Annotated in this window: 55 protein-coding genes (1 of these 55 running past the window's edge); 27 read left to right on the top strand and 28 right to left on the bottom strand. The window is 71.0% G+C overall.

The window, feature by feature from the left end:
• Together FLX07_RS33190 and FLX07_RS33195 are read right to left on the bottom strand one after the other, a co-directional pair.
• Positions 1-166, bottom strand: a 166-nt coding sequence (locus tag FLX07_RS33190; RefSeq protein ID WP_142575647.1) for an ATP-binding cassette domain-containing protein, incomplete at its 3' end; no start/stop codon positions are given.
• Between the two features lie 19 nt (positions 167-185).
• Positions 186-1,373, bottom strand: a complete 1,188-nt coding sequence (locus FLX07_RS33195; RefSeq protein ID WP_142575648.1) for an ROK family protein — start codon at positions 1,371-1,373, stop codon at positions 186-188.
• Between the two features lie 156 nt (positions 1,374-1,529).
• On the opposite strand from FLX07_RS33195, the gene FLX07_RS33200 reads away from it, so the two are divergent.
• Entirely contained in the window at positions 1,530-2,273 is a 744-nt protein-coding gene (locus FLX07_RS33200) for a beta-phosphoglucomutase family hydrolase (protein WP_142575649.1), read from the top strand.
• On the top strand, positions 2,270-4,672 hold the full coding sequence (locus FLX07_RS33205) for a glycoside hydrolase family 65 protein (RefSeq protein WP_142575650.1): 2,403 nt from the start codon (positions 2,270-2,272) through the stop codon (positions 4,670-4,672). The genes FLX07_RS33200 and FLX07_RS33205 overlap by 4 nt, the downstream gene beginning before the upstream one ends.
• Positions 4,673-4,714: 42 nt before the next feature.
• On the opposite strand, the gene FLX07_RS33210 is transcribed toward FLX07_RS33205, so the two are convergent.
• The 5 genes from FLX07_RS33210 to FLX07_RS33225 all read right to left on the bottom strand — a co-directional run bounded on the left by FLX07_RS33210 (position 4,715) and on the right by FLX07_RS33225 (position 8,918).
• Positions 4,715-5,623, bottom strand: coding sequence for an SDR family oxidoreductase (locus FLX07_RS33210; protein ID WP_142575651.1), 909 nt, complete (start codon positions 5,621-5,623; stop codon positions 4,715-4,717).
• Between the two features lie 42 nt (positions 5,624-5,665).
• Positions 5,666-5,800 (bottom strand): hypothetical protein, encoded by a 135-nt coding sequence (locus FLX07_RS38605; protein WP_263407713.1) that lies wholly within the window; start codon positions 5,798-5,800, stop codon positions 5,666-5,668.
• Positions 5,801-5,829: 29 nt separating this feature from the next.
• On the bottom strand, positions 5,830-6,894 hold the full coding sequence (locus FLX07_RS33215; protein ID WP_142575652.1) for an MBL fold metallo-hydrolase: 1,065 nt from the start codon (positions 6,892-6,894) through the stop codon (positions 5,830-5,832).
• 61 nt (positions 6,895-6,955) lie between these two features.
• Entirely contained in the window at positions 6,956-8,344 is a 1,389-nt protein-coding gene (locus tag FLX07_RS33220) for an MFS transporter (RefSeq protein ID WP_142575653.1), read from the bottom strand.
• Positions 8,337-8,918, bottom strand: a complete 582-nt coding sequence (locus tag FLX07_RS33225; RefSeq protein ID WP_167748486.1) for a winged helix-turn-helix domain-containing protein — start codon at positions 8,916-8,918, stop codon at positions 8,337-8,339. The genes FLX07_RS33220 and FLX07_RS33225 overlap by 8 nt, the downstream gene beginning before the upstream one ends.
• Positions 8,919-9,111: 193 nt before the next feature.
• Here FLX07_RS33225 and FLX07_RS33230 point away from each other — a divergent pair, with 193 nt between their 5' ends.
• On the top strand, positions 9,112-11,652 hold the full coding sequence (locus tag FLX07_RS33230) for a glycoside hydrolase family 9 protein (protein ID WP_308424438.1): 2,541 nt from the start codon (positions 9,112-9,114) through the stop codon (positions 11,650-11,652).
• A gap of 66 nt (positions 11,653-11,718) precedes the next feature.
• Here FLX07_RS33230 and FLX07_RS33235 read toward each other — a convergent pair whose 3' ends face one another.
• Positions 11,719-12,453: a type 1 glutamine amidotransferase gene (locus FLX07_RS33235; protein WP_142575655.1), complete on the bottom strand. Its 735-nt coding sequence runs from the start codon at positions 12,451-12,453 to the stop codon at positions 11,719-11,721.
• 113 nt (positions 12,454-12,566) lie between these two features.
• Between FLX07_RS33235 and FLX07_RS33240 the strand changes: the two genes are divergently transcribed.
• The 5 genes from FLX07_RS33240 (at position 12,567) to FLX07_RS33255 (ending at position 19,112) form a co-directional block, all read left to right on the top strand.
• Positions 12,567-13,208, top strand: coding sequence for a B3/B4 domain-containing protein (locus FLX07_RS33240; protein ID WP_142575656.1), 642 nt, complete (start codon positions 12,567-12,569; stop codon positions 13,206-13,208).
• Positions 13,209-13,403: 195 nt separating this feature from the next.
• The gene (locus FLX07_RS33245) at positions 13,404-17,087 is read left to right on the top strand and encodes a multifunctional oxoglutarate decarboxylase/oxoglutarate dehydrogenase thiamine pyrophosphate-binding subunit/dihydrolipoyllysine-residue succinyltransferase subunit (RefSeq protein ID WP_142575709.1); all 3,684 of its coding nucleotides are present in this window, start codon (positions 13,404-13,406) and stop codon (positions 17,085-17,087) included.
• An 83-nt stretch (positions 17,088-17,170) separates the two neighbouring features.
• Positions 17,171-17,344 carry a DUF6104 family protein gene (locus FLX07_RS36760; protein ID WP_167748487.1) on the top strand — a complete coding sequence of 58 codons (174 nt, stop codon included), beginning with the start codon at positions 17,171-17,173 and terminating at the stop codon, positions 17,342-17,344.
• A gap of 159 nt (positions 17,345-17,503) precedes the next feature.
• Positions 17,504-18,328, top strand: a complete 825-nt coding sequence (locus FLX07_RS33250; protein ID WP_142575657.1) for a DUF4097 family beta strand repeat-containing protein — start codon at positions 17,504-17,506, stop codon at positions 18,326-18,328.
• A gap of 43 nt (positions 18,329-18,371) precedes the next feature.
• On the top strand, positions 18,372-19,112 hold the full coding sequence (locus tag FLX07_RS33255; protein WP_142575658.1) for a PadR family transcriptional regulator: 741 nt from the start codon (positions 18,372-18,374) through the stop codon (positions 19,110-19,112).
• A 42-nt stretch (positions 19,113-19,154) separates the two neighbouring features.
• On the opposite strand, the gene FLX07_RS33260 is transcribed toward FLX07_RS33255, so the two are convergent.
• Both FLX07_RS33260 and FLX07_RS33265 read right to left on the bottom strand, forming a co-directional pair.
• A complete protein-coding gene (locus FLX07_RS33260; protein WP_142575659.1) occupies positions 19,155-20,120 on the bottom strand; it encodes a zinc-binding dehydrogenase in 966 nt (321 codons plus the stop codon).
• 180 nt (positions 20,121-20,300) lie between these two features.
• A complete protein-coding gene (locus tag FLX07_RS33265; protein WP_142575660.1) occupies positions 20,301-20,792 on the bottom strand; it encodes an SSI family serine proteinase inhibitor in 492 nt (163 codons plus the stop codon).
• A gap of 211 nt (positions 20,793-21,003) precedes the next feature.
• Here FLX07_RS33265 and FLX07_RS33270 point away from each other — a divergent pair, with 211 nt between their 5' ends.
• From FLX07_RS33270 to FLX07_RS33285, 4 genes are all read left to right on the top strand, one after another.
• Positions 21,004-22,131, top strand: coding sequence for a trypsin-like serine peptidase (locus FLX07_RS33270; protein WP_142575661.1), 1,128 nt, complete (start codon positions 21,004-21,006; stop codon positions 22,129-22,131).
• Positions 22,132-22,419: 288 nt separating this feature from the next.
• Positions 22,420-23,601 (top strand): trypsin-like serine peptidase, encoded by a 1,182-nt coding sequence (locus FLX07_RS33275; RefSeq protein ID WP_142575662.1) that lies wholly within the window; start codon positions 22,420-22,422, stop codon positions 23,599-23,601.
• A gap of 69 nt (positions 23,602-23,670) precedes the next feature.
• Positions 23,671-23,955: a hypothetical protein gene (locus FLX07_RS33280; RefSeq protein WP_142575663.1), complete on the top strand. Its 285-nt coding sequence runs from the start codon at positions 23,671-23,673 to the stop codon at positions 23,953-23,955.
• A gap of 167 nt (positions 23,956-24,122) precedes the next feature.
• Positions 24,123-25,253 (top strand): trypsin-like serine peptidase, encoded by a 1,131-nt coding sequence (locus FLX07_RS33285; protein WP_223854297.1) that lies wholly within the window; start codon positions 24,123-24,125, stop codon positions 25,251-25,253.
• A gap of 16 nt (positions 25,254-25,269) precedes the next feature.
• Here FLX07_RS33285 and FLX07_RS33290 read toward each other — a convergent pair whose 3' ends face one another.
• A complete protein-coding gene (locus tag FLX07_RS33290; protein ID WP_223854298.1) occupies positions 25,270-26,682 on the bottom strand; it encodes an NsdA family TPR-like regulatory protein in 1,413 nt (470 codons plus the stop codon).
• Positions 26,683-26,986: 304 nt separating this feature from the next.
• Positions 26,987-28,150, bottom strand: a complete 1,164-nt coding sequence (locus FLX07_RS33295; RefSeq protein WP_223854299.1) for an NAD(P)-dependent malic enzyme — start codon at positions 28,148-28,150, stop codon at positions 26,987-26,989.
• A 294-nt stretch (positions 28,151-28,444) separates the two neighbouring features.
• On the opposite strand from FLX07_RS33295, the gene FLX07_RS33300 reads away from it, so the two are divergent.
• Positions 28,445-28,972, top strand: a complete 528-nt coding sequence (locus FLX07_RS33300; RefSeq protein ID WP_142575665.1) for a CGNR zinc finger domain-containing protein — start codon at positions 28,445-28,447, stop codon at positions 28,970-28,972.
• Between the two features lie 83 nt (positions 28,973-29,055).
• Here the strand turns inward: FLX07_RS33300 and FLX07_RS33305 are convergent, their stop codons facing one another.
• Positions 29,056-29,370, bottom strand: coding sequence for a S24 family peptidase (locus tag FLX07_RS33305; protein ID WP_229689972.1), 315 nt, complete (start codon positions 29,368-29,370; stop codon positions 29,056-29,058).
• A gap of 84 nt (positions 29,371-29,454) precedes the next feature.
• Between FLX07_RS33305 and sodN the strand changes: the two genes are divergently transcribed.
• From sodN to FLX07_RS33320, 3 genes are all read left to right on the top strand, one after another.
• Positions 29,455-29,856 (top strand): superoxide dismutase, Ni, encoded by a 402-nt coding sequence (gene sodN, locus FLX07_RS33310; protein ID WP_142575666.1) that lies wholly within the window; start codon positions 29,455-29,457, stop codon positions 29,854-29,856.
• A gap of 212 nt (positions 29,857-30,068) precedes the next feature.
• On the top strand, positions 30,069-30,494 hold the full coding sequence (locus FLX07_RS33315; RefSeq protein WP_142575667.1) for an ATP-binding protein: 426 nt from the start codon (positions 30,069-30,071) through the stop codon (positions 30,492-30,494).
• Positions 30,494-31,294 carry an RNA polymerase sigma factor SigF gene (locus tag FLX07_RS33320; RefSeq protein WP_142575668.1) on the top strand — a complete coding sequence of 267 codons (801 nt, stop codon included), beginning with the start codon at positions 30,494-30,496 and terminating at the stop codon, positions 31,292-31,294. Before FLX07_RS33315 ends, FLX07_RS33320 begins: the two co-directional genes overlap by 1 nt.
• 107 nt (positions 31,295-31,401) lie before the next feature.
• Here FLX07_RS33320 and FLX07_RS33325 read toward each other — a convergent pair whose 3' ends face one another.
• The gene (locus tag FLX07_RS33325) at positions 31,402-31,803 is read right to left on the bottom strand and encodes a hypothetical protein (RefSeq protein WP_229689973.1); all 402 of its coding nucleotides are present in this window, start codon (positions 31,801-31,803) and stop codon (positions 31,402-31,404) included.
• Positions 31,804-31,890: 87 nt separating this feature from the next.
• Between FLX07_RS33325 and FLX07_RS33330 the strand changes: the two genes are divergently transcribed.
• Both FLX07_RS33330 and FLX07_RS33335 read left to right on the top strand, forming a co-directional pair.
• On the top strand, positions 31,891-32,883 hold the full coding sequence (locus FLX07_RS33330) for a diacylglycerol/lipid kinase family protein (RefSeq protein ID WP_142575669.1): 993 nt from the start codon (positions 31,891-31,893) through the stop codon (positions 32,881-32,883).
• Positions 32,884-33,170: 287 nt separating this feature from the next.
• Positions 33,171-33,425, top strand: a complete 255-nt coding sequence (locus FLX07_RS33335) for a WhiB family transcriptional regulator (RefSeq protein ID WP_139580373.1) — start codon at positions 33,171-33,173, stop codon at positions 33,423-33,425.
• 245 nt (positions 33,426-33,670) lie between these two features.
• Here the strand turns inward: FLX07_RS33335 and FLX07_RS33340 are convergent, their stop codons facing one another.
• Complete coding sequence (locus FLX07_RS33340) at positions 33,671-35,134, bottom strand: PAS domain-containing sensor histidine kinase (RefSeq protein WP_142575670.1); 1,464 nt, start codon at positions 35,132-35,134, stop codon at positions 33,671-33,673.
• 68 nt (positions 35,135-35,202) lie between these two features.
• Here FLX07_RS33340 and FLX07_RS33345 point away from each other — a divergent pair, with 68 nt between their 5' ends.
• The gene (locus FLX07_RS33345) at positions 35,203-36,390 is read left to right on the top strand and encodes an 8-amino-7-oxononanoate synthase (RefSeq protein ID WP_142575671.1); all 1,188 of its coding nucleotides are present in this window, start codon (positions 35,203-35,205) and stop codon (positions 36,388-36,390) included.
• Entirely contained in the window at positions 36,387-37,115 is a 729-nt protein-coding gene (locus FLX07_RS33350; protein WP_142575672.1) for a GntR family transcriptional regulator, read from the top strand. Before FLX07_RS33345 ends, FLX07_RS33350 begins: the two co-directional genes overlap by 4 nt.
• 16 nt (positions 37,116-37,131) lie before the next feature.
• On the opposite strand, the gene FLX07_RS33355 is transcribed toward FLX07_RS33350, so the two are convergent.
• Entirely contained in the window at positions 37,132-37,341 is a 210-nt protein-coding gene (locus FLX07_RS33355; RefSeq protein WP_142575673.1) for a hypothetical protein, read from the bottom strand.
• Between the two features lie 72 nt (positions 37,342-37,413).
• Between FLX07_RS33355 and bioD the strand changes: the two genes are divergently transcribed.
• The 3 genes from bioD to FLX07_RS33370 all read left to right on the top strand — a co-directional run bounded on the left by bioD (position 37,414) and on the right by FLX07_RS33370 (position 41,028).
• The gene (gene bioD, locus FLX07_RS33360) at positions 37,414-38,136 is read left to right on the top strand and encodes a dethiobiotin synthase (protein WP_142575674.1); all 723 of its coding nucleotides are present in this window, start codon (positions 37,414-37,416) and stop codon (positions 38,134-38,136) included.
• A 34-nt stretch (positions 38,137-38,170) separates the two neighbouring features.
• The gene (gene bioB, locus FLX07_RS33365) at positions 38,171-39,169 is read left to right on the top strand and encodes a biotin synthase BioB (protein WP_142575675.1); all 999 of its coding nucleotides are present in this window, start codon (positions 38,171-38,173) and stop codon (positions 39,167-39,169) included.
• A 212-nt stretch (positions 39,170-39,381) separates the two neighbouring features.
• Entirely contained in the window at positions 39,382-41,028 is a 1,647-nt protein-coding gene (locus FLX07_RS33370) for an acetolactate synthase (protein WP_142575676.1), read from the top strand.
• A gap of 54 nt (positions 41,029-41,082) precedes the next feature.
• Here the strand turns inward: FLX07_RS33370 and FLX07_RS33375 are convergent, their stop codons facing one another.
• Together FLX07_RS33375 and bsaP are read right to left on the bottom strand one after the other, a co-directional pair.
• Positions 41,083-42,831, bottom strand: a complete 1,749-nt coding sequence (locus FLX07_RS33375) for a serine/threonine-protein kinase (protein ID WP_223854300.1) — start codon at positions 42,829-42,831, stop codon at positions 41,083-41,085.
• Between the two features lie 158 nt (positions 42,832-42,989).
• Complete coding sequence (gene bsaP, locus FLX07_RS39005) at positions 42,990-43,172, bottom strand: biotin synthase auxiliary protein BsaP (RefSeq protein WP_142575678.1); 183 nt, start codon at positions 43,170-43,172, stop codon at positions 42,990-42,992.
• 147 nt (positions 43,173-43,319) lie between these two features.
• Here bsaP and FLX07_RS33385 point away from each other — a divergent pair, with 147 nt between their 5' ends.
• Positions 43,320-43,697, top strand: coding sequence for a thioesterase family protein (locus FLX07_RS33385; RefSeq protein ID WP_142575679.1), 378 nt, complete (start codon positions 43,320-43,322; stop codon positions 43,695-43,697).
• A gap of 52 nt (positions 43,698-43,749) precedes the next feature.
• Here the strand turns inward: FLX07_RS33385 and FLX07_RS33390 are convergent, their stop codons facing one another.
• The 7 genes from FLX07_RS33390 to FLX07_RS33420 form a co-directional block, all read right to left on the bottom strand.
• Positions 43,750-43,962 (bottom strand): biotin/lipoyl-binding carrier protein, encoded by a 213-nt coding sequence (locus tag FLX07_RS33390; protein WP_142575680.1) that lies wholly within the window; start codon positions 43,960-43,962, stop codon positions 43,750-43,752.
• A gap of 30 nt (positions 43,963-43,992) precedes the next feature.
• A complete protein-coding gene (locus FLX07_RS33395; RefSeq protein WP_142575681.1) occupies positions 43,993-45,327 on the bottom strand; it encodes an acetyl-CoA carboxylase biotin carboxylase subunit in 1,335 nt (444 codons plus the stop codon).
• A 133-nt stretch (positions 45,328-45,460) separates the two neighbouring features.
• Entirely contained in the window at positions 45,461-46,750 is a 1,290-nt protein-coding gene (locus tag FLX07_RS33400; RefSeq protein ID WP_229689974.1) for an HD-GYP domain-containing protein, read from the bottom strand.
• Positions 46,747-48,102, bottom strand: a complete 1,356-nt coding sequence (locus FLX07_RS33405; protein WP_142575682.1) for an HD-GYP domain-containing protein — start codon at positions 48,100-48,102, stop codon at positions 46,747-46,749. The genes FLX07_RS33400 and FLX07_RS33405 overlap by 4 nt, the downstream gene beginning before the upstream one ends.
• A gap of 441 nt (positions 48,103-48,543) precedes the next feature.
• On the bottom strand, positions 48,544-49,461 hold the full coding sequence (locus FLX07_RS33410) for an NAD-dependent epimerase/dehydratase family protein (RefSeq protein WP_142575683.1): 918 nt from the start codon (positions 49,459-49,461) through the stop codon (positions 48,544-48,546).
• Between the two features lie 151 nt (positions 49,462-49,612).
• Positions 49,613-49,879, bottom strand: coding sequence for a mycothiol system anti-sigma-R factor (rsrA, locus tag FLX07_RS33415; RefSeq protein ID WP_142575684.1), 267 nt, complete (start codon positions 49,877-49,879; stop codon positions 49,613-49,615).
• A complete protein-coding gene (locus tag FLX07_RS33420) occupies positions 49,876-50,517 on the bottom strand; it encodes a sigma-70 family RNA polymerase sigma factor (RefSeq protein ID WP_142575685.1) in 642 nt (213 codons plus the stop codon). Before FLX07_RS33420 ends, rsrA begins: the two co-directional genes overlap by 4 nt.
• A gap of 249 nt (positions 50,518-50,766) precedes the next feature.
• Here FLX07_RS33420 and FLX07_RS33425 point away from each other — a divergent pair, with 249 nt between their 5' ends.
• Complete coding sequence (locus FLX07_RS33425; RefSeq protein WP_142575686.1) at positions 50,767-51,507, top strand: class I SAM-dependent methyltransferase; 741 nt, start codon at positions 50,767-50,769, stop codon at positions 51,505-51,507.
• A 93-nt stretch (positions 51,508-51,600) separates the two neighbouring features.
• Here the strand turns inward: FLX07_RS33425 and FLX07_RS33430 are convergent, their stop codons facing one another.
• The 3 genes from FLX07_RS33430 to FLX07_RS33440 form a co-directional block, all read right to left on the bottom strand.
• Positions 51,601-51,933 (bottom strand): TraR/DksA family transcriptional regulator, encoded by a 333-nt coding sequence (locus tag FLX07_RS33430; RefSeq protein ID WP_142575687.1) that lies wholly within the window; start codon positions 51,931-51,933, stop codon positions 51,601-51,603.
• A gap of 200 nt (positions 51,934-52,133) precedes the next feature.
• Positions 52,134-53,537 (bottom strand): hypothetical protein, encoded by a 1,404-nt coding sequence (locus tag FLX07_RS33435; RefSeq protein WP_142575688.1) that lies wholly within the window; start codon positions 53,535-53,537, stop codon positions 52,134-52,136.
• A 200-nt stretch (positions 53,538-53,737) separates the two neighbouring features.
• Entirely contained in the window at positions 53,738-54,499 is a 762-nt protein-coding gene (locus tag FLX07_RS33440) for an SOS response-associated peptidase (protein WP_142575689.1), read from the bottom strand.
• An 80-nt stretch (positions 54,500-54,579) separates the two neighbouring features.
• Here FLX07_RS33440 and aroA point away from each other — a divergent pair, with 80 nt between their 5' ends.
• The gene (gene aroA, locus FLX07_RS33445; protein ID WP_142575690.1) at positions 54,580-55,938 is read left to right on the top strand and encodes a 3-phosphoshikimate 1-carboxyvinyltransferase; all 1,359 of its coding nucleotides are present in this window, start codon (positions 54,580-54,582) and stop codon (positions 55,936-55,938) included.
• Between the two features lie 111 nt (positions 55,939-56,049).
• Positions 56,050-56,852 carry the 5' portion of a ribosome small subunit-dependent GTPase A gene (gene rsgA, locus FLX07_RS33450; protein WP_142575691.1) on the top strand. The gene runs 226 nt beyond the window's last position, so 803 of the gene's 1,029 nt are visible here — the first part of the coding sequence; it begins with the start codon at positions 56,050-56,052; the stop codon falls past the right edge of the window.

Genomic DNA, 56,852 nt, shown 5'->3' on the forward strand with positions numbered 1-56,852 from the left:
CACCAGACAAGATCTTGATGAGCGTGGACTTCCCGGCACCGTTCTGGCCCAGCAGACAGTGCACCTCGCCGGCCCTGACCTCAAGGTCCACGCCGTCCAGCGCACGCACGCCGGGAAACTGCTTGACGATGCCCCTCATCTGGAGCAGGGGGTGTTCGTCTCCCATGGAATCTCCCAACGGTGATTCAGTTGGCGGAGTAGACGTGATCGCTGACGAGGCGGGTGGCGCCGATGACACCCGCGGTGTCGCCGAGTTCGGACAGCACGATCGGGAGGTTTCCGGTGGCGAGCGGCAGCGACCTGCGGTAGACGACGCTTCTGATCTCCGCGAGCAGCACGTGGCCGAGCTTGGCCACGCCACCCGCGATGATCACGAGGCCGGGGTTGAAGAAGCTGACCAGGCTCGCCAGCACCTGGCCAACCCGGCGCCCGCCGTCGCGGATCAGCCCGATCGCGCCCGCTTCGCCCTGCGCCGCCGCGACGGCGACGTCCTCGGCGGTCAGCGTGCCCACCGCCGCGAGCCGTTCGGCCAGGTACGGCGAGCCGCCCGAGCGGGCCACCGCGACGGCCTCCCGCGCCAGCGCGGCGCCGCCGAAGTACGCCTCCAGACAGCCCGAGTTGCCGCAGGAGCAGACCGGCCCGAGGTCGTCCACCCGGATGTGGCCGATGTCGCCGGCGCTGCCGGACACCCCGCGGTAGATCTTGCCGTTCACCACGATGCCGCAGCCGATGCCGGTGCCGATCTTGACGAGCAGGAAGTCGTCGACGTGCCGCGCGAGACCGGCGTGCAGCTCCCCGAGGGCCATGATGTTGACGTCGTTGTCGACCACTGTGGGACAGCCCAGCGCCTGCCCGACCGTCTCCCTGACCGGGTAGCGGTCCCAGCCCGGCATGATCGGCGGCACCACGGGGACGCCTTCGGCGAAGCTCACCGGCCCGGGGACGCCGATGCCGGCGCCGCTGAGCTCGGTGAAGAGCCCCTCTCGGCTCAGTTTGCCGAGCAGTTCGACGGCCCGGTCGAGCACGACGGCGGGCCCTTGTCTGATGTCGCAGGGCTCGCTCAGGTGACCGAGGACGTGGAGCTCTCCGTCGGTGACCGCGACGTCGATCGAGGTGGCTCCGATGTCGATCCCGCCGAACCGGATGTGACTGGCCAGCCGTACGCGTCCCGAGCGCCGGCCGCCGCGTGAGGCCGCCAGTCCGTCGGGCTCGGCGAACCCCAGCTCGATCAGCCGGTCCAGCTCGACGTTGAGCTTCGACCGCGACAGGTCCACCACGTCGCCGAGTTCGGCACGGGAACGCCGGCCGTCTCTCAGCAACCGCAGGAGTGCGGCCTGGTGGGCGCTCTCCGGCCTGCTGGTGGTCCTCTTCACGTACGCCTCCGCGTCCCGGTAATTGGCTGGAAACGTACCCCTTTTCCGCTAACGGGGGAAGGCCTTTTATCGAAGTGATGCAATCTTTCGCTGGAATCAACAAAAGTCAGGTTTCGTGTGCGGGGTAGGAGAGGATGGAAAACGGTAGGAGGGCACATGCTTGGGTTGCCTGACGAGGTGCGCGGCTGCCTGTTCGACATGGACGGGGTGCTCACGCGCACGGCCCGGATCCACGCCGCGGCGTGGAAGGAGATGTTCGACGAGTACCTGCGCGCGCGGGCGGTCGCCACCGGCACGCCGTACGTGCCCTTCGACGAGACCGGCGACTACGAGCGGTACGTCGACGGCAAGAAGCGCCTGGACGGCACGCGGGGATTCCTGGAGGCCAGGGGCATCGTCCTGCCCGAGGGCGAGCCCGACGACCCGCCGGGCACGCCCACCGTCAACGGCCTGAGCAACCGCAAGAACGAGCTGGTCCAGGCGATTCTCGACCGGCAGGGCGTGGAGGTCTTCGAGGGCTCGGCCCGCTACCTGCGCGCCGTCCGCGACGCCGGGCTGCGCCGCGCGGTCGTCTCCAGCAGCGCCAACACCGCGCGCGTGCTCGCCGCGGCCGGTCTTGAGGACATGTTCGACGCGCGGATCGACGGCGAGGTGGCCAGGGAGCGCGGCCTGGCCGGCAAGCCCGCCCCCGACATGTTCCTCGCCGCCGCCGAGACGCTCGGGCTCGCACCGGCCGAGGCCGCGGTGTTCGAGGACGCGCTGGCCGGGGTCGCCGCCGGGCGCGCGGGCGGCTTCGCCCTCGTGGTGGGCGTGGACCGCGGGCATCAGGCCGAAGCCCTGCGCGACAACGGCGCCGACACGGTGGTGACGGACCTCTCCGAACTGCTGGACGACAAATGATCAAACATCCTGCCTTCGTCGTCGAGCCGTGGTCGGTGCGGGAGTGCCACCTGCACACCGACGTGCTCGCCCAGACCGAGTCGGTGTTCGCGCTGTCCAACGGGCACATCGGGTTGCGCGGCAACCTCGACGAGGGCGAGCCGTACGGGCTGCCGGGCACCTACCTCAACTCCTTCTACGAGCTGCGCCCGCTGCCGTACGCCGAGGCGGGCTACGGCTACCCCGAGTCCGGCCAGACGGTCGTCAACGTCACCAACGGCAAACTGATCCGGCTGCTCGTGGACGACGAGCCGTTCGACGTCCGGTACGGCACGCTGCACTCACACGAGCGCATCCTCGATCTGCGGGCGGGGACGCTCATCCGGAAGGCCTGCTGGAGCTCGCCGACCGGCGCGCAGGTGCGCGTCACCTCGACCCGGCTCGTGTCCTTCACCCACCGGGCCGTGGCCGCGGTCCGCTACGAGGTGGAGCCGGTGGACCAGCCGCTCAACGTGGTCGTCCAGTCGGAGCTGGTGGCCAACGAGACCGTGCCGCCGCCGACCGCCGACCCCCGCGCCGCCGCCGCGCTGGAGGCGCCGCTGGTGCTGGAGGAGAACGTCGCCGCGCGCAACAACGTGTGCGTCATGGTCCACTCCACCAGGGCCAGCAGGCTGCGGCTCGCCGCGGGGATGCGTCACGAGATCGACGGCCCGGACGGCACCCGGGTCGAGTGCGACGGCGGCGGCAACGTCAGCCGGGTCACGATCGCCACCCGGCTCGTGCCGGGCGAGCGGCTGCGGCTGGACAAGTTCTTCGCCTACGGCTGGTCGGCCAAACGGTCCAGGCCCGCGATGCACGACCAGGTCGTGGCGGCGCTGGCGGCGGCCCGGCTCACCGGGTGGGACGGCCTGTGCGTCGAGCAGCGCGCCTTCCTCGACGATTTCTGGGCGGGCGCCGACGTCGAGGTCGAGGGCGACGCCGAGGTGCAGCAGGCCGTGCGCTTCGGGCTGTTCCACCTGCTCCAGGCGGGGGCCCGGCTGGAGCGGCGGCCCATCCCCGGCAAGGGACTGACCGGCTCGGGTTACGACGGCCACGCGTTCTGGGACACCGAGAGTTTCGTACTGCCGGTGGCCACCTACACCTACCCCCGGGCCGCCGCCGACGCCCTGATGTGGCGCGCCTCGATCCTGCCCCTCGCCCAGGCGCGGGCCGAGCAGCTCGGGCTGGCCGGGGCCGCCTTCCCCTGGCGGACGATCAACGGCGAGGAGTGCTCGGGATACTGGCCGGCGGGCACGGCGGCCTTCCACGTCAACGCCGACATCGCCACCGCGGTCACGCAGTACGTCGACGCGACCGAGGACACCGGCTTCGAGCGCGACTTCGGCCTGCCGCTGCTCGTGGCGACCGCTCGGCTGTGGTGCGCGCTCGGCCATCACGACGCCGAGGGCCGCTACCGCATCGACGGCGTGACCGGGCCGGACGAGTACAGCGCCGTCGCGGACAACAACGTCTACACCAACGTCATGGCCCGGCGGAACCTGCGGGCCGCCGCCGCGGCGGCCATACGCCACCTCGACCAGGCCGAGCGGCTCGGGGTCACGCTGGAGGAGACAGCCATGTGGCGCGACTGCGCCGCCGCGATCCCCCTGCCGTACGACGAGCGGCTGGGGGTCCACGAGCAGAACGAGGGGTTCACCCGGCACGCGGTGTGGGACTTCGCGGGCACCGCACCCGAGCGGTATCCGCTGCTGCTCCACTTCCCCTACTTCGACCTGTACCGCAAGCAGGTCGTCAAGCAGGCCGACCTCGTACTGGCCATGCACCTGTGCGGCGAGGCGTTCACACCCGAGCAGAAGGCGCGCAACTTCGCCTACTACGAGGCGCTGACCGTGCGGGACTCCTCGCTGTCGTCGTGCACCCAGGCCGTGCTCGCCGCCGAGGTGGGGCAGCTCGACCTCGCCTACGCCTATCTCGGCGAGGCCGCGCTGATGGACCTGCGCGACCTGGAGCACAACACCCGCGACGGCGTCCACATGGCCTCGCTCGCCGGGGCGTGGATCGCGCTCGTGGCCGGGTTCGGCGGCATGCGGGCGGAGGGGGGACGGATCCGCTTCGCCCCCCGCCTGCCCTCGGGCATCACCCGGCTCACCTTCCGCGTCCGCTACCGGGGCCGCCTGCTGCGGATCGACGTCACCCCGGACGGCACGACGTACCGGCTCCTGCACGGCAAGCCCCTCACACTGTCGCACCACGGCGAGGAGTTCACGCTCGGCGCGCAGCCGCAGGCCCGGCGCAACGCGCCGGCGCCCTTCCCGGACCTGCGGGTCAGGCAGCCGCCCGGCCGCGCGCCCGCGCCCCGGCGGCCCGGGGACCTGTCCCGCGACGTCACCGGCCCGGACGAGCAGGCGCAGGAGCTCTGACGGCCCGGCCGGACGCGAGAGGCCAGATAAAGCCAGAGGGGTTCAGAGCATCGCCTGCAGGGAGGCGGCGGCCTGCTCGCCGAGCTTCGTCGGGAGATGGGGCTGCTCGGCCATGACGGACTCCCAGTTGTCGCGGATCGCCTCGGCGGTGAGGTCGTCGGTCCGCCAGCCGGGCCCCTCGGCCACGAACACCCGGGCGATCCGCCCGGCGCCGACCGAGAACACCTCGCCGCTGGTCTCGCAGCTCTCGTGGGCCAGGTAGGCCACCAGCGGGCTGACCCGCTCGGGGGCGAACCGGCTCTCGAACTCCGCGGGCAGCAGCGTCTCGGTCATCCGCGTCCACGCGACGGGGGCGATCGCGTTGGCCCTGATGTTCGCCCGCGCGCCCTCGATGCCGAGCGTCTTGGTCAGGCCCACCAGGCCCATCTTGGCCGTCGAGTAGTTGGCCTGGCCGAAGTTGCCGAACAGCCCGGCGGGCGAGGAGGTGTTCACGATCCGTCCGTACGCCTGCTCCTTCATGTGCGGGAACGCCGCGCGGCTCACCAGGAACGAGCCACGCACGTGCACGGCGATCACGGCGTCGAACTCCTCGACCGTCATCTTCCCGAACGAGCGGTCGCGGAGGATGCCGGCGTTGTTGACGACGACGTCGACGCGGCCGAACGCGTCGAGCGCCGTCCGCACGATCGCCTCCGCGCCCTCCGGGGTGGCGACGTCGTCGGTGCTGGCCACCGCCTCGCCGCCGTTCTTCACGATCAGTTCGGCGACCTCCGCCGCCGGCCCTGAGGACGCGCCGGTGCCGTCGAGCGCGCCGCCGAGGTCGTTGACGACGACCTTCGCCCCGCGCCGGCCGAGCAGCAGCGCGTGCGACCGGCCGAGGCCGTGCCCGGCTCCGGTGACGATCGCGACCCTTCCGTCGAACCTCAGCTCGGACCCCTCAGCAGCCGACATGGCGCCACCCTTCGATAAAGAGAACAAGGTTCTGGTAGCACTTTATCCTTCGACGGCGGTGCCGCCAGGAGTAGTCGGCCGCCCGGTGCGCGGGTGGGCGACGGCGACCCTGACCTCGGTCTCCTGCCGCGGCGGCGGCACGGCCACCCAGCCGGCCGCGAGCGCCGCCTCGGCCACGTCCGGCCGGTACGGCCCGCGCGTCCGCGTCAGGCGGACGGCGCGTGCCAGAGGTCGGGCTCGCCCGGCACGCGGGTGACCATGTCCCGCTGCTCCAGCCACACCAGGTGGGCGAGCGTCTCGTTGTTGGCCGCCCGCCGCATGTGCGCGGGGATCTCCTCCCAGCTGCGCGACCAGGTGAGCCGGGTGGCGATGTCCCAGCAGGTGGAGCCGTCGCCCTCCGCCACGACCCGCCGCACCTCCGCCAGCCGCTCCTCGTGGTGCCCGATGACGTAGTCCGCCCGCTTCGTCAGCTCCAGGAAGCGGTACTCGTGCGCGGGCAGCACCTCCTCGACGTCGAGCTTGCCCACCGCCCGCAGCGCGTCGAGGTAGTCGGCGAGCGGGTTGGCCGCCGACTGGGGGTGCACGGCGACCATCGGCGTGATCCGGGCGAGCACGTGGTCGCCGGAGAACAGCAGGCGACGCTCCTGCTCCACGAAGCACAGGTGACCGGGCGAGTGGCCGGGCGTCCAGATCGCCCGCAGGTCCCAGCCGGGCAGGTCGAGCCGGTCGCCGTCCTCGATGAGCCGATCGGGCGTCGCCATCGTGACGAACTGGCGCAGCATCACCGACGCGCCGGCGAGCTCCTGTGCCGTCAGGTCCGGCACCCCGCACCTGACCAGCAGGGCGCGCTCCCGCCGCACGAGCGACTCGATCGCCGACTCGTCGTATCGGTCGTGCAGGTTGCGGGCGTCGGCCGGATGCAGCCCGATCCAGGCGCCGGAGACCTCCCGGACCCGTCCGGCCAGTCCGTAGTGGTCCGGGTGGATGTGCGTGACCAGCACGGCCCTCACGTCGGTGATCTCGTATCCGGCCGTGGCGAGCCCCGCGACGAGCGCGTCGTACGCCTCCTCGGTGTTCCATCCGGCGTCGATGATCACGACCCCGTCCGGAACCTCCAGGGCGTAGACCAGGACGTAGCGCAGCGGATTGATCGGGATCGGGACGGGAATCGACCACAGCCCCGGCCGCACCCGTTCGACCTCGGGCAGTTCCCCGCCCAGCCACGCCGCGCGCTGCGCCTCGTTCGCCGCGGTCACGATCACCTTGCGCATCGGCTCCCCGCCCTTCTCGCAGCCCTGCCCGCCTGATTGTGCCGCCTTACCGAATTTGGTTCTACTGGGGGTGCCTCGGAGCGGGACCGGCGGGGAGGCGCACGTACAGGAGGGCGGAGGCGAGGACGACCACGGCGGTGAGCACCCAGACGGGGCCGACGCCGGCGATGCCCGACAGCGGCACCAGGCAGAGCGAGGAGAGCATGCCGCCGAACTGGAGCTGCAGGGAGTCCACCGACATCACGGTGGCCCGCCGATCGGCGGCGACCCGCTGGTGCAGCAGTTCGGACCTGAGCAGGGAGGCGACCGCGAGCGCGGTGAACAGCAGCACGTACGTCGCCCCGGTCGCGACCACCCCGGCCGCGCCGCGCAGGACGGTCGAGGCGGCCAGCGCGGCGACCGCCGCCCCCGTGACGACCGTGGCCGAGGCGGCCGCGCGGACCGAGCCGCGCAGGAGCCGGGCGAGCGGCGGCGCGAGGGAACTGCCGAGCGCGCCGGCGGCGAAGCCGGCGAAGGTCACGAAGGCGTAGGCCGCGCCGCCCGTCTCGGATCCTCCGGTCAGGGCGGCGAGGCGTCCGGGGGTCAGCAGCTCGATGGTGTTCAGCATCACGCCGGCCCCGGCGGCCAGCAGCAGCAATCGTCCGAGGGCGCGGTCGGCCAGGCCGAGCCGGATCCCGGCGACGATCGTGACCGGCACGTCGCGGACCACTTCGGCCACCCGTACCGCCGCCCATACCGCCACCCGGGCGGGCGCCCTCCCCGCACGGCTCGGTTCGCGCATGAGCACGAGCACGGCCACGAGGAGGACGAGCGCGGCCCCCGCCCCCGCCCAGATCGGCGCGGCGAGCGGGTCCCGGCGTACGGCCAGCGGGAGCAGGCCGCCGGCGAGCGTGCCGAGCGCCAGGGCGGCCGAGCCCGCGACGTTGCCGGCCGCCAGCCCGGGCTTCAGGTCGGCGGCCGGGCCGTACCGGGCGTGCAGGGTGTCGACGTACCACGCCTGGGCCGGCCCGCTGGACAGCGCACGCGCGACGCCCTTGAGCACGGAGGCGACCAGGAACGGCCACATCGAGTGCGCCAGGGCCATCACGACCAGCGCGACCACGCTGACGACGGCCGACGCGGCGAGCACCGGGCGTCTGCCGAGGACGTCGGCGAGCCCGCCCGTCGGCAGTTCGAGCACGACGATCGTGACCGAGTAGGCCCCGGTGACCAGGCCGATTTCGGCGATGTCCAGCCCCCTGGCGGACATCAGCAGCACCATCGGCGCCAGCATCAGGCCGGTCGGCAGCCAGGTGAGGAACTCGATCGCGGCGTAGCGCCCGTGCTCGCGCAGGCCCGGCCGCGGGGTCTCGGCGAGCGGCTCCCGCTGATGTATCACCGGCTCACCCGTGACCCGCTCATCCGTGACCGGCTCACCCGTGACCGGCTCGCCCGTGATCCGCTCATCCATGACCGGCCGCCGGGTCGCGGCGCGGATGGGCCGCCAGCAGGACCGCGACCGGGCGGGCGTCCGGGTCGTCCCGGTCCCGCTCCGCGGCCTCCAGGAGCATGGCCGACATCCGCTCGTAGAGGTACGTCACCGTCGCCGGCGACAGCCGCACCACCAGGTCGGACATGCCGGCGGCCTCGGCCCACGCCTCGCTCCACAGGTCGCGCTCGCGCTCGAAGTTCTCGACGTCGGCGGTGAGCTTTTCGAGCTGGCGCCGCCGCAGGAACGCCGCGGCCTCCCGGCCCTCGGCGGTCGCGGCCATCTCCACGTCGCTCCACGCGGTGAACCGGTGGATCGCCCGCCACCGCCGCTCGCGCCGGTCGCGCTGGCCGGGATCGGCCTCCACGAAGCCATACCTGACGAGCTGGCGCAGGTGATAGCTGGTGGAGCCGGAGCTCTCGCCGAGGCGCCCGGCCAGCTCGGTCGCGGTCGCCGGGCCGTTCGTGCGCAGCTCCCCCAGCAGCAGCACCCGCAGCGGGTGGGCGACCGCCTTCAGCGTGCGGGGATCGTGGACGTGGAAGACCTCGTGATCCATACGGGTGACGCTAACATTGCAAAGACATCTTTGCAGAATCCTCTTTGCAGAAATGTAAGTTTCAGCCGTGCCCCCTCGCAATGGCCGGTCAGGCGCGTCTCGCCGCGGTGATCGTTGACGTCCGCGGAAACCCGGAGGAAGCATGCGAGTCGCTCACCGCTTTGGGAGCGCTCCCACTCCCCCGAGGACCATTGTGCTCAGACGAATCGGCATTCTCGCCGTGGTGGCACTGGCCACGGCGTGCCTGACCGGCGCACCTCCCGCCACGGCGGAAGAGGGTCCGGAACAGATCCCCAACGGCACGTTCGACACCACCACCGATCCGTGGTGGCACACCGCGAACCTGAACTTCGAGCTGTCCGACGGCCGGCTCTGCACCGACGTCCCCGCGGGCACGACCAACCCCTGGGACGCGATCGTCGGCGTCAACGACATCCCGCTGGTGAAGGACGAGACCTACGCCTTCAGCTTCTTCGCCACCGCGAACCCCGGGAAGGTCGCCAGGGCGTACGTCCAGCTCCCGATCGACCCCTACACGCAGTACGTGTCGGCCGCCCCCGAGCTGAGCGTCTCGGGCAACACCTACAGCTACACGTTCACCTCGCCGGTCGACCTGCCCGACGCGCAGGTCGTCTTCCAGATCGGCGGCAGCGCGACGGCGTGGCGGTTCTGCGTGGACAACGTCTCCCTCAAGGGCGGGGCGCCGCCGGAGGTCTACACGCCCGACACCGGCCCCCGGGTCCGGGTGAACCAGGTGGCCTACCTGCCCAAGGGTCCCAAGAACGCCACCCTGGTCACCGACGCCGCCGAGGCGCTGCCGTGGCAGCTCAAGAACTCCGCCGGGACCGTCGTCTCGCACGGCACGACCACCCCTCGCGGCGTCGACGCCAGCTCCGGGCAGAACGTCCACTCGATCGACTTCGGCACGTACACGAAGGCCGGGACCGGCTACACGCTGACCGCCGACGGTGAGACGAGCCGGCCGTTCGACATCAAGCCCGACGCGTACGCCGGCCTCAAGCTCGACGCGCTGAAGTTCTACTACACCCAGCGCAGCGGAATCGCGATCGACGACGCCCTGCGTCCCGGGTACGGCAGGCCCGCCGGCCACGCGGGCGTCGCCCCCAACAAGGGCGACACCAACGTGCCCTGCCAGCCGGGCGTCTGCGACTACTCCCTCGACGTGTCCGGCGGCTGGTACGACGCGGGCGACCACGGCAAGTACGTCGTCAACGGCGGCATCTCGGTCGCCCAGCTCATGAGCGAGTTCGAGCGCACCAAGAACGCCGCGACCGCCAAGCCGATCGGGAGCCTGAACATCCCCGAGAGCGGCGACGACGTCCCCGACGTGCTCGACGAGGCCCGCTGGGAGCAGGAGTTCCTGCTGAAGATGCAGCGGACCGACGGCATGGTCCACCACAAGATCCACGACGAGAACTGGACCGGCCTGCCGCTGCTGCCGCACCTGGACGAGCAGAAGCGCGAGCTGCACCCGGTCTCCACGGCCGCCACACTCAACCTCGCCGCGACGGCCGCCCAGGCGGCCCGGATCTTCGCGCCGTACGACGCCGCGTTCGCCGCGAAGAACCTCGCTGCGGCGAAGAAGGCGTGGACGGCGGCCAAGGCGAACCCGAACCTGCTGGCCTCCCCCTCCGACGGCGTCGGCGGCGGCACCTACGACGACGCCAACGTCAGCGACGAGTTCTACTGGGCGGCGGCCGAGCTCTACATCACCACGGGTGACAAGGAGTACAAGGACTTCGTCCTCGCCTCCCCGCACCACACGGCCGACATCTGGAAGACGGGCGCCATGGACTGGGGCAACGTCGCGGCGCTCGGCCGCCTCGACCTGGCCACCGTGCCCAACGACCTGCCCGGCCGCGACGCCGTGCGCGCCTCGGTGGTCGCCGGCGCGGACAAGTACCTCGCCGTGCTGAAGGCCCACCCGTACGGCCTGCCGTACGACACGACGGCCTACGACTGGGGATCGAACAGCATCGTCGTCAACAACCTGGTGGTCATCGCCACGGCCTATGACCTCACCGGCGACGTGAAGTATCGCGACGGCGTGCTGGAGGGCATCGACTACATCTTCGGCCGCAACGCGCTCAACCAGTCGTACGTGACCGGTTACGGCGAGGTGGCGTCGAAGAACCAGCACACCAGGTGGTACGCCCACTCGCTGGACACCTCGCTGCCGAACCCGCCGCGCGGCACGCTCGCGGGCGGCCCCAACTCCGCCATCCAGGACCCGGTGGCCCAGGCGAAGCTCAAGGGCTGCGTGGCGCAGTTCTGCTACATCGACGACATCGGCTCCTGGGCGACCAACGAGCTGACGATCAACTGGAACTCGCCGCTGTCGTGGATCTCGGCGTTCGTGGCCGACCAGGGTGACGGTGGCGTCAAGCCTCCCGCCGTGGAGTGCAAGGTCACCTACACCACCCACGGTTCGTGGCCGGCGGGCTTCACCACCCAGGTCACCGTCGAGAACACCGGCAAGAAGGCGATCGACGGCTGGGCGCTGAAGTGGTCGTTCCTGGGCGGCCAGGAGATCGACCACAGCTGGAGCGCCGAGTTCTCGCAGGAGGCGGCGACCGTGACCGCCGCGAACGAGACCTGGAACAAGACCATCAAGCCGCACCAGTCGGTCACCTTCGGCTTCAACGGCAAGGCCGCGCCGGGGGCCAACCCGACGCCCGGCCTGTTCACGCTGAACGGCACCGCCTGCGCCTGACCCGATCCGCACCCGGATCGGAAAGACCCGGCCGCCGCCCCCAGAAGGGGCGGCGGCCGGTTCCGCTCAGGCCCCGCGCCCAGGCCAGGACCGTCCGTCCCTGACCAGGGCGGCGAAACGGGAGGCCACCTCACGCCAGGCGGCCCGCGAAAGCGGATCGTCGGCCACGGCGGAGGCGTACAGCTCGTCGAGGTCGAGACCCCGCCTGCGGGTGTGCTCGACGTCCCACCGCCGGATGCGTTCGGGCCCGGCCTCGGGGTGGAACTGCACGCCCCAGGCGCGCTCGCCCAGCCGGAAGGCCTGGTAGGGGCAGCGTTCGGTCTCGGCGAGCCAGACCGCGTCCGGCGGCAGGGCCGTGACGGCGTCGATGTGGTTCTCGATCGCCGGCACGGCGGCGGGCAGCCCGCGGAAGACCACGTCGTCAGCCGCCTCGGCCCTCATGGTGATGGACGTGCTGCCGTGCTCGGGCGCCCCGGCCTCGCCCTGGACCTTCCCACCGCCGACCGAGGCGAGCATCTGCCCGCCCAGGCAGATACCGAAGAACGGCACCGACCGGGCGAGGGCCTGCTCGACGAGGGCACGGGCGGACGGCAGCCAGGGCGCCTTGTCGTCGTCGTCCGGCAGGTAACCGCCGCCGAGCACGATCAGGCCGTCGTGCTCCAGCCGCGTCGGGAGGGGCGACCCGTCGAAGGCGGTGACCACGTCGACCGCGACCCCGGCGGCGTCCAGCCATTCCCCGAACCGCCCGGGGCCCCCGTTCGCGCCGTTCTGCACGGCGAGCACACGTGGCGATTCCGGCATGAGGCCGGACTCTACGCCCCCCGCCCGGCCGGCGACCGCGTGACCCGGCCCTGACCGGGCTCGACGCGGTGGCGACGCGGTGGCGACGCGCGCCTGCCCATAAAGTGAACGGCGTGATCGACGACATCTGGGTGGACGACGCCGTCACGGCGCTGCGTCCGGACTTCGCCGTCCTGGTGGTCTGCGCGTACGGCCTGCGCAACGGGCCGTCCGACGATCGTTCGCGGGCCTGGCTCGCCGACGCGGCGGTTCACGCCGTGCCGCAGGACGACGAGAGGATCGAGGCCTGGCGGACGGCCTACCGCGCCTTCGGCGCCAAGCCCCAGCGCACCCGGCCGTCGGTCGACGCGCTGGTGCGCCGGATGCCGCTCCCGGAGATCAACCTGGTGGTGGACGCCTACAACAGCGTGTCCGTACGGCACGGCCTGCCGATCGGCGGTGAGGACCTGCGCCGCTACCAGGGCGTCGCCCGGCTGGTGCGGGCCGCGGGCGACGAGCCCTCGGAGGAGGCGCTGGGCGACCCGGGGATCGGCGAGGTGGTGTGGCGCGACGACGCGGGCGTCACCTGCCGGCGGTGGAACTGGCGGCAGTGCGTCAGGACGAGGATCACCGAGGACACGGTGGACGCGCTCTTCCTTCTGGAGCGCCTCGAACCGCTCTCTCTGGACGCGTTGCGTGCCGCGGGCGACGACCTCGCGGGTATGCTGTCCGATATAGATCCCAATATCCGGATCGGGTCGCGGCTCATCGGCTGACCAGTTGATGTGACCAGAGGGTAAGAGGCACCTCACCACCCAGACGGGCTATCCGCGCGTGACCTGTTTTATCGATCCTGGGAGGATGGGCCGGGACCTGCGACCCGCCGGGGCGCACGTCGGTGTGCGAGGCGAGTAGCCTTGGACAGGTTCATCAACATCAACGCCGATCTGCGGAAGAGGGCGATTTCCGCCGTGTCGTCTGAGTCGTCGCGGTCAAACCCACTGGCAAGCTTTGGGCAAAATGAGTGGCTTGTCGATGAGTTGTACCAGAAGTATCTCGAAGATCCCGAGTCTGTTGACCAGGCCTGGTGGCACTTCTTCGCTGACTACAACGGGACGGCCAAGCCCGCTCCGTCCAAGTCCGCGGTCGCCGCGAACGGCGCGACCACGACGGCGGCGCCACAGGCTCCCGCTCCGGTGAGTCCGGCCCCGCAGACGGCGCCCCCGCCCCCGCAGCCGAAGCCGCAGGCGAAGCCCGAGGCAAAGGCGCCCGCCAAGCAGCCGGCCCCGGCCGGCGCGGTCGAGGAGAAGCTGCGCGGCGCCGCCGCGCGCACCGCCGCCAACATGGAGGCCTCGCTCGTCGTTCCCACGGCCACGAGCGTCCGCGCGGTCCCCGCGAAGCTGCTGGTCGACAACCGCATCGTCATCAACAACCATCTGTCGCGCGGCCGTGGCGGCAAGATCTCCTTCACCCACGTCATCGGTTACGCGATCGTCCAGGCGCTCAAGTCGCTGCCTGACATGAACTACTCGTACGGCGAGGCGGACGGCAAGCCGGTCCTCGTCAAGCCGGAGCACGTCGGGCTCGGCCTCGCCATCGACGTGCAGAAGAGCGACGGCAGCCGCCAGCTGCTCGTGCCCTCGATCAAGCAGGCCGAGACCATGGACTTCCGCCAGTTCTGGGTGGCGTACGAGGAGATCGTGCGCAAGGCCCGGGCGGGCAAGCTCGGCGTGGACGACTTCCAGAACACGACGATCTCCCTGACCAACCCCGGCACGATCGGCACGGTCCACTCGGTGCCGCGGCTGATGCCCGGCCAGGGCACGATCATCGGCGTCGGCGCGATGGAGTACCCGGCGGAATACCAGGGCGCCTCGGAGGAGACCCTGTCCCGCCTGGCCATCAGCAAGGTGATGACGCTCACCTCCACCTACGACCACCGGATCATCCAGGGCGCCCAGTCGGGCGACTTCCTGCGCCGCATCCACCAGCTCCTGCTCGGCGCCGACGACTTCTACGACGAGATCTTCGAGTCGCTGCGCATCCCGTACGAGCCGGTCCGCTGGGTCCAGGACATCTCCGCCACCCACGACGACGACGTGGCCAAGTCGGCGCGTGTGCTGGAGCTCATCCACGCCTACCGGGTCCGCGGCCACCTCATGGCCGACACCGACCCGCTGGAGTACCGCCAGCGCAAGCACCCCGACCTCGACATCCAGTCGCACGGCCTGACACTGTGGGACCTGGAGCGCGAGTTCCCGACGGGCGGCTTCGGCAGCAAGCCGCTGATGAAGCTGCGCGACATCCTCGGCGTGCTGCGCGACTCGTACTGCCGCACGATCGGCATCGAGTACATGCACATCCAGAACCCCGAGGAGCGGGCCTGGATCCAGGAGCGGGTGGAGCAGCCGCACGCCAAGCCCAGCCGCGAGGAGCAGCTGAACATCCTGCGCCGGCTCAACACGGCCGAGGCGTTCGAGACCTTCCTGCAGACCAAGTACGTCGGCCAGAAGCGGTTCTCGCTGGAGGGCGGCGAGTCGCTGATCCCGCTGCTCGACTCGGTGATCAGCTGCGCGGCGGCCGAGCGTCTCGACGAGGTCGTCATCGGCATGGCCCACCGCGGCCGGCTCAACGTGCTCGCCAACATCGTGGGCAAGTCGTACGCCCAGGTGTTCGGCGAGTTCGAGGGCAACATCGACCCGCGCAGCGCGCACGGCTCCGGCGACGTGAAGTACCACCTCGGCGCGAGCGGCGACTTCGTGGCGCCGAACGGCAACAAGATCAGCACCTCTGTGGTCGCCAACCCCTCGCACCTGGAGGCCGTCGACCCCGTTCTGGAGGGCGTGGTCCGGGCCAAGCAGGACCTGCTGGAGCGCGGCGAGGAGGGCTTCACCGTCCTGCCCGTGCTCGTCCACGGCGACGCGGCGTTCGCCGGCCAGGGCGTGGTCGCCGAGACCCTGCACCTGTCCCAGCTGCGCGGCTACCGCACCGGTGGCACCGTCCACATGGTGGTGAACAACCAGGTCGGCTTCACCACCTCGCCCGCCTCCTCGCGGTCGAGCGTGTACGCCACCGACGTCGCGCGCATGATCCAGGCGCCGATCTTCCATGTGAACGGCGACGACCCCGAGGCGGTCGTGCGGGTCGGCCGGCTGGCCTACGAATACCGACAGACGTTCCTCAAGGACGTCGTCATCGACCTGATCTGCTACCGGCGGCGCGGTCACAACGAGACCGACAACCCGGCGTTCACGCAGCCGCTGATGTACGACCTCATCGACGCCAAGCGCTCGACCCGCAAGCTGTACACCGAGGCCCTCATCGGCCGCGGGGACATCACGGTCGAGGAGGCCGAGCAGGCCCTGCGCGACTACCAGGAGCAGCTCGAACGGGCCTTCACCGAGACCCGGGAGGCCACGAAGCAGCCGCTCCAGCCGGGTGCGGTCGTGCGGCCGGAGCCCGACGAGGTGATCCCGTGGTCGCACGAGGACACCAAGACGGCGATCTCGGAGGAGGTCGTCAAGCGGGTCGTCGACACCCAGCTCAACCTGCCCGAGGGCTTCACCATCCACCCGCGGCTGGCCCCGGTGATCCAGCGCCGCGGCGCGATGATCGCCGAGGACGCGATCGACTGGGCGACCGGTGAGCTGCTCGCGTTCGGGTCGCTCCTCATCGACGACCATCCGGTCCGCCTGGTCGGTCAGGACTCCCGCCGCGGCACCTTCGGCCAGCGTCACGCCGTGCTGGTCGACCGGGTCAGCGGCGAGGAGCACACCCCGCTCAAGACGTTCAACCAGGGCACCACGAAGTTCTACGCGTACGACTCGCTGCTCAGCGAGTTCGCCGCGATGGGCTTCGAGTACGGCTACAGCGTGGTCCGCCCGGACGCCCTGGTCGCCTGGGAGGCGCAGTTCGGCGACTTCGCCAACGGCGCTCAGTCGATCATCGACGAGTTCATCTCGTCGGGCGAGCAGAAGTGGGGCCAGCGCTCCTCGGTCGTGTTGCTGCTGCCGCACGGTTACGAGGGCCAGGGCCCGGACCACTCCTCCGCCCGCATCGAGCGCTACCTGCAGCTGTGCGCGCAGGACAACATGACGGTGGCGCAGCCGAGCACCCCGGTGAGCTACTTCCACCTGCTGCGCTGGCAGGTGCTGTCGGATCGGCGCAAGCCCCTCGTGATCTTCACGCCCAAGTCGCTGCTGCGGCTCAAGGCGGCGGCCTCGGCCACCTCGGAGTTCACCTCCGGCGCCTTCCGCCCCGTCATCGGCGACTCGAAGGTGGACCCGTCGGCGGTCCGCAAGGTCGTGGTCTGCTCAGGCAGGATCTACTACGACCTGCTCGCGCGGCGCGAGAAGGACGGCAGGAATGACGTGGCGCTGGTCCGCCTGGAGCGCCTCTACCCGTTCCCGGAGAACCCGCTCAAGGCCGAGCTGGCCCGCTACGGCGCGGACACGGAGCTGCTCTGGGCACAGGACGAGCCCGTCAACATGGGCCCGTGGCCGTACCTCAGCCTGAAGATGGTGGAGAAGCCCGACCTGCTCGGGGGCCGCACCTTCCGCAGGGTCTCGCGTACGCCGAACTCCTCGCCGGCCGTCGGCTCGCACGCCAAGCACGACGAGGAACTGCACGGCATCCTGAGCGAGATCTTCGACTGAGCGGGGATCCCGCACCGCTGAGGAGGTCCCCCACGCCCGTGGGGGACCTCTCTCCATGATCAGGACATTCACTGGAGCGAGGTATGTACTTCACCGACCGGGGGATCGAGGAGCTCGTCGAGCGCCGCGGCGAGGAGGAGATCAGCGTGGGCTGGCTCGCGGAGCGGCTGCGCGAGTTCGTGGACCTCAACCCCGAGTTCGAGGTGCCCGTCGAGCGGCTGGCCACCTGGCTCGCGCGCCTGGACGAGGACGACTGACCGGGACGAACCGGGACGACTGACGGGGACGACCGACGCGGCCGGAAACGCGATACATCTTGACTTCGCACAAACGCGATATATCTTGTTTGTGGATGGTTCGTCCGCGCGGCCGCCGACCCGCGCGGGCGCAGGACTACGCGTGGAAGGGCCCGAGCGATGCCCCAATGGACGATCGACTCTCCCGGACGGCTGACGTTCGGAGAGGTCACCGCGCTCAACGTGCGCGTCGTGGCCGGTCGGCTGGCCGTGCTGGCCAGTGACGGCCCACCGACCCTTGAGGTGACGGAGGTGGACGGCTCGCCGCTGGTCGTGACCCACAACGACGACGACGGCCGCCTGACCGTCGCGTACAAGGACCTGACGTGGGACGGGATTTTGGGCTGGTTACGCCCGGGCCCGCGCAGGACCACGCTGACGCTGACCGTGCCGAAGACGTGCGCCGTGCAGGCCGGGGTCGTCTCCGCCTCCGCCGTGGTGGCGGGCATGGAGGGGAGCACCGGCGTGAAGGGCGTGTCAGGGGAGATCGTCCTCGACAACGTCACCGGCGAGGTGCAGGCCGAGACGGTCTCGGGCTCGGTGGAAAGCCGTGGACTGGCCGGCGATCTGTCCTTCTCCACCATCTCCGGCGACCTCACCGTGGCCGAAGGCCGGCCGAGGCGGCTGCGCACGAACACGGTGTCCGGCCGCGTCACCGCCGACCTCGAACTGGAGCCCACCGGTCACGTCACCATGCACAGCGTGTCGGGCTCGATCGTCGTACGGCTCCCGCACGACGTGGACACCGACGTGTCCGTCCACACGACCTCGGGCAGGGTCGAGTCGGCCTTCCCCGAGTTGCACATCACCTCGGCGCCGGGGACCCGCTCGCTCAGGGGCCGGCTGGGCGGCGGCATGGCGTCCCTCACGGCGACCACCATGTCCGGCGCCGTCACCCTGCTCAGCGGCCCGCCCGCCGGCAGGCGAGAAGAGGAGAGAGCATGAGCGAGCGCAGCGAGCGAACGAGGGAACACGGCGAGGAGAGAGCATGAGCCCCGTGTTCGGGCACGGCCGGTTGCGGCTGTACCTGCTGAAGCTGCTGGAGGAGAGTCCGCGGCACGGCTACGAGGTCATCCGGCTCCTGCAGGACCGTTTCCTCGGCGTCTACTCCCCCTCCCCCGGCACGATCTATCCCCGGCTGGCCCGGCTGGAGGACGAGGGCCTGGTCACCCACGAGGTCGTGGACGGCAAGAAGGTCTTCACGCTGACCGACAAGGGGCGGGCCGAGCTGCACGACCGGATGGACGAGCTCGCCGACCTGGAGCAGGAGATCACCGCCTCGGTCCAGGACATCGCGCGCGAGGTGAAGGAGGATGTGCGGCAGACCGTGCGTTCCCTGCGCGAGGAGCTCACCCAGATGGCCAAGGACATCGGCCACGACGGCCGTGACGCGCGGCGTGAGCAGAAGGAGGAGTGGCGGCGGCAGCGCGACCACGCCAGGGAGGAATGGAGCAGGCAGAAGGAGGAGTGGCGCCGCCACAAGCGCCAGTGGCAGGAGGAGAGCGAGCGCTGGCAGCACGAGTGGCGGCGGATCTGGGAGGAGTCCTGGGGGTTCGGCGGCGGCCGGCAGGGCGGTCACGACGCCGCGCTCAGCCGGATGCTGGCCGACTTCGTCGCCGACGTCCACCGGTCCTCCGCCGCGGGCGTGCCCGACGAACGGGCCCTGGCCGAGTGCCGGGCCGCCCTCGACGAGGCCGCCGAGCGGATCCGCCGGGCGCTGCACCCCTGACCGGCGTGACCGGTGACCGGCGCGACCGGCAGGGAGAGGCCGTCAGATCGTGAAGACCACCTTGCCGAAGACCTCGCCCCGGTGCATGGCGGCGAAGCCCTCCTCCGCCGCGGCCAGGGGCAGCACCCGGTCGATCGCCGGCCGGACACCCGTCTGCTCAAGGAACACCGCGAGCCGCGCGAGCTGCTCGCGCGTCCCCATGGTGGATCCGATGATCGACTTCTGCAGGAAGTAGACCTGGGCGAGCTGCGTCGGGGCGACCATGCCGCTCGTCGCGCCGCAGGTGACGATCCGGCCACCCGGGCGCAGGGAGCTGAGCGAGTGCTTCCAGGTGGCCTCGCCGACCGTCTCCATGACGGCGTCCACCCGCTCGGGCAGCCGCGCGCCCGTCTCGAAGACCCGGTCGGCGCCGAGCGCGAGGGCCCGTTCCCGCTTGTCCTGGGAACGGCTGGTCGCCCAGACGCGGAAGCCGCCGGCCCGGCCGAGCGCGATCAGCGCGGTCGCCACGCCGCCACCGGCGCCCTGGACGAGGATGGTCGAGCCCGGTTCCAGCCCCGCCTTGTCGAAGATCATTCGGTACGCCGTCAGCCAGGCCGTGGGCAGGCAGGCGGCCTCCTCGAAGGAGATCGCCGCGGGTTTGGGCACCAGGTTGCGGCGGGGCACCGCGACCTTCTCCGCGAACGTCCCGTCGTACTTCTCCGACAGCAGCGAACGTGCCGGGTCGAGGGTCTCGTCCCCGTCGACCGGCGTGCCGATGACGGAGTGGACGATCACCTCGTCGCCGTCCTCGTCCACCCCCGCCGCGTCGCAGCCGAGCACGATCGGCAGCCGCTCCCGGCTGATCCCCACGCCCTTGAGGGTCCACAGGTCGTGGTGGTTGAGCGCGGCGGCCCGGACCGTGACGGTCGTCCATGCCTCCGGAACGGCGACGGGTTCGGGGTGCTCCCCGAGCGTCAGGCCCTTGATCGGGTCGTCCGGATCGGTCTGTGTGGCGGTGACGGCGAACATACCAGAACGTTACTCCGGCCGTCCCGCCGGACCCGCACCGACACAGTGACCGCGGACGTGTGACGCACGGCCATCCGGTCGGGCGGGGGCCCGGCGGGACGTCCCGCCGGGCTCCTCGTGTCCCGGCTCCCCCAATCACCTTTACGTTCGCTGTACGCCGTGTACGGTCGACTGTCTCCGTTAGAAGTCGAACAGCACCCCGGCGGCCGACCGCATCTCACAGTCGTTGCCGAAGGTGCGCCGGAACTGGAAGTACTTCCCGTCCCATATGCCGCTGGCGGTGACCGTGACAGGTGCGTAGATCATCGTGCAGGGCTGGGCCGCGTTCACCCGCAGGGCGCTCGGGTCGGGACCCGTCCTGTTCAGCCACGCGCACGCCTTCTGCGCCGACGGGTGTGAACCGCCCACCGGTGCGCAGTTCAGGAAGGCCGACCGCTTCGGCGGCTCCGCCTGTTCGCCGTCCGCGACGGTCAGGATCACCGCCCGCACTCCGGAGGCGGCCGGCCGGGACGCCCGCAGGGCGACCTCGGGCGGCGGTGGAGCCGGCAAGGTGTCCGCCCGCGCCGGGACGGCCGTCCCGGCGTCGCCGGAGGCCCCCGGCTGGGCCCAGGCATGGGCAGAGGGGCCGGCGGCCAGTGCCGCACCGGCCAGTAGGACAAGCAGCGGTTTCATGCGATCCCCCCGTTTCCGCTGGTGACCAGCGTTCTCACAGGAGACCTCCAGGGCAAGCGTCCACTCCGGACCTCACCGGAAACGTGGCGTACCACAGAACACACCAGTTCCGCTCGATTCATAACGAGCTGGACAAGAAGGTGTGCCACAACCGTATGGATCTGGAAAAATCACCCCTTACAGTCCATATCTCCGCCCCGAGAGGCTCACGGTGACCAGGAAGCTCACACTCGCCGCCGGTGGCGTCGTCGCCGCCGCGAGTGCGGTCGCCGTGCTGTGGAGTCATGGACCGGCCGTTCCCGCGACCGCCGCGTCCCGCGTGGCCACGACTCCGGTCTCCGCCGTGACCGGCGTCAACAAGAACGGGGTCAGCGCCTTCCCCCTCGCCCCCACCCAGGCGGACGAGCGGCGGGTGGCGGCCTACTGGAGCCCGGAGCGGCTCAAGCAGGCGAGCAGCTACGTGCCGAGCACGAAGCCGTCGCGCTCGACCAGGAGCACGACCTCCGCGGCGGAGGTGGGCCCGGGAGACGCGAAGACCCGCGCGAGGGCCCCGCGTACCGCGGCGCCTCCACCCGTGGCCTCCCCGCCGATGGTGGGCAAGGTGTTCTTCAAGGTCGGCGACAAGGAGTACTGGTGCTCCGCCTCCGCGGTGCACTCCGCCCACCGCAACCTCGTCGCCACCGCCGGGCACTGCGCGTACGCGCTGTCGCAGGACAAGCCGGTGCAGAACTGGGTCTTCATCCCCGGCTACCACGACGGCGTCGCCCCTTCCGGCATCTTCGTCGGCCACACGCTCTACATGCAGGAGGACTTCGCCGGCCAGGGCGACTTCGACCGCGACTACGCCTTCGTGACCGTGCACCGGGGCTTCTCCTGGCAGCCGTACGTGGAGAACGGAAGGCTCAAGTACCGGTCCGTCGACGCGGGCCGGCTGGAGGACAAGGCCGGCGCCTTCAAATTCGCCTCCGGCAAGCCGCTCGGACGATCGACCTACGTCTTCGGCTATCCCGCGGGGGCCAATCCCGACGGCAGCCGCCCGTACACCGGCCAGACGGTGACGTCGTGCAACGGCACCACCGAGAAGAAGTTCGTCAGCGCGCCGACCTGGCAGCTCGAACACGGGGTGCGGCTGCCGGGGTGCCCGTTCACCGCCGGCGCGAGCGGCGGCCCGTGGGTGATCGGCTACAACGCCACCACGAGGACCGGCTACCTCACCGGGATCACCAGCCTGACCTGGAACCTCAGCGGCGGTGGACGGCTCGACGCCGTCTCGACGCCCTACTTCAACCAGTTGACCCAGCGGGTGTACGCCCAGGCGAGCAAGCAGGCCACCGACTGACCTCTCCCTGGGACGAGCCCCTCTGAATGTGATCTGCATCACACCGCCTCCCCCTCCCCGGCTGCGCCGAGTGCTCGACTTGACACGGAAGTCGTTCGAGTGGACCTGCACTGATCGCCCGGCGCGCCTTCGACCTTGACAAGCGGTGTCGAGAATCACGGAAAAGTCACGTGCGTGACGTTCCTGAAAGCACGTAAAACACGGATAAAGGCGAGAGGTAATGTCTTTACTAGCCCTTTACTGACGGGTGGGACGCATGTGGCGTACCACGACAGCACCTGGAGATTCATGAACACGCGAGTCAAGCGCCTGATCCTCCCCATCGGGGGCGTGGCCGTCGCCGGCCTCGTCGGGGCCACGATGGCGGTCCCCGCTCAGGCCGCCGGTGACACGGCCCACGACACTCTGGCCGGCAGCGGCCTCGCCGCGAAGAACGTCATCGCCTACTGGCTCAACCAGAAGGCCTCCAACCTGGTCCACGCCACCCCGTACGGGTACGAGAGCCAGGTCAGCGCCAAGCACATCTCGACCGGCGGGCCGTCCGCCGACAGCAAGCCCGGCACCGTCTCCGCCACCGGCGGCGGAAAGTCCGCCGGCAGCCTGAAGAACGTGAACCTGCCGCGCACCACCGGCAAGGTCTTCTTCCGCGGCGGCGACGGCAGGCCGCACTGGTGCAGCGCGACCTCCGTGCACTCGAAGTACGGCAACCTGGTCGCCACGGCCGGGCACTGCGTCTACGACACCAAGACGAACCGGGCCACCATGGACCGCTGGGTCTTCATCCCCGGCTACTACCAGGGCAAGGCGCCGTGGGGCATCTACGTCGGCAAGACGGCCTACACCCACTACGACTTCGACGTCTACGAGGACGGCGACCGCGACTACGCCTTCGTGACGGTCTACAACGGCATCAAGGCGGGACGCGGCGGCGACCTGCGCAACGTCGCCGAGTGGAGCTGGAAGCAGGTCGACAAGAAGACCTACACCGGCCACGACCGCTTCCTGCGCAAGAGCAAGGGCGGCAAGTACTACGTCGTCAAGTTCACCGACGCCGGCCGGCTCGAGAGCAACGTCGGCGCCCAGGGCCTGGCCTACAACCAGAAGGTCGGCAGCTCGGTCTACGTGTTCGGCTACCCGAGCGGCTCGCACCCGGACGGCAACCACGCCTTCACCGGCCAGACCCTCAAGTGGTCGTACGGCAAGACCTTCGCCGCCAAGGCCCCCGCGGTCAAGGGCGAGGAGCTCGTGGGCGTCAAGTCGTCCTTCACCGGGGAGGGCTCCTCGGGCTCGTCGTGGCTCCTGCGGTACAGCAGCGCCAAGCGGCTCGGCTACCTCAACGGCGTCACCAGCGGTGTCTCGGACACCGACGGCAACAAGCGGATCGACACCAGCGTCTCCCCGTACTTCGACGGCGAGACCTACGGCGTCTACAAGGCCGCCGCCGGCAACTGGTCCGGCTCCATCGCCTGAATCGCGGGCGCCACGGAACGGGTTCCCTCGTGGCATGCTGAGTGAACGGCGATCACGAGGAGACCAGCGATGACCCACCCTGCCGACACACAGCCCGCCCTTCGGCGCACCCCTCTGGACGCGGAGGAAAGGGCGCGTGCCGAGATGGCCTTCTCGCAGCTCGTGGCCGGACACCTCGTCGCGCAGGGCCGGTTCAGGATCACCGCCGACAGCCCGGAAATGGTGGATCTGTGGCAGACGGTCGCCCGCAGGGTGGGTGAGGCGCTGCACCGGCCGGTGGTCAGCTACGCCAACGGCCGGGACATCGTCATCACCTTCGCCCAGGAGGCCCCGACTCTCACCACACAGGCCTGAGCACCCCCGGGAAGTGCCCCGTCGCGCCGCGGCGGGGCACTTCCGCGTCCCGGGGACAACCACGTCCCGTCCGCGTTGTTTTCCCGACTTGATCCCCGTCGCTGTATGTTCCTCGCAGCCCATTCACGTGTGGGGCGCTGGAGACGTTCCTCAGCAAGGAGACCCGGTTGAAGCGCATCCTCCTCCCCCCGCTGTGGGGTGCGGCGGCGACGGCCGCGTTGCTCGTCGGCGGAACGGCGGTGCCCGCTCACGCCTACGAGATCACCGTGACGACACCCCTCGTCTCCAGCGCGAAGGCGGCGGGGGTGATCGCCTACTGGCTCGGGGACGGCGGACGCCCGCTCGCGGAGGCCACTCCCGTCTCCGCGACGGCCGGGATCGACGCGACTCGCGTCACGACGAGAGACACAACTCCCGGTGGCGTACGGGGCGTGGTGCCGGCCTCCGCCGGGGTCAGACGGGCAGCGGGCCCGTCAAGGAACGTCAACCTGCCGAGGACGACGGGCAAGGTCTTCTTCGTCGGCTCGGACGGCCGCCCCCACTGGTGCGCGGGCACGTCCGTGCAGTCCGATCACCGCAATCTCGTGGCGACGGCCGGGCACTGTGTGTACGCCACACGGCCGGCCGAAGCCGCAGCGGGAGCCACCGAAGAGGCCACCGCGACGCCCTACCGCTACTGGATCTTCATTCCGGGGTTCGCCGGCGGAGGCACGCCCTGGGGCGTCTACGCCGGCGACCGGGCCTTCGCCCACAGCGACTTCACCAGGTACGGCGACCTGGACCGCGACTACGCGTTCGTCACCGTCCACGCCGGCGTGCTGCCCAAGCGCGTCACGCTGCGAAACGCGGCGCAGTACGCTACGTTCTCCGCCGGGCCGAAGTACCGCACGGCCACCGGCTACACCGGCGTCACGCTGCTTCCCACGGGGCGTCTCGGCGACAAGGTCGGCGGGCAGGGCCTCGCCTACAACCTGCCGGTCGACCGGCCGCTCGCCATCTTCGGCTACCCGATGCGGACCGCCGCGGGCCCCGCGAGCGGGCGCACCCGGCTCACCCGTGCGTACGGCAAGCCCTTCCTCGCCCAGGACCTGTCCAGGAGGGCCAACGAACTGGTCGCCGTGCGCTCGGCTTTCACCGCCGCCTCCGGGTCGCCGTGGCTGGCCGCCTACCGCGGCGTACGCGGCCTGGGGTACCTGAACGGCCTGACGATCGGCCTGTCCGGCTCGGCGACCGGCCTGTCGCCGTACTTCGACGGAGAGCTGTTCCAGGTCTACGACACGGCCCGGCGCGTCGGCTGAGGTGGCCGGCGCCTGTTCAGACGCCGACCGCCTCTCTGCCCGCGCTCTCCCTGCCCGCGCTCTCCCTGTTCTCTGAGCGGCCCCGTCCCCGGCCGCGCTCCAGCAGCTCCGCCACCCGCGGCTCCGCGGCGTACGGCGCGAGCCGGCGGCACATGTCCGCCGCGTACGTCCGGGTGCGCGCCGACTGGATGCCGTCGGCCAGATCGAGTGCCGACGACGCCGCCTGGCACGCCTCCTCCAGTTCGCCCTCCTGGATGAGCGCCGTGGCGAGCAGCGAGAGGTTGAACATCTTGCCGCGCACATAGCGCCCGTCCATCACCAGCGAGCGCCGGGCGTGCCGCACGGCCCGCGCCCCGTCGCCGAGGTCGCGCAGGCAGTGAGCCGACTTCGCGGCCAGGTAGGCCTCGTCGAAGTAGCCGATCCAGCCGGGCTCGTTCTGGGGTGTGCGCCGGTCGAAGGCGATCTCCGCCTCGTGCAGCGCCCCGCCGCACGCCGTGCGCTCCCCGAGCAGGGCCAGGGCGTGCGCCTCCAGCACCCGGGCCTCGGCCAGCAGCGTGCCGACCCCCGAGCGCCGGGCCGCCGCGACGGCCGCCCTGGCCAGCTCCAGCGCGTGCCGGGGATGCCCGATGTACACGGCCTGGTGGCTCATCCCGGCCAGGATCTCGCCGCACAGGGCGTGGTCGCCCGCACCGCGCGCCAGGCCGAGCGCCTGGATCAGATAACGCTGGGCCAGCCCGTGCTGCTCCAGGTCGTAGGCCATCCATCCGGCCAGCCGGGTCAGCTCGGCCGCCGCGGTCGCCAGCGAACGCCCGGTGGCCTCGCCGTAGGCGCCCTCGCGCAGCAGCGGCGTCACGGCGGTGTGCAGGTAGCGCACGACCGGGCCCCGGATGCTGCCGCCGCCGAACCGGTTGTCCAGCTCACCGAACGACCGGGTGACCTCGCGAATCGCGGCCACGTCGGAGGGCCCGACCCGGCGCGGCCCGTTCGCGGAGAGCCCCTCCCCGTCGGGCGCCGCCAGCCAGCGGAACATGCCCGCCGAGCCCGCTCCCAGGGCGAAGGTGGAGTCGAGCAGGAACCTGCGCCGCTCGACGTCGGCCCTCCACAGTGCTGTCACGCTTGCCACACCCTCCTCCCACGAATGGGGGAACTCCTGTCCCAGATCGGCGGGGACCGTTCCGCGTGGCATGCCGATGTCCTCCCTGGACACCTGCCGCCCCAGCCGCAGCGAGAAGATCTCGGCCAGCAGGCCGGGAACCGGTTCGCGCGGGCGGCGTCCGCCGATCCAGCGCAGCACGGAACCGTGGTCGTACCGCATCCCCCGCAGCCCTCGGGCCGAGCCGAGACCGTTGAGCCGCCGGGCCAGGCCCTTGCGGGACAGTCCGGCTTCGGTGAGGTGCTGCTGGAGCAGGCGGTTGGAATCAGGTCGCATCGCTCTCCAACCGGGACAGGCAATAGCCGAGTTGGTTACGGAGAGCTTTCTTTATAGCACTAACCGTAAGGACCTAAAGGGATTCCCAAACTTTGACGGCCCCGGCAAGGGGAGGCTGACGAGGAAGGACGAAGGGCCGCACCCCGCGCGTTCGCGCGGTGCGCGGCCCTTCGGGGTCCGTGCCTACGTCCTGTCCAACCTGCGTCCGGCCCGTGCCCGCACCGGTCTGTGCCCGCGCCGGTCCGTGCCTTCCGGCCTGTGCCCGCACCGGTCCGTGCCTGCGTCCGGTCCTGCCGGAGGACGGCTACTTGCGGGCGACGCCGTCCTCACGGGCCTGCCGCGCCACGGCGGCGATCACCGCGGACGCGACCCGGGTGTCGAACGGCGAGGGGATGACGTAGCTCTCGGCGAGGTCGTTCCCGACCACGGCCGCCAGCGCGTCCGCCGCCGCGACCTTCATGTTCTCCGTGATCGTCGTAGCGCGGACGTCGAGCGCGCCGCGGAAGACCCCGGGGAAGGCCAGCACGTTGTTGATCTGGTTGGGGTAGTCGGACCGGCCGGTGGCGACCACGCGGGCGTGCCGGCCCGCCACCACGGGGTCCACCTCGGGGGTGGGGTTGGACAGCGCGAACACGATCGAGTCCGGCGCCATCGCCGCGATGGCCTGCTCCGAGACCGTCGACCCGGACAGGCCGACGAACACGTCGGCGCCGGCGAGCGCCTGCTCGGTCGGCCCGGACAGGCCCGCCTTGTTCGTGTCGCGGGCCAGCGCCCACTTGACCGCGTTCAGGTCCTCGCGGCCGGTGTGGATGACGCCCTTGGAGTCGGAGACCGCGATGTCGCCGATCCCGGCGTTCAGCAGCATCCGCGACACGGCGACGCCGGAGGCCCCGGCGCCGGCCACCACCGCGCGCAGGTCGCCGAGGGACCGCCCCGTGAGGCGGGCCGCGTTGCGCAGCGCGGCGAGGACCACGATCGCGGTGCCGTGCTGGTCGTCGTGGAAGACGGGGATGTCGAGAAGCGCGCGCAGGCGCTCCTCCACCTCGAAGCAGCGGGGAGCGCTGATGTCCTCCAGGTTGATGCCGCCGAACGACGGCGCGAGCCTGACCACGGTCTCGACGATCGCGTCCACGTCGGTGCAGTCGATGCAGATGGGCACCGCGTCGACGCCGCCGAACTGCTTGAACAGCAGGGCCTTGCCCTCCATCACGGGCATGGCCGCGGCCGGCCCGATGTCGCCCAGCCCCAGGACGGCGGTGCCGTCGGAGACCACGGCCACGACGTTGGAGACCCAGGTGTAGTCGTTGACCAGGTCCGGGTTGCCGGCGATGGCGGTGCAGACGCGGGCCACCCCCGGTGTGTACGCGAGCGACAGGTCGTCGGCGTCGTGGACCGGAACGGTGGAGCGGACCTCCAGCTTGCCGCCGCGGTGCAGCGCGAAAGCGGGATCCAGGTCGAGCGATTGCAAGGAAACAGGTGTGATGGTCACAGCGACCCCAGTGTCGAAAGGACGAATTCCTTCGGTAGACGCCGTCAAGAGAACGAGAGCCCAGGCTTCGGTAGCCGCCGGAGGCCGTCGTCGTTGACGGTCGTCTCTTGAGGGGGTTACGGGGGTCACCCGTTCCCTGATTGTGCCACACGAAATGACAAGCGCCCCTTCCCGATCGGGTCATATATCGGTCCACACCCAGGTGTTCCCCCAGGCCACCGGGCGTGTAATACTCGGCTTTGCCAGTGATCTCTTACATACTTGGGCGCCCCAGTGGACTTGACGTCTTACGCCGAGCTGGCCGTTCAGCTGGTCAACATGGGCAACGAGCTCAAAGATCCCTTCTCCCTGCGAGCCCTGCTGGAGGAGACGGGCCGCACGGAGGCGGCCGCCCGCCTCACCCGCCGTGACATCGACGCGCTGTGCGAGCTGCGCGACGAGCTCGCGGGGGTCTTCGCGTCCGCCGCCGACGGCGACGACGTCGACGCGGTCGAGCGGCTCAACGGGCTGCTGGTCCGCCATCCGGTGCATCCGCAGATCTCCGGGCACGACGGGCAGCCCTGGCACCTGCACCTGACCGAGGGCGGCCGGGTCGCCGACGCCCTCGCGGTCGGGTCCGTCATGGGCCTGGCCAGCGTCGTGACCCGGCTAGGCGTGGACCGGCTCGGCATCTGCCAGGCGTCGCCGTGCCGCAACGCCTACCTCGACACCTCCTCCAACCGGTCGCGCCGCTACTGCTCGGAGCGGTGTGCCAGCCGGGCCAACGTGGCCGCCTATCGGGCGCGCAAGCGGGGCGCCTGAACCCCGCTTCTGAACCCCGCTTCCGACCCCTGCACCAGACCCCTGCACCGGCCCCCCACGAGGGGCGGCCTCCGGGGGCGCGGTCAGGCGGCCGGTGCGGGAAAGCGCAGCGCGGGCCGTGGCCAGTAACGCAGCACGACCCTGCCGACGACGTCCTCCTCGGGCACGGCGCCGAAGTCCCAGCTGTCGCGTCGCCCGGGGGCCGACTGGTTGTCGCTCTCCAACCACCAGCCGTCGCCGGTGAGCCGGAAGGCCCGCTTGACGATCAGCCCGTGCGGCCGCCTGGCGACCACCACGTCGCCCGGGCGGACGGGGACGCCGAGCCGTACCAGCAGTAGGTCTCCCGGCCGCAACACGGGCAGCATCGAGTCGCCGGAGACACACACGGCGGTGAGCACATCCCCCTCCGCACAGTGATTTCGAGACGAGTAAGGTCGGTCGTGGAACAGTGCTGTCACCAGCATTCCTAAGGAAGGATTCCGATGCTCGCACGACTGCTGCGTCCCCGGCACGAGGTGTCCGCCCACTGCGACCTGCCGTGCGGGGTCTACGACCCGGCGCAGGCCCGCATCGAAGCCGAGTCGGTGAAGGCGATCATCAAGAAGTACGCCGACAACGACGACCCGGTCTTCAGGACCCGCGCGCTGATCATCAAGGAACAGCGGGCCGAGCTGGTCAAGCACCACCTGTGGGTGCTGTGGACCGACTACTTCAAGCCCCCGCACCTGGAGCAGTACCCGCAGCTCCACCAGCTCTTCTGGGACGCCACGAAGCTCGCCGGCGCCGCCGGTGCCAAGGGCACCGTCGACCCCGGACTGGCCGACGACCTCCTCGCGAAGATCGACGAGATCGCGAAGATCTTCTGGGAGACCAAGGCCGCCTGAGCCCCGGATCTCGGGCCCCGCACGGCCTCCACGGTCGCGCGGGGCCAGATCATCCCAAGACCTATACAAACTCCATAGTCGGTAGTACGGAATTTACGTGCAGTTACCTCCAAGGAACGCCACAATCAGCGCGTCCAGCCGGGGCAGCACCGCGCGAGTGGCGGTAAGTTGCAGTCAGCGGCACTCAGCCGGCTGAAAGGGCGAGGAGGAACGTGACCGAGGAAACCGAGACGCCTGCGGTGGATCTTGCCGGGATTCGCGATGCTGTGAGTGTCCGGCTGCCCGCCGTGAGCGCCTATTTGTCCGTGCTGCGCACGGCAACCGCCGGGCTCGCCGCACGGCTCGACTTCACCCTCGACCAGATCGAGGACCTGCGCATCGCCGTCGACGAGGCGTGCGCCATGTTGCTGCGGCACGCCGTGCCCGGAACTGACCTCCTCGCGGAGTTCGAACTCACGGGCCAGGAGATGACCGTTCGTGTCGAGGTCAACACGCTCGGCGTCACCTCACCTAACCGGGAGGACTTCGCCTGGATGGTGCTGACCGCGCTGGCCGACGACGTGGACGCCATCTCCGATCACGCCGACCACCTGGCGATCGTGCTGCGTAAGCGCCGAAGCACGGCGAGGCCGTCGTGATGACGGAAAGGACGAGTGCGATGACCTCCGGCGACTCGGCGGTGCCGGACCGCGTACGCGCGCGCACACTCTTCGCCGAGCTGTCGGAGCTCCCGCCGGACGACCCGAGGCGCCAGCGCATCCGCGACGAGCTGGTCGAGCTGCACCTGCCACTGGTGGAGTACCTGGCCCGCCGCTTCCGCAACCGGGGCGAATGGCTCGACGACCTCACGCAGGTCGCCACGATCGGGCTGATCAAGTCGATCGACCGTTTCGACCTCGGACGCGGCGTGGAGTTCTCCACGTACGCCACCCCGACCATCGTCGGCGAGATCAAGCGGCACTTCCGCGACAAGGGCTGGGCGGTCCGCGTGCCGCGCCGGCTGCAGGAGCTGAAGCTCTCGCTCACCAAGGCGATAAGCGAGCTGTCGCAGCGGGAGAGCCGGGCGCCCACGGTCGCCGAGCTCGCCCTCCACCTGGGCATGAGCGAGGAGGAGGTCCTGGAGGGCCTGGAGTCGGCCAACGCCTACTCCACCGTGTCGCTCGACGCGCCGGACTCCGGCGACGACGACGCTCCCGCCGTTTCCGACTCACTCGGCATCGTGGACGAGTCGCTGGAGGGCGTGGAGTATCGCGAGTCGCTCAAGCCGCTGCTCGAGCGCCTGCCTCCGCGTGAGAAGCGAATCCTGCTGCTGCGTTTCTTCGGCAACATGACGCAGTCGCAGATCGCCACCGAGCTGGGAATCTCGCAGATGCACGTGTCCCGGCTGCTCGCCCGGACCCTGGCCCAGCTCCGCGAGGGCCTCACCGCCGAGGACTGATCGTCCGGCACGGACGGCACACGCCGATCTGTGACGGACGACCGCGACGCCGCGCTCCCCCCGGCGGCGCCCGGCCGGCGGCCGGTGAGCGCTCCGGCGCCTTCTGCTCAGCGCGCGCCGTCCTCGCCCATGAGGGCGCGGGTGGAGGCCGGCGCGAGCAGCACGACCAGGGCGACCGCCGCCGCGGCGATGAGCGGGATGCCGAACGCGTACTGCGCGGACTGGATGAGGCTGATCGCCACCGGAAGCGCGAATATCTGCGTCACCACGGCCGGGCCCCGGCTCCAGCGCAGCACCTGCCACACGCCCCAGGCCACCCAGAGCAGCAGGGCGCCGCCGAGCACGCCGAACCCGGCCACCGCGATGCTGGTGACCAAGTCGGTCGGTTGGCCGATCACGGTCTCGACGCCGACATAACCGCCCAAGACGAGGGCGAGCAGGCCCTCCGCGGCCAGGACGGCGGCGGCCGCGGTCAGTGTGCCGGGGCGGCCGACGGAACTGCTGATCACATCGCCCAACCCTACCCGCAGACATATGCGCCTCTCCGAGGAGGCGTCACCCGGCGCGAGCGGTAAACCGTTCGTTAACCTTCAGGCATGCGGGCACTCCTCCTCGTCAATCCCAAGGCGACCTCGACGCACCGGCGTACCCGGGACGTGCTGATCCGGGCGCTGGGCGCCGCCGTCGACCTGTCGGTCGAGGAGACCGCCTACCGCGGACACGCGACCGCGCTCGCGGCGACCGCGCACGCCAAGGGCTTCGACGCGGTCGCGGTCCTCGGCGGGGACGGCACGATCAACGAGACCGTCAACGGCCTGCTGGACGCCCGGCCCGCCGGAGGCGCGAGCGAGCGGCCCGCGCTCATCGTGATCCCCGGGGGCAGCGCCAACGTCTTCGCCCGCGCCCTCGGACTGCCCAACAACCCGGTCGAGGCGACCGGCGCCGTCCTGGAGGCGCTACGCGAAGGACGCCGCCGGACCATCGGTTTGGGACAGGCGATTTGGCACGACGAGGTTTCGGGCCCGGACCCGGGGGCAGATGCGCCACCAGACCAGCAAAGGTCCAGATATTTCACATTTTGCGCTGGGCTGGGATACGACGCCGAGGTCATCCGGGCCGTGGAGGGCCTGCGGAGCGCGGGACATCGCGCGCTGCCCGCTCTCTACGTGAACACGACGGTCCGCCACTTCTTCGTGACGGACCGCCGGCGGCCGGCACTCCGGCTGACGCGTCCCGGCCGGCCGACAGAGGATGGGATCTTCATGGCGATCGTGTCAAACACGTCGCCGTGGACGTACGCCGGGACACGTCCGATCAACCCGACGCCGTGGGCCGGGTTCGAGACGGGGCTCGACATGCTGGGACTTCGGAAGATGAGCCTGCCGGTGGTGCTCTCGTTCGTCCGGCAGATCACCGGCGAACACCGGGGATTGCCACGCGGTAAACACCTTGTTCAGATCCATGACGAGGCCGCTTTCACCCTCCACGCCTCCCGCCCGGTCGCCTTCCAACTCGACGGCGACTACCTGGGAGAACACGAGTGGGTGATCTTCCGTGCTATCCCGGACGCGTTACAAGTGTTCGTCTAGCGTGTCACATGTAGTCATAGTGTGACGCATCCGACAGCCACGGCGGGCAAAACCTTGTTCCAAACCTCTTGTGTGGTGTTGGAACGGCTGAAAAGCTGAACGCGACGTCGGAACGTAGGACCTTTACGGAGACCACCGCTTCCGTAAGGAGCCCCCGGCGATCGCGCGGACGAGCCCGACCCCCCACCCAGGATTCGGGTGATTGTTCGCATCAGCTAGTGAAAGAGTTCACAAAGTTGACGGCCAGAGGAGCCGCGGAGGCTCCTCTTGACGAAGGAGTGGAACGCATGGACTGGCGCCACCGCGCTGCCTGCCGTGACGTGGACCCCGAACTGTTCTTCCCGATCGGGAACACTGGTCCGGCGCTCATGCAGATCGAAGAGGCCAAGCAGGTATGCCGGCGATGCACGGTCGTCGAGTCCTGTCTCAAGTGGGCCCTCGAGTCGGGCCAGGATGCCGGAGTCTGGGGCGGGCTCAGCGAAGACGAGCGTCGCGCCCTCAAGCGCCGTACGGCTCGCGCCCGCGCCCGCGCCGCCGTCTGACTCCCCCGCCGCCCGCGAACGCCTTCGGTGGGTGCCTGTGACGGCATTCACCGAATCGTGGGCCATCGGAGCCCGGCCGGGACGGCCGCACAACCTCCCGCCCATAGGGCCGTCTGTCCACGAACGCATCGCGTCCACTATGGCATCCCCCACACTGGTCCCGCACAGCGGGACCCCCTGTGGGGCCTCCCGCGATGCCTGCGGGGTTCGCGCTCCCGACGGGAGACCGAGGCCCCGGCGGGAGATCAGCCCGACTGCATCGGGATGCTGAGGCTGACCTCGGTGCCCCCGCTGTCCCTCCCGGCCACACCCAGGCGGCCCGACAGTTCGCCGACGACCAGCGTACGGACGATCTGAAGACCGAGGCTTCCCGTGACTTCCAGGTCGAAGTCCTCGGGCAGGCCCTTGCCGTCGTCGGCCACCGTGAACTCCAGCCGGTCGGCGTCCCGGGACACGAAGATCTGGACGTTCCCCGAGGAGTGGGCGAACCCGTGCTCGACGGCGTTCTGCAGCAACTCGGTCAGCACCATGGCGATGGGCGTCGCGACCGCGGCGGGCAGCACGCCGAAGCTGCCGAGCCGCTTGATCGCCACCTGCGCGACCGCCACCTCCGCCGTCATCGCGATGACCCGGTCGGCGATGTCGTCGAACTCGACCATCTCCTCCGGCATCTGGGCGAGGATCTCGTGGACGATCGCGATCGAGCCGACCCGCCGTACGGCCTCGTTCAGCGCCTCCTGGCCCTCAGGGTTGTTCAGCCGGCGCGCCTGGAGCCGCAGCAGTGCGGCCACCGTCTGCAGGTTGTTCTTGACCCGGTGGTGGATCTCGCGGATCGTCGCGTCCTTGGTGAGCAGTTCCCGCTCGCGCCGCCGCAGCTCGGTCACGTCGCGGATCAGCACCAGCGCACCGATGCGGCCGCCACCGACGATCAGCGGGATCGCCCGTAGCTGCACGACCGTGCCGCCGTTCTCCACCTCGGTCTCCCGGGGTTCACGCCCGCTCGCGACGATCATCAGATCCTCGTTGATCGGCTCGTCCGAGTAGCACAGGGTGGCGGTCGTCTTCCCGAGGTCCGCGCCCACGAGGTCGGCGTGCAGACCGAGCCTGCGGTAGGCCGACAGCGCGTTGGGCGAGGCGTAGGTGACCCGGCCGGCCTTGTCCAGGCGGAGCAGGCCGTCGCCCACCCGGGGCGATCTGACCAGGATCGGCTCCTCCTCCGCGAAGGGGAACCTGCCCTCGGCCACCATCTGCGCCAGGTCGGACGCGCTCTGCAGGTAGGTCAGCTCCAGGCGGGACGGAGTGCGCGCCGACGACAGGTTGGTCGAGCGCTGGATGATCCCGATGATCGAGCCCTCCCGGCCCCGCCGCACCGGAATCGTCTCCTCGCGCACCGGAACGCCGCTGGACCAGTCGGGGTCGCCCTCCCGGCAGATGCGGTGCTCGGCCCAGGCCACGTCGATCAGCGGCCGCTCCCCGGTGGCGATGGACATGCCCACGACGTCGTCGTGGTAGACGGTGGGGCCGGTCGTGGGCCGCATCTGGGCCACCGCCACCCACCTCGTGCCGCCCTGGCCGGGAACCCACAGTATGAGGTCGGCGAACGACAGATCCGCGAGCAGCTGCCAGTCCGAGACCAGCGAGTGGATCCAGTCGACGTCGGCGGAGTCGAGTGCGGTGTGGCGCGACACCAGGTCGCTGAGAGTCGGCACGAGTGCATGATGCGCCGCCGTCCGGGTCGAAAGCGAATCGACCACCGTCACCTGGCAGGATGCACCTCATGACAAGGCCGTTGGACAGACTGCGCGCGGCCGCCGCGGAGCGGGAGTCGGCGGGCCTGCGCCGCGCCCTCCGTCCGCGCACGCCCGACCACGACGGCCTGCTCGACCTGGCCTCCAACGACTACCTGGGACTCTCGCGGGACGAGCGGCTCGTCGAGGCGGCCGTACGGGCCGTCCGGGAGTGGGGGGCGGGCTCGACGGGCTCGCGTCTGGTCACCGGCTCCACCCGGCTCCACGCCGAGCTGGAGGACCGGCTCGCGGCGTTCACCGGAGCGGCCGGGGCCCTGGTGTTCTCCTCGGGCTACCTCGCCAACCTCGCCGCGGTCGCCGCTCTCGGGCGGGGCGGCCTGATCGTCTCGGACGCGGGCAACCACGCCTCGATCGTGGACGCCTGCCGGCTGTCGCGGGCGCGGGTCGTGGTCACGCCGCACGGAGACGTGGAGGCGGTGGACGAGGCCCTCGCCGAGCGTGCCGAGGAGCACGCCCTCGTGGTCACCGACGCCGTCTTCTCCGTCGACGGCGACCTGGCGCCGCTGCGCGCCCTGCACGAGACGGCCGTACGGCACGGCGCGCTGCTGGTGGTGGACGAGGCGCACGCGCTCGGCGTGGTCGGCGACCACGGCAGGGGCGCGGTGCACGCGGCGGGTCTCGCCGGATATACGGACATTGTGAGAACCATCACGTTGTCGAAGTCCCTGGGCTCCCAGGGCGGCGCCGTCCTCGGAGCCCCCGAGGTGATCGGCACGCTCGTGGACACCGGCCGGTCGTTCATCTTCGACACCGGCCTCGCACCGGCCTGCGCCGGTGCCGCCCTGGCCGCTCTGGAGATCCTGGAAACCACCGCCGACCTGCCCGGACGTGCGCGGCTCAGAGCCGGTGAGCTGGCCGCGCTGGCTCGCGAGCTCGGCCTTCCGACGGCCGATCCGGCGGCCGCCGTGGTGCCGGTCGTGCTCGGCTCGCCCGGGCTCGCCCTGTCGGCGGGAGCCCTGTGTGCGGAACTCGGGGTCCGCGTGGGATGCTTCCGGCCACCATCGGTGCCTCGGGGCCGGTCCTGTTTGCGGTTGACCGCGAGGGCGGATTTGGGGTCCGATGATCTCGCGGTGGTCCGGGGTGCGCTCACCGCTGTGGCCGAGTTGACGATGTTGCCTGAGTTGGGCGATGTGGCCGAATTGAGGGTGGACAGGTGACGGAGCACAGCGAGGACTCTCCCCGGGTTCCGAAGTACTACGACGTGAAGCGCAGTCTTCTGGAGCTCACCAAAAGCCTGCCCGCGGGCAGCGCGCTCCCGCCCGAGCGCACCCTGGCGGTGCGCTTCGAGACCTCCCGGACGACGGTCCGGCAGGCGCTGTCGGAGCTCGTGGTCGAGGGAAGGCTGCTGCGCATCCAGGGCAAGGGCACGTTCGTCGCCCAGCCCAAGGTCGCCCAGGTCCTCCAGCTCACCTCCTATACGGGCGACCTGCGCATGGTCGGCCTGGAGCCGGACACCAAGATCCTTGACATCAGCTACATCACGGCCGACGAGGCGCTCGGGCGGCGGCTGGCCATCAACCCCGGCGGCCGGGTCCTGCGGATCCATCGCCTGCGCCTGGCCAACGGCGAGCCGATGTCCATCGACACCACGCACCTGTCCGCCCGCCGGTTCCCACGCCTGCGGCGCGAGATGGAGGTGCACTCCTCTCTGTACGAGACGCTGCACAACGCCTACAACGTGCGGCTGACCGACGCCGAGGAGGTCATAGAGACCGTGCTCGCCACGCCGTACGACGCGCAGGTGCTGGGCGTGGACGTCGGCCTGCCCATGCTGCTGCTGACCCGGCACGCCTTCGACGCCGACGGCAACCCCGTCGAGTACGCCCAGTCGCTCTACCGCGGCGACCGCTACAAGTTCGTCACCCGCCTCCGCCGCCCCTGACCCCCACCCCCCGTGATCATGTAATTTGTCGCAGCACCCACATGTGACCTGCGAATTCACCATTTGTGATCTTGCAAAACAACGCTGGCCGCACGCCCGACCAGGCCATACACAGCTCGTGATCACGCAATTGCGTGATCACGAACGATGAACCGGCAGGCAGGCGGGATTTTCGGCCGATCTGTGCAAGATCACGAAAGGTGTCCGCACAGGCCAGCGGCACCACATGTAACAAATTACAAGATCACGGGGGGGTGTCGGGTGGTTCGGTGAGCGGGGGCGTTCTACTCTGCGGGGCGTGAGCATTCTGGTGGTGACCGGGACGGACACCGGAGTCGGCAAGACGGTGGTGACGGCCGCGCTCGCCGTTCTGGCCAGGGAGCGAGGCGCGACGGTCGCGGCCGTGAAGCCGGCGCAGACCGGGGTGGCGGCCGGGGAGCCCGGAGACCTCGACGAGGTGATCCGCCTGTCGGGGGTGACGACGACCTTCGAGATGACGCGGTATCCCGATCCGCTCTCCCCCGCCGCGGCCGCCCGCGTCTCGGGCATGCCACCGCTGTCGCTCGCGTCTGCGGCGGCGCGCGTCGAGGAGCTGGCCGAGTCGCATCGGCTGGTGCTCGTCGAGGGCGCAGGGGGCCTGCTGGTCCGCTACGACGAGGAGGGCGGCACGCTCGCGGACCTGGCGCGGCGGCTGCGCGCCCCCGTCCTCGTGGTGGCGCGCGCCGCGCTCGGCACGCTCAACCACACGGCGCTGACACTGGAGGCCGTGGCGGGCCGGGGCCTCGACCTGGCGGGCGTGGTGATCGGGTCCTGGCCGGCCGATCCGGGGCTCGCCGAGCGGTCGAACGTACCCGACCTGGAGATGCTCGCCGCCCGGCCGCTGTCGGGCGCGCTGCCGGAGGGCGCGGCCGCGCTCGGCCGAGAGGCGTTCGCCCGTGCCGCCCGCGCCGGACTCGCTCCCGCCCTCGGCGGCATGTTCGACCCGGCCGGCTTCCGTTCGACCCTTAGGCTGCCCCTGTGACAGGAGTGCCGCCGAGGACCGACGGGAGTGCCGCGTGAAGACCGACATCCTGGAGATCGCCCGCGTACAGGTCCTGGACGAGGGCAGAGGCCTCGACGCGGCCCAGGCGCTCGAATGCCTGACGCTGCCGGACGAGCGGCTGCCCGACCTGCTCGCGCTGGCGCACGAGGTGCGGATGAAGTGGTGCGGCCCCGAGGTCGAGGTGGAGGGCATCGTCTCGCTCAAGACCGGAGGCTGCCCGGAGGACTGCCACTTCTGCTCGCAGTCCGGCCAGTTCTCCTCCCCGGTGCGCGCGGCCTGGCTCGACATCCCCTCGCTGGTCCGTGCGGCCGTCGAGACGGCCGCGACCGGGGCGACGGAGTTCTGCATCGTCGCGGCCGTACGCGGGCCCGACCGGCGGCTGATGGACCAGGTCCGCGAGGGCGTGAAGGCGATCCGCGACGCGGTCGACATCAACGTGGCCTGCTCGCTCGGCATGCTCACCCAGGCGCAGGTGGACGAACTGGCCGGGATGGGGGTCCACCGCTACAACCACAACCTGGAGACCGCCCGGTCGCACTTCTCCCACGTGGTCACCACGCACACCTGGGAGGAGCGTTGGGACACCTGCCTCATGATCCGGGAGGCGGGCATGGAGCTGTGCTGCGGCGGCATCGTCGGCATGGGAGAGACCCTGGAGCAGCGGGCCGAGTTCGCCGCCCAGCTGGGCGAGCTGGAGCCCGACGAGGTGCCGCTCAACTTCCTCAATCCCCGTCCGGGCACGCCGTTCGCCGACCAGCCCCTCGTCGGGGGCGCCGAGGCGCTGAAGACGATCGGCACGTTCCGCCTGGCCCTGCCGCGCACGATCCTGCGGTACGCCGGGGGTCGCGAGCTGACCCTTGGCGACCTCGGCACGAGGGACGGCATGCTGGGCGGCGTCAACGCCGTCATCGTCGGCAACTACCTGACGACCCTGGGCCGCGCGCCCGAGCGCGATCTGGAGCTGCTCGCCGACCTCAAGATGCCCATCAAGGCGCTCTCCCAGACCCTCTGACGCCGTCGGCCGGCGATCGGCTGGAATTCCAGTGCGCGGGGGCGGAGTAGCCCCGGCCACACCGGGCATCAGCGGGAGTGACCGAGGTTCTCCTGTGGCTGGAGGGCATTGGCCGTCCCTCTGTTCCGAAGGGAGTGTCGACGAAGCGCTGCCCGTAGCAGGGCGTGACTTTTGAAACACGACCAAAGTGACCGACTGGTAGGTTTCACCCTATGGAGTCCCCCAAACACGCAGGCGACATCGCCGTCTCCGTCTCCCAGGCCTACGGCGTGAACACGATGTTCACGCTGTCCGGTGGGCACGTCTTCCCCCTGTACGACGGGGCCGTCCATCAGAACATGCGCATCCTGGACGTGCGCCACGAGCAGAGTGCGGTGTTCGCGGCCGAGGCGACGGCCCGGCTGACCCGGCAGCCCGGCCTCGCCGTGCTCACGGCCGGCCCCGGTGTCACGAACGGCGTCTCGGGGGTCGCCACCGCCCACTTCAACGGCTCCCCGGTCGTCGTGCTCGGCGGGCGCGCCCCGCGCTCACGCTGGGGTTCCGGGGCCCTTCAGGAGATCGACCATCCGCCGCTGTTCGAGCCCATCACCAAGCTCGCCTTCACCGGGTCGGGCGCGGACTCCATCGGGCAGGACGTCGAGATGGCCTTCCGCACCGCCCTGGCCCCACATCGCGGCCCGGTGTTCCTGGACCTCTACATGGACGACGTGTTCTCCCCGTCCCCCGAGTACGTCTCGGAGACGCTGACCCCGTCGCCGCTGGAGCCCGACCCCGAGGCGCTCGCCGGCATCGCGCGGCTGCTCGCCGAGGCCGAGCGCCCGTTGCTGGTGCTCGGCTCGGACGTGTGGATGGAGCGCGCCGAGGAGGCCGCACGGGACTTCGCCGAGGAGTGGCGCCTGCCCGTCGTTCCCAACGGCCAGGGGCGGGGCATCCTGCCCTCCGGGCACGAGCTGCTGGTCACCCGCGCCCGGGGCGCCGCCTTCGGGCAGGCCGACCTCGTCATCGTGGTCGGCACCCCGCTCGACTTCCGCCTCGCGTACGGCTGGTTCGGCGGCAAGGAGGGCGCGCCGCTCGCCAGGGTCGTCCACATCGCCGACGCGCCTTCCCAGCTCGCGACGCACACCGGCCTGTCCGCGTCGGCCGCCGGCGACCTGTCGGTCATCTTCTGGGGGCTGTCGGCGGCCTGCGGGAGCGCCGGGGTGAACCCCAAGGCGTACGAGCCGTGGGTGAGCAGGCTGAGCGAGGCCGCGACGGCGGCGGCCGCCGGGGACGCGGCCCTGCTGCGGTCCGACGCCGACCCGATCCACCCGATGCGCATCTACGGCGAGCTGAACAAGGTGCTCGCCGACGACGCGGTCGTCATCGGCGACGGCGGCGACTTCGTCTCCTACGCCGGCAAGTACGTCGAGCCGCGCAGGCCCGGCAACTGGCTCGACCCCGGCCCGTACGGCTGTCTCGGCACCGGGCTCGGCTACGCCATCGCGGCGCGTCTGGCGAGGCCGTCGTCGCAGGTCGTGCTGCTGCTCGGCGACGGCGCGGCGGGTTTTTCGCTGATGGACGTCGACACGCTGGTGCGCCACCGCCTGCCCGTCGTCATGATCTGCGGCAACAACGGCATGTGGGGCCTGGAGAAGCACCCCATGCAGATGCTGTACGGCTACGACGTGGCGGCCGAGCTCCAGCCGCAGTGCCGCTACGACCAGGTCGTCACCGCGCTCGGCGGCGGCGGGGAGCTCGTCACGTCGCCGGACGAGATCGGCCCGGCGCTGCGCCGCGCCTTCGACTCCGGCGTGCCCTATCTGGTGAACATCGCCACCGACCCGGCGATCGCCTACCCGCGCAACACGACCGGAGTGTGACCCCCGGCGGAGCCCCGCGTACGTCCGTCGCGCGGGGCTCCCATCAGGGCGGCCTCAGGACGTCGCGGGAGAGCGGCTCCCGGCCGCGCTGGGCGACGGGCTGGGCGAGGGGGGCGGGCAGTCCTTCTTCACGGTGAACGTGACCGCCGTGCCCTCCTTGACGAGCGTGTTCGCCGTCGGCTTCTGGCCGACGACCGACCCCTTGCACTCCCCCTCGCCCTCGTAGACGGGTTTCGGGGTGAGACCCAGCATGTTGAGCCGCGCCAGTGCGGAGCTCTCGGGCAGGTTCTTGAGGTCGGGCACCTTGACCAGGCCCTTGGTCGGGCTCGGCGAGGGCGTCGGGGAGGCGGTGGGGCTCGGCGACGGGCTGGGAGTCGGACTCGGCGTGGGGCTCGGCTTCCTCGTCTTGATCTGGCTCGGCCGCGTCACAGGGACCGCCTGAGACGGCCTCGTGGAGGGCCGCGCGTTGATCCGCGTCGGCGACGGGGTCGGCGGGTCGGCGCTGGCCACCGTCAGGGCTGGCGCGGGCGACGTGGGGGTGCCCGACCCGGCCGAGGCCATGTTGATGCCGAGGACGGCCAGGCCGCCGACGACGGCGAATCCCGCCACCCCGGCCGCGACGGGCATTCCCTTGCCCTTCCTGGACCGCTGCGCCGCGCGCCGCGCCGTACGGGAGCCCTGCGGCGAGGAGGCGACGGTCGCCGGCGGCACGGCCGGGGCGTCGTTCCAGGACTCTCGCGTGACACGGTAGGTGGCGCCGGTGGCCGGAACGGCCTCGGCCCCACCCTGGTAGGGGCCTGCCTGGGTGGCCGGGCCCGTCGGCGGAGGCGGGGACCCCATGCCCGTGGCGGCCGGGGCCCCGGTGACGCCCTGCGGGCCGTATCCCCCTCCGGTAAGGCCCTGCGCGCCGAACCCTGCTCCTGTCAGGCCCTCCGCGCCGTAGCCGGGCGCGGGGTCCGGGACCACGCCGCCGGGCATCCCGGAACCAGGGGCCAGCACCGACTGCCGGGCGGCCTGGCTCATCGCGGCGGCGGACGGCCAGCGGCGTGCCGGGTCCTTAGACATCGCCCGTTCCACGATGGCCCGGACGGCGGGCGGCACGTACGGCGGCAGCGGCGGCGGCTCCTCACGGATGTGCTTGAGCGCGATCGTCACCGGAGAGTCGCCGTCGAAGGGACGCTGCCCGGCCAGGCACTCGTACGCCACCACGCCCAGCGCGTAGATGTCGACGGCGGGCGTGACCGGAGCGCCCTCGGCCTGCTCCGGCGCGCAGTAGGCGGCGGTGCCGAGCACCATTCCGGCGTCGGTGAGGCGGCTGCCCTGGTCGGCGCGGGCGATCCCGAAGTCGGTCAGCACCAGCGTGCCATCGGACCGCACCAGCAGGTTGCCCGGCTTGACGTCCCGGTGCACGATTCCCCGCTCGTGCACGGCCTGGAGGGCGGAGGCCGCCTGCGCGATGAGCTCCATCGCGGGCTCGGCGCCGATGCGGCCGAGGCGCATCAGCAGGCGGTCGAGAGGCTCGCCGTCGACGAACCGCATGACCAGGTACGCGGTGGAGCCGTCGCCGGGCACCTCGGTGACCCCGTAGTCGTAGACGTCGACGACACCGGGGTGGTTGACGGTCGCCATCGCCCGGGCCTCGCCCTGGAAGCGGACGGCGAATCCGGGGTCGTCGAGACGACCGGGGAGAAGCACCTTGACGGCGACGGTGCGCGCGAGGACGGTGTCCTCGCCGCGCCATACCTCGCCCATGCCCCCGGCGCCAAGCCGGACGTCCAACCGGTAACGCCCAGCCAGGGTCATACCTTGGGCCACCATTTGCGCCCCGTACCCCCTAAGTGAATCGACCCCCGAAGGTGTCCAACAAAGCAGGTTCGTGTCGCGGGCAGATAACGACAAGTTCACGGAACCCTGTACGCGGAGGGATCCAGGCTCGGGGGATCGAAGGTCGAGCCTACCTGTTACCCGCCCGTACTACCGTGCACCGAGCACCGTGCCGTCCAGTCCCTGGGCGTCACCTGGACGACCATCCGGCGGCGGCAGTGCGGGCAGTAACGCGGTGGCTCCATCGTCCTGGCGGCCAGGCAGGCCGCGTGATCACCGTGCGCGGCCGAACGGCCGCAGTGATCGCAGTAGAGGTCCACAGTGCACCACCCTAACCGCTGCCCGCCTCCGCCGCCTGGAAAGCATCATGGAGTCCCCGCTGCCGTCTAAGACGCTTCAGGGCCTCTTCTGGTTGCCTCGCGGCCTTCACCCGTGCCGGGGAATGACGACCCAATAGGCTGACCCGCATGAGTGTTGCTCCAGGCCTGCGCGCCGAAGTCCTCATCATGGTGGAGCGCGGGGACACGGCGATCCGGGTGGGCAGCGGCGACGTGCCGGTGCTGGGCACGCCGCGGCTGCTGTCGTTCGCCGAGGGAGCCACGGTCAAGGCCGTCCAGCATCACCTGGAGCCGGGGCAGACCACGGTGGGGACCAGGGTGCTCATCGAGCACCGTCTGCCCAGCCCGGTGGGGATGCACGTCGAGATCGGCGTCGAGCTCACGGAGGTGGACGGCAGACGGCTCCTCTTCTCCGTCAGGGCCGTCGACAAGACCGGAGCCCTGGTCGCCACGGGCACGATCGAGCGGATCGTGGTCGACCGCGAGCGGTTCCTGTCCCGCCTGTGAACGTCCTGTCCCGTCGGTGAAGTCCGGCCCCTTCGGTGAACGCCGGCCCGCCCTACTCGACGACGGCGATGAGGTCTCCCTCCTGGACGACGTCGCCCTCCTTCACGTGGAGCTTCGAGATGGTCCCGCCGTCCTCGGCGAGGACGGGGATCTCCATCTTCATCGACTCCAGGATCACAAGGGTGTCGCCCTCCTCGACGACCTCACCCTCGCTCACAACGATCTTCCAGACGTTCGCCACCATCTCGGCGCGCACCTCGGCCACCCGAAAACTCCCCTCACATAGTTCAGCAAATCAGGCGTTTCTCATCCGGGAGACCAGCCCGGTGTCGTAGTCCCCGCTCACGAACTCGGGGTGGTCGAGCAGCTCGGCACAGAACGGCAGGTTGTGCTTCGGGCCTTCGATGCGGAACCCGGCGACGGCCTGCCTGCCCCGCTCCAGCGCCTCCTCGCGGGTGGCGCCGACGACGCAGAGCTTGGCCGTCAACGGATCGTAGAACGGCGTGACGGTGTTGCCCGCCGCGTATCCCGAATCGACGCGCACTCCCTCGCCCTCCGGCTCCTCCCACACACCGATCTTGCCAGGGCCGGGCAGGAACCTGCGGGGGTCCTCGGCGTAAACGCGGAACTCGATCGCGTGGCCGCTCACCCGCGGCTCGACGGAGTAGACCTCGCCGGCCGCGACCCGGATCTGGTGCTCCACGAGGTCGAGGCCGGTGACCAGCTCGGTGACGGGGTGCTCCACCTGGAGCCGGGTGTTCATCTCCAGGAAGACGAAGTCCTGGGCGTCCGCGTCCACCAGGCACTCGACCGTGCCCGCGCCGCGATAGGACACGGCCTCCCCCGCCCGTACGGCCGCCGCGAGCATCCGCTCGCGCAGCTCCGGGGACACGCCGGGGGACGGGCTCTCCTCCACGACCTTCTGGTGGCGCCGCTGGACCGAGCAGTCGCGCTCGCCCAGGGCGACCACGGTGCCGTCGGCGAGGCCGAGGATCTGCACCTCGACGTGCCTGGCCCGCTCGATGTAGCGCTCAAGCAGGATGGCCGGCTCGCCGCCGAAGCGGGCGGCCGCGCGGCAGGCCTGCTCGAACGCCTTGGTCAGCGACTCGTCGTCGCGCGCCACGCCCATGCCGATGCCGCCGCCCCCGCCGGCCGCCTTCACCATCACGGGGAACCCGATCTCCTCGGCGGCCCGCCGGGCCTGCTCGAGGTCGGAGACCGGCTCCCTGGTCCCGGCGGCGACCGGCACGCCCGCGGCCTCCATCAGGTTGCGGGCGTTGATCTTGTCACCCATCTGCTCGATGGCCTTGGGGTCCGGGCCGATCCAGACGAGCCCGGCCTCGATCACCGCACGGGCGAACGCGGCGTTCTCCGCGAGGAACCCGTATCCGGGGTGGACCGCCCGCGCTCCCGTCGCGCGGGCGGCCTGGAGGACCTTGTCGATGTCGAGGTAGCTCTGGGCCGGGTTCGCGGGGCCGAGGAGCACGGCGTCGTCGGCCTCACGCACGAACGGCAGGTCGGCGTCCGCCTCGGAGTAGACCGCGACGGCGCGAAGCCCCATGCCCCGCACAGTACGAATGATCCGGCGGGCGATTTCACCACGGTTGGCGACGAGAACTGAGTCGAACACGCACCCAACTCTAGGGTGATCCCTCGTTCCGCCGCCCCGCCCGTTCCGACTGAACGCGGGGGCCGAATCTGTAGGGTCGCCACAACAACGAGGGGCCCGGCGTGCCGTCGGAGACGTTCGGATACTACGTCTGCTACAAGCGTGTGACGAGCACGAGTCGATCGACGACGCGCGTCATCGCCTCCACCACTCCGGGGTCGTAGGCCGACCCGCCGTCGAGGCGCAGCCGCTCCAGGGCCGCCGCCGCGCGGTCCCTGTCGGTCGATCCGCTCACGAGGTCGTCGTAGGCGTTGGCGGCCTTGATGACGCGGCTGGCCATCGGCGGGGACTCGCCGAGCGTGTCGCACTGCCGGCGGACGATCTCCGCGACGCCGTGGAGGACACCGGTCTTCCTGATCACCTCGGCGCCCAGCTCGGCGATCCGCCGCGCCTGCGCGGGGTCGGCCAGCACGGTCGCGCCGCCCGGGATCGGGTCGCGCAGCGAGAGCTGGCCGATGTCGTGCATGAGCGCGGCGTACTCCAGCTCCAGCAGCTGCGGCTCCGCCATGCCCAGCTCCCGGCCGATGGCGACCGACAACTGGCTGACGCGGCGGGAGTGGCCCGGCTCGACGTACCCGCCGACCTCGGTGACCCGGCTCAGCGCACGCACGGTCTGCAGGTAGGTCGCCCGGATGCCGGCGTACTTGCGGAACGCCACCTGCGTGACGAGCAGCGGCGCGGCGAACGCGGGCAGCGCGGTCATGTCCATGCTGTGCGAGGCGAGCGCGAGCAGGATGCCCGACGCCCCGACGGCGGCGCCGAGCGGCGCGGCCATCCTGATCTCGTCCCGTACGGCGACGCCGAACGCGGTCCTGACCTGGCCGGCCCGGTGCATGGCGGCGATCACCACGTCGGCCGCGAGCATGACCGTGACGAGCACGGCCATCACGCCGAGCGCAGGCCACCAGTTCCCGTGCCGGTCGGCCGTGTCCCGCGCGAGCTCCCCCAGCGGGCCGGTGAGCGGCCGGTAGGCGAAGGCGAGCAGGGACCCGGCGAGCAGCCGCCGCGCCAACGCGTCGAGACGCGGCGGCCGGCCGACCGCCAGGTGCGGCAGCCCTCCCGCGATCATGCCGACCGACATCACCGCCACGACCTGCAGGGCCGAATGCTGCGCCGGCCGTCCGCCCACGTCGAGCAGCAGGGCGTATCCGAGGGAGGCGGCGGTGGAGATCGGGGCGACCTCGCGGTTGCCGGGCATCGTGAGCCGGGCCAGCTCTCCGGCGGCGATGAGCACGCCGAACCCGATGGCGACCCGCGGATCGGTCAGGCCCTCCGCCGCGGTGTGGGCGATCCCCGCCACGGTCAGCATCCCCGCGGCGCAGATGAGCAGGAGCTGGCCCGAGTCGAGCCCCACCGGCCTGGCCGTCAGCCGACGCTCCCTCACCGCTCCGACACCACCTGGATGGGCGTCGTCGGGTCGTCGTGGTCCTTCACGGTGGTCTCCACGGCGGAGTCGTCCGGCGGCACGGGCACCGGCTGCGCCAGGTCCCAGCCGTACCGGTCGAGCGCCTTGACGAACGCGCACACCATGTCGGGGGCGAACTGGGTTCCGGCGTTCTTGCGCAGCTCGGCCACCGCGAACTCGATCGACTTGGCCTTGCGGTAGGAGCGGTCGGAGGTCATGGAGTCGAACGCGTCGGCCACCGCGATGATCCGGGCGAACTCGGGGATCTCCGAGCCGGCCAGGCCCATCGGGTAGCCCTTCCCGTCATGTCGTTCGTGGTGGTGCATGATCCCGGCGAACGCCTCGTCGAGGAAGTCGATGCCCCGCACGATCTCCAGCCCCCGCATCGGGTGGAGCTGGATCGCGGCGTACTCCTCCTCGGTCAGGCGCCCGTCCTTCTGCAGCACCTTGGTCGGCACGCCGAGTTTGCCAACGTCGTGGAGCATCCCCGCGTATCGGATCGCGCGCAGCCGCTCGGTTCCCATCCCGATCTCCTCGGCGATCATCGAGGATGCCGCGGAGACTCGCGTGCAGTGCCCGCGCGTGTAGTAGTCCTTCGTCTCCACCGCCTGGCACAGCGCCGCGATCGTCGCGTCGTACGCCCGCTGCTCGGCGTGGTAGTGCCCCAAGGCCCACCGGGCCACGAACAGCGGCAACAGCACGAGCAGGGCCGAGATCGACTGCACCGTCGACCACAGGGCCGCGATCAGCAGGCCGAAGGTGGCGAATCCGACGTAGGAGCTCAGGAACTGCACCATCGCGCGGAGCGAGACCTGGTCCTTGTGCACCGCGGAGGCCAGTCGCAGGATGACCGCGGTCAGCGCGAAGTTGACGGCCACGAAGACCACCGTCGCCGCGGCGTACGGCACGAGGATGCCAGGGAAGTCGGCCGGCTCGGGCAGGTCGGCCCGTCCTCCCGCGCTCTCGTAGGCCCATCCGGCCGCGTAGCCGCACAGGGCGTACTGCGCGCCGTTGAACAGCCGTTTCACCATCGGCAGGCCGGGCCGCACGCTCACGACCGCGGCCAGCCCGACCAGGGCCGCGCCCTCCGGGCCGACGAGCACCACGGCGGCCAGCGCGGCGGAGAAGCTCACCGACACCGCCACGTGCGGCACGTTGAGCAGCGTCGGCACCGACTCGCAGAGCAGGAAGAGCAGCGCCAGGACGAGAAGCGCCGACCAGTCCTCCGCCACGAGCCCCTGATGCACGAGGAGACCGCGCGCGATCACGAGACCGGCGGTTCCGACGAGCGCGACGAAGTAGACCCTGGCGGGCCACGGAAGTTCCCGCATGGCGGCCACCTTGAATGCGGATCGGACCCGTGAGCCGGCCCTGTCGGACCGGCCCACGGGCAGTGACTACGTCCAGGAGATCCCCGGGGTGCCGGCCGCGAGACCGACCAGAGCCACCACCGGAGTAAGCAGCGCCAGCGCCACTATGAGCCTGACGACGGTCTTCCCAAGCATTGCGCCGCCTCCACGTCGATGTCGCCACTCAGGCTACAGAAGGGCCGACCGCCGGTCCGGGATGTCGCGACCATCGCAGCCAAACCGTAACCAAGCCATCACACCGCGTGCAATTGCACCGGTTTGTCAGCGCCGTTTCGCGGGGCCGGCCCGGGGAGTTCGTCGTCGGACCGCCCAGCCGGTCGCCGCCCCGCCTCCACGCCGGCGCGGGACGGGCGCGGGACGGGCGTGGACCGGCGTCCGGACCGGCGAGCCGGGCGCACGCGATCAGACCAGCGCCTGACGGGCCCATGCGACGGTGGCCTCGAGGCCGGTCGGCAGATCGTGCCGGGGACGCCAGCCCAGGGCCTCGTACGCCGGGGCGGGATCGACGGCCATCGCGGGGAGGTCGCCCATGCGCGGGGGTTCGAAGCGCGGCTCGTCCGGCGCTCCGGCCGCCGCGGCGATCAGGGCGTGCAGCTCACGGTCGGTGGTCTGGACGCCGGTGCCGAGGTTGACCCGGCGGCCGTCCCCCTGGGGTCCGCATGCGCGGGCGAAGCCGTCCACCACGTCCTCCACGAAGACGTAGTCGCGCGTCTGGGAGCCGTCGCCGTACACGACCGTGGGCTTCCCCGCCAGCAGGGCGTCGGTGAAGATGGCGACCACCCCGGCCTCGCCCTCGGGCGACTGGCGCGGCCCGTAGACGTTCGACAGCACGAGCGTGGTGTATTCGAGCCCGTGCAGCGCCCGGTAGGTGGCGAGGTACAGCTCACCGCCGAGCTTGGAGGCGGCGTACGGCGAGCGGGGATCGGTGGGGGCGTCGCCCGGGACCGGAATCACGGTCGGCCTGCCGTAGACGGCGACGGAGGAGGCGTAGACGACCTTACGGGCCCCGGCGCGGCGGGCGGCCTCCAGGACGTTCACCGTGCCCTCGACGTTGATTTGGGCGTCGGTCACCGGGTCCGCCACGCTCCTGCGCACGCTGATCTGCGCGGCGAGGTGACAGACGACCTCCGGCCGCCAGCGTTCGGCGAGCTCCGCGAGCGCGGGGTCGCGCACGTCCATGACATGGAGGGGGACGCCGGGGTTGCGCACGTGGCCGGACGACAGGTCGTCCACCACCGCGACCTCGTGACCGTCCGCCAACAGCCGATCGACGAGGGTCGACCCGATGAAGCCCGCCCCGCCCGTGACCAGTGCCCGCATGTCCCCGCCCTTCCCGGCCTGTACCGGAAGATCCTAACGAGCATTGCCCCGGCACTGCCCGATCAGGCCCCCGCGATGCCGGCACGGCCCGCGGGGCAGGACGCGGCGAGGGGCCGTACCACCCGGCCGTCGCCCCTCGGAAACCGCCGGACTATTCGGCCATCTCGGCGCGTGCCTGCTCGATCCGGCTGAGCACCTTGCTGCGCAGGTCCTGCGGAACGGGGTCGCATCCGCAGTGTTTGGCCACGAGCCGCTTGACGGCCTCCTCGAGGCCGTACTCCTCCAGGCAGGGAGAGCACTCGTCGAGGTGCTTCCTTATCTCGGCGATGCGGTTGCTGTCCAGCTCACCGTCCAGGTAGGTGTACACCCGGTCGAGCACCTCGCTACACGGGGTGTCGTGGTGGTTCCCGCAGCTCATCGCTCCTCCTCGCCAAGCGTCCCGCCGAGACCCGCACCGCGGGAGTCCGACCGCACGAGGCCGCGCTCCCGCGCGTAGTCCTCGAGCTGGTTGCGCAGCTGCCGGCGACCCCGGTGGAGGCGCGACATCACGGTCCCGATGGGCGTGCCCATGATCTCGGCGATCTCCTTGTACGGGAAGCCCTCAACGTCCGCCAGATAGACGGCGATGCGGAAATCCTCGGGGAGCGTGGCGAGTGCGTCCTTCACATCGCTGTCGGGAAGGTGCTCAAGCGCCTCGATCTCGGCCGACTTCAGGCCGCTGGACGTGTGCGACTCCGCCCGGGCGAGCTGCCAGTCCTCGATCTCCTCGGTGCCCGCCTGCTTGGGCTCCCGTTGCTTCTTCCGGTAGCTGTTGATGAAGGTGTTGGTGAGGATGCGGTAGAGCCAGGCCTTGAGGTTCGTCCCCTCCTGGAACTGGTGGAAGGAGGCGAACGCCTTTGCGAAGGTCTCCTGCAGGAGGTCCTCCGCATCCGCTGCGTTTCGGGTCATCCGGAGTGCGGCCGAGTACAGTTGGTCGAGAAACGGCATGACGTCGCGCTCGAACCGCTCACTGCGCTGCTCCAGAGTCTCCTCCGCTGTCTTGGAGACCGGACCCACCCCCTTAAGGACACCGTACCCAGCCGAGGATACCGGCCCGGCAAGGTCGAGCCCGTCGAGGCCTTCTGGCAGCACCAACGTCTTCATGCCCAACTGCAACAGGGCAGGCGTAGAGTCTGTTCCCGGTGCAGATTGAGGTGACGAACGACCCGGTGCGGGGAAAAAAGCTAGCACCGGCTTGGTAGCCCGGAAACCGAGTTTCGCTGCCACACGCCCATGCGGGGGGCAGCCAGAGTCCAGGAGCCGCTCGTGCTGCCTATACCGGCCAACGAACTCAACGGCCCGGGCACACTCGGGCCGTACTGGACCTTTTATCACGCGGTCGTGGCCGAACAGCTGCGCCAGTGGCTGCCCGGCCGCCCCTCTCTGCTGCTGGACCTGTCCGGCGGACGGGGACGGTGGCCGGCCCAGGCGGCGCGCGCCGGTCACCGGGTGATCGAGGTCATGGACTTCCGCAGGTCGGCCGAGCCGTGGCTGCGCGACGCGTCCGACCGCATACAGAAGGTGCGCGCCGACAACCTCGGCTTCCTGCCCGACGGCTGCGTGGACGGCGTGATCGCCGAGGAGCGCGTGTTGTCGGTCGAGATCATGGCCGAGTCCGTCATCGAGGACGTGGCCCGGGTGCTGCGGCCCGGCGGGCGCGCGCTGCTGTGCGTCGACTCGCTGGTCCTCGGGATGGCGATCCTGGCCGAGCAGAACTACTGGGCGCATCTGTGCCAGACGGGCGAGGTCATGCTCATCCCCTGGCCCGACGGCAGCATCACCCGCTGCTTCACCAGCCAGCAGATCCGCGAGCTGATCACCGGCGCCGGCCTTGAGGTGGAGTGGGTGCGCCCGCGCACCGTGCTGTCCCCCTCCACCGTCGACCACGTGCTGAGCGCGGAGAGCAAGTCACTGTCCTGGCTGGTCCGCACCGAGCTCGAGACCGAGGCCGACGGCGACGACACCGTCGGCATCCACCTGGTGGCCAGCGCCCGCAAGCCGATGTGAACGCCCTCCCGGGCGGGTCACCGGCAGGCGCCCGGGCACGGCGGTCAGGCACGCGGGCAGACCGACAGGCGCTCGGTCGGGTGCACGCGCGGGTCACCGGCGGCGCTCGGTCCTCGACTGGCATCCCACGCAGCGGGCCGCCTCGGGGCGGGCCTCCAGCCTGCCCTCGGGCACGAGCGTGCCGCAGTCGACGCAGCGGCCGTAACCGCCGTCGTCCAGCCGCCGCAGCGCGGCCAGCACCGCCGTACGCTGCCGGGACGCGGCGTCGAGCATGGCCCTGGTCCGGTCGGCGTCGGTGAGGTCGGCTCCCGCGTCGGGGAGGGATCTGTCGCGCCCGGCGGCCGGATCCCCGCGCAGCACGTTGATCGACCGGTCCAGCTCGGCGAGCATGCTTTCCAGGCGCATACGCGCGGTCGCGGCGTCCACGGATCCGCACCTCCGGGAGTGGGGGAATCACCCGTCCAGGAGCCCCCGGTCTCCTGGACGTTCAGCGGCCGGTCACCTTCCGTGCGACCGCTTTCTCGAACGGATGCCCACTTCGCGGCCCGTTTACACCCCTGACCTGCTCGGCAGCCGTCCCCGGTGCGGGCTCACCGGTCCAGGCTCATTGGGGGGTCGCAGGGGGCTCACTGGCGCGGGGGCAAACCGATGAGGTGCGTCGCGCCGAGGAAGAAGGCCGCGCGGACGTTGTCGTCGCCGACAAGGTCACGGATCGCCACCGCCGAGGCCCCCGCCTCGCCGTAGCCGACCTTGAGGAACGACGGGTCCGGCTGCTTGGTCACGTCGAGTCCCTTGAGCAGGACCTGCGCACCCCTGCCCGACTTGGACACCGCGTCCCAGAGCTGGGTGTAGACGTCCACGGTCAGCAGGTCGACGAAGCCCTCGCCGATGATCTGGCTGTGCCGGATCCCCTCCGCCGTCTCCCTGAACCGGGGGTGGGCGAGCCGGTGCATCAACTCGTGCACGAGCGTTCTGATCACCCGCCAGCGCCAGTCGGACTTCGTCCCCCACGCGGGGCTCGGGAAGATCGGCTGAACGGAGATGTTGCCCTCGCCTCCGCTGTGCGCCGCGGTCAGCTTGACCATGGCCCCGACCCTCCTGCTCAGGGTCAGGTCCGTCGACAGGCGCTCCTGCAGCAGGGCGCGCAGCGTCTCCCGGTCCTCGGCGCGGGTGGCGTCGTAGTTCGCCTTGACGAGCAGCGCCCCTCGTTGCTTGTCCCAGCCGACCGCCTGCGCCCTGTTCATCATCCAGTTCAGCCGCTGGGCGGGCCCGGCGGGCAGCTCCGCGGTGCTCTGCAGGCGCTCGCTGTAACGGAAGCCGTCGAAGTACGGCCCTTCCTCCCAGGAGTCGGCGTACGGCCGCAGTCCGACGGCGACGAACGTCTGGAGGAAGTCGGCGATGCGCCTGAGGTGATCGAGCGACTCCGGCTCGGACTTTGTACCCGTGGGCGGCGCCCAGTGCCGGAGCTGCTCGTCCACCACCTGCGCCAGCAGATCGGGCAGCTCCTTGAGCACGTTCTCCTGCAGCGGCCCGACCTTCGTCTCTCCCTTGCCGTCCTGGTCGGACCCGGGAGGGTTGTAGATGAGGTTCAGCTTCGCCGTCACCGCCGTGTCGGGCGGGGCGAGCTTCCGGACGACCGCCCCCCTCACCCAGCCGCTCGTCCGCAGCACCTCCCGTTCGAACGCGTCGTTCTCGGCGCCCGGCATGGCCGTACGCAGGGTCGCCCGGCCTACCAGGCGAGACACCGCCGCGGTGTGGTCGAAGTCATCGGGGAGAGCGTCCCGGTTGGCGCCGTACAGGTAGAGGGCGTGGGCCAGCCAGAGCTGGTCCTCGCCCTGGTACTGCGCGATCTGGGACCACAGGTCGATCTCGAGCCCGGTGAACAGCTGGTGGACGCGGTTGAAGTAGTCGGGGTACTTGTTCGCGGGAAGCGCGCGCAGCTTCGTGTAGTCGACCGTCGCCGTCAGCGGCCCGAAGCCGACCGATCTCGGCTCGGCCGGTGTGCCCGTGATGTCGTTCGTCAGGGACATGTAACGCTCCAAATAACTGAGAGTGGCGAGTTACGTACATGTCGTGCAAGCGCCACCGGAGCGTACGTCCGGCCCTGACTCCGATCAACGGGTTGTCCGCCATAGGACAGGTGAGCGCGCTCCGCCCGTGCCCGGGCCCGGAACGTCCCGCCGGAGGACCGACCGGAGGGACCGACCAGCCGGATCAACCGGAGGGACCGTCAGAACAGGCGCGGGACGTCGTCGCCTTCCAGAGGCTCGACGAGCTCGGGGCCGTTGTGGCGGACGCTGTTGACGACGTCCGACACGGCGTACGCCTCCAGCCGGTCCGGGCCGGCCGGGACGAGCAGGCCGGTGGGGTCGGTCACGCGCGGGTCGAGCCACTCCGTCCAGCGGTCGCGCTCGACCATCATCGGCATCCGGTCGTGGATGCGGCCCAGCTTGTCCGTCGCCGTGGTGGTGATCACCGTGCAGGTGCACAGCCACTTCAGCGGGTCGTCGTCCGGTCGGGTGGGGTCCTTCCAGAACTCGTACAGGCCGGCCATCGCCAGCACGCCGCCGTCGGCGGGATGGATGAAGAACGGCTGCTTCTTCCTGCCCTCCAGCGGCATCCACTCGTAGTAGCCGTCCGCCGGGATCAGGCAGCGCCGCGACTTCAGCGCCCTGCGGTAGGACGGCTTCTCCGCCACGGTCTCCACCCTGGCGTTGATCATGCGCGAGCCCACCGACGGGTCCTTGGCCCAGCTTGGCACCAGCCCCCACCGGACCACCCGCAGCTGCCTGACGGGCTCGTCGCCCGGGCTCTCGCCGCCGTCGTCCTTCGGCACGCGGCACATCACCGCGTAGACGTTCTTCGTGGGCGCGACGTTGTAGTCGGGCCGGAGCTCGCCACCGGGCACCTGGTCGGGCACCCCGTCCAGCTCGACCTGGAACTCCTCCAGCAACTCCTGCTTCTTGCGCGCAGACGCGTACCTCCCGCACATGCCCCCAAGACTGCCACTCGCGCGGGCCGCACGCGCTCTCACGACAGTGCGGGCGAGTGCGCGCGGACTAAGCTTGCGCCATGGCCTCTCCGCAGTCCGCGTCCGGCGGCGCCGTGCCGCACGGCATCGATCGAAACGGCGTCGAGAAGAACGCCGCCGCACCGCTCTGGCGCGCCCCGCCGGCCGCCGGGCCGGTCCGCGCGACGGTCCGCCTGCCCGGCTCGAAGTCGGTGACCAACCGCGCGCTGCTGCTCGCCGCGCTGGCCGACGCCCCCGGCACCGTACGGCTCGCGCTGCGCAGCCGCGACGCCGACCTGATGGCGGCCGCGCTGCGCTCGCTCGGCGCCGAGATGGCGCCGTCCAACGAGAGCGCCGACAGCGTGGACTGGGCGGTGACCCCGCATCCCGTACGCGGCGGGGCGTCGGTCGACGTCGGACTGGCCGGGACCGTCATGCGGTTCGTGCCCCCGGTCGCCGCGCTGGCCGACGGGCCGGTCTTCTTCGACGGCGACGCGCACGCGCGCAAGCGGCCGATGGGCCCGATCCTGGGCGCGCTGCGGGCGCTCGGCGCGTCGGTGGACAACGACGCGCTGCCGTTCACGATCCGCGGTCCGATTCCGGGCGGCGAGGTCGCCCTCGACGCCTCGGTCTCCTCGCAGATGGTCTCCGGCCTGCTGCTGGCCGCCGCACGCTTCGAGAAGGGCGTGACGGTGCGGCACAGCGGCCCGCCCGTCCCGTCGATGCCGCACATCCAGATGACCGTGCAGATGCTGCGCCAGGCGGGGGTCGAGGTGGACGACTCCGAGCGTGACGTGTGGCGGGTGCAGCCCGGCCCGATCCGGGCCAGGGACGTCACGGTCGAGCCCGACCTGTCCAACGCCGCTCCCTTCCTCGCGGCGGCCCTGGTCACCGGAGGCTCCGTCGTGGTGCCGGACTGGCCGGAGGAGACCACGCAGGGCGGCGACGCGCTTCGCGGGCTGCTCGCCGAGATGGGCGCGCGGGTCGAGCGGGTGCCGGAGGGCCTGCGGGTGACCGGCGAGGGCACGGTGCGCGGCATCGACGCCGACCTGCACGACGTCAGCGAGCTCACTCCCACGATCGCGGCGCTGGCCGCGCTGGCCGACGGACCGTCCCGCATCCGGGGCGTGGCGCACATTCGGGGGCACGAGACCGACCGGATCACCGCCCTCGCCACGGAGGTCAACCGGCTGGGCGGCGACGCCCGGGAGACCGACGACGGCCTGGAGATCCACCCCCGGCCGCTGACCGGCGGCGTCTTCCACTCGTACGCCGACCACCGCATGGCCACGGCGGGCGCGGTCATCGGCCTGGCCGTGCCGGGCGTCGAGGTAGAGGACATCGCGACGACCGCCAAGACGCTGCCCGAGTTCCCTCGCATGTGGGCCGCGATGCTGGGCAGCGAGGAACACCGGGCATGAGCGAGCGGATCAGGAAGCGCAGCGCGATTCGCTCATGCGACTCCGAGCCGCCGGGCGAGGAGACGACATGAGCGGCCGGCCGGTCCTCGTCGCACGATCGGGGCGCGGACACTGAGTAAGCGGCAGTACGACGAGGACGACGTCAGGGTCAGGCCGGGCAAGGGCTCGCGGCCCCGGACGCGGATCAGGCCTGCCCACAGCGAGGCGGTCGAGGGCTTCGTGGTGGCCGTCGACCGCGGGCGCTACACCTGCCTGGTCGGCGAGGGCGTCCCCCACTCCACGACACCGAAGAAGCGGAGGGGCGAGCGTGCGCTCATCATGGCGATGAAGGCCCGCGAGCTCGGCCGCAAGGGCATCGTCGTCGGCGACCGCGTGGCGCTGGTCGGCGACGTCACCGGGCAGCCCGACACGCTGGCGCGCATCGTCCGCGTGGAGGAGCGCACCTCGATGCTGCGCCGCAGCGCCGACGACGTGGACGACATCGAGCGCCCCATCGTCGCCAACGCCGACCAGTTGGTCATCGTCACCGCGCTCACCGATCCCCCGCCGCGTCCCCGGATGATCGACCGGATGCTCGTCGCGGCCTACGACGCCGACATCGAGCCGCTGCTGTGCCTCACCAAGGCCGACCTGGCCCCCGCCGAGGACCTGGTGGCGCTGTACGAGCCCCTCGGCGTGCCGTACGTGGTGGTCCGCAAGGGCGGCCCGGTCGACGACCTGGGCGAGGCGCTCGCGAATCGCATCAGCGTGCTCGTCGGCCACTCCGGGGTCGGCAAGTCGACTCTGGTCAACGCGCTGGTGCCGCACGCCCACCGGGCCGTGTCCCACGTGAACGCCGTGACCGGCAGGGGCAGGCACACCTCCACCTCCGCGGTCGCCCTGGAGCTGCCGGAGGGCGGCTGGATCATCGACAC

Origin of the sequence: Microbispora bryophytorum (genome assembly GCF_006874465.1) — a bacterium.
In the GTDB taxonomy this organism is placed as follows: domain Bacteria; phylum Actinomycetota; class Actinomycetes; order Streptosporangiales; family Streptosporangiaceae; genus Microbispora; species Microbispora bryophytorum.

Excerpts from the sequence above, each read along its gene's own strand:
- FLX07_RS33200 (WP_142575649.1), top strand. The coding sequence starts at position 1,530 with ATGCTTGGGTTGCCTGACGAGGTGCGCGGCTGCCTGTTCGACATGGAC.
- FLX07_RS33205 (WP_142575650.1), top strand. The coding sequence starts at position 2,270 with ATGATCAAACATCCTGCCTTCGTCGTCGAGCCGTGGTCGGTGCGGGAG.
- FLX07_RS33210 (WP_142575651.1), bottom strand. The coding sequence starts at position 5,623 with ATGTCGGCTGCTGAGGGGTCCGAGCTGAGGTTCGACGGAAGGGTCGCG.
- FLX07_RS33215 (WP_142575652.1), bottom strand. The coding sequence starts at position 6,894 with ATGCGCAAGGTGATCGTGACCGCGGCGAACGAGGCGCAGCGCGCGGCG.
- FLX07_RS33220 (WP_142575653.1), bottom strand. The coding sequence starts at position 8,344 with ATGGATGAGCGGATCACGGGCGAGCCGGTCACGGGTGAGCCGGTCACG.
- FLX07_RS33225 (WP_167748486.1), bottom strand. The coding sequence starts at position 8,918 with ATGGATCACGAGGTCTTCCACGTCCACGATCCCCGCACGCTGAAGGCG.
- FLX07_RS33235 (WP_142575655.1), bottom strand. The coding sequence starts at position 12,453 with ATGCCGGAATCGCCACGTGTGCTCGCCGTGCAGAACGGCGCGAACGGG.
- FLX07_RS36760 (WP_167748487.1), top strand. The coding sequence starts at position 17,171 with ATGTACTTCACCGACCGGGGGATCGAGGAGCTCGTCGAGCGCCGCGGC.
- FLX07_RS33250 (WP_142575657.1), top strand. The coding sequence starts at position 17,504 with ATGCCCCAATGGACGATCGACTCTCCCGGACGGCTGACGTTCGGAGAG.
- FLX07_RS33255 (WP_142575658.1), top strand. The coding sequence starts at position 18,372 with ATGAGCCCCGTGTTCGGGCACGGCCGGTTGCGGCTGTACCTGCTGAAG.
- FLX07_RS33260 (WP_142575659.1), bottom strand. The coding sequence starts at position 20,120 with ATGTTCGCCGTCACCGCCACACAGACCGATCCGGACGACCCGATCAAG.
- FLX07_RS33265 (WP_142575660.1), bottom strand. The coding sequence starts at position 20,792 with ATGAAACCGCTGCTTGTCCTACTGGCCGGTGCGGCACTGGCCGCCGGC.
- FLX07_RS33275 (WP_142575662.1), top strand. The coding sequence starts at position 22,420 with ATGAACACGCGAGTCAAGCGCCTGATCCTCCCCATCGGGGGCGTGGCC.
- FLX07_RS33280 (WP_142575663.1), top strand. The coding sequence starts at position 23,671 with ATGACCCACCCTGCCGACACACAGCCCGCCCTTCGGCGCACCCCTCTG.
- FLX07_RS33290 (WP_223854298.1), bottom strand. The coding sequence starts at position 26,682 with ATGCGACCTGATTCCAACCGCCTGCTCCAGCAGCACCTCACCGAAGCC.
- sodN (WP_142575666.1), top strand. The coding sequence starts at position 29,455 with ATGCTCGCACGACTGCTGCGTCCCCGGCACGAGGTGTCCGCCCACTGC.
- FLX07_RS33320 (WP_142575668.1), top strand. The coding sequence starts at position 30,494 with ATGACGGAAAGGACGAGTGCGATGACCTCCGGCGACTCGGCGGTGCCG.
- FLX07_RS33330 (WP_142575669.1), top strand. The coding sequence starts at position 31,891 with ATGCGGGCACTCCTCCTCGTCAATCCCAAGGCGACCTCGACGCACCGG.
- FLX07_RS33335 (WP_139580373.1), top strand. The coding sequence starts at position 33,171 with ATGGACTGGCGCCACCGCGCTGCCTGCCGTGACGTGGACCCCGAACTG.
- FLX07_RS33345 (WP_142575671.1), top strand. The coding sequence starts at position 35,203 with ATGACAAGGCCGTTGGACAGACTGCGCGCGGCCGCCGCGGAGCGGGAG.
- FLX07_RS33370 (WP_142575676.1), top strand. The coding sequence starts at position 39,382 with ATGGAGTCCCCCAAACACGCAGGCGACATCGCCGTCTCCGTCTCCCAG.
- FLX07_RS33375 (WP_223854300.1), bottom strand. The coding sequence starts at position 42,831 with ATGACCCTGGCTGGGCGTTACCGGTTGGACGTCCGGCTTGGCGCCGGG.
- FLX07_RS33385 (WP_142575679.1), top strand. The coding sequence starts at position 43,320 with ATGAGTGTTGCTCCAGGCCTGCGCGCCGAAGTCCTCATCATGGTGGAG.
- FLX07_RS33405 (WP_142575682.1), bottom strand. The coding sequence starts at position 48,102 with ATGCGGGAACTTCCGTGGCCCGCCAGGGTCTACTTCGTCGCGCTCGTC.
- FLX07_RS33410 (WP_142575683.1), bottom strand. The coding sequence starts at position 49,461 with ATGCGGGCACTGGTCACGGGCGGGGCGGGCTTCATCGGGTCGACCCTC.
- rsrA (WP_142575684.1), bottom strand. The coding sequence starts at position 49,879 with ATGAGCTGCGGGAACCACCACGACACCCCGTGTAGCGAGGTGCTCGAC.
- FLX07_RS33435 (WP_142575688.1), bottom strand. The coding sequence starts at position 53,537 with ATGTCCCTGACGAACGACATCACGGGCACACCGGCCGAGCCGAGATCG.
- FLX07_RS33440 (WP_142575689.1), bottom strand. The coding sequence starts at position 54,499 with ATGTGCGGGAGGTACGCGTCTGCGCGCAAGAAGCAGGAGTTGCTGGAG.
- aroA (WP_142575690.1), top strand. The coding sequence starts at position 54,580 with ATGGCCTCTCCGCAGTCCGCGTCCGGCGGCGCCGTGCCGCACGGCATC.